Source organism: Mycobacterium sp. 20KCMC460 (assembly GCF_022179425.1).
GTDB classification, from domain to species: domain Bacteria; phylum Actinomycetota; class Actinomycetes; order Mycobacteriales; family Mycobacteriaceae; genus Mycobacterium; species Mycobacterium kiyosense.
On the sequence record NZ_AP025524.1, the window covers coordinates 3,716,179 to 3,773,631 of the forward strand.

Annotated in this window: 49 protein-coding genes and 13 pseudogenes (2 of these 62 cut by a window edge); 21 read left to right on the plus strand and 41 right to left on the minus strand. The window is 66.9% G+C overall.

The genetic code is table 11. The annotated features are described in order from the left end of the window. Positions 1-134: pseudogene (locus MKCMC460_RS17175) on the plus strand (tyrosine-type recombinase/integrase) (its annotated part extends 364 nt beyond the left edge of the window); the annotation flags it as partial. 39 nt (positions 135-173) lie between these two features. On the opposite strand, the gene MKCMC460_RS31825 reads toward MKCMC460_RS17175, so the two are convergent. Together MKCMC460_RS31825 and MKCMC460_RS17185 are read right to left on the minus strand one after the other, a co-directional pair. Then, entirely contained in the window at positions 174-2,000 is a 1,827-nt protein-coding gene (locus MKCMC460_RS31825; RefSeq protein ID WP_264891017.1) for a site-specific integrase, read from the minus strand. Continuing rightward, on the minus strand, positions 1,997-2,860 hold the full coding sequence (locus MKCMC460_RS17185) for a tyrosine-type recombinase/integrase (RefSeq protein ID WP_236982950.1): 864 nt from the start codon (positions 2,858-2,860) through the stop codon (positions 1,997-1,999). Before MKCMC460_RS17185 ends, MKCMC460_RS31825 begins: the two co-directional genes overlap by 4 nt. A gap of 498 nt (positions 2,861-3,358) precedes the next feature. On the opposite strand from MKCMC460_RS17185, the gene MKCMC460_RS17190 reads away from it, so the two are divergent. The 4 genes and pseudogenes from MKCMC460_RS17190 to MKCMC460_RS31830 form a co-directional block, all read left to right on the plus strand. Next, on the plus strand, positions 3,359-4,300 hold the full coding sequence (locus MKCMC460_RS17190; RefSeq protein ID WP_238304605.1) for an IS110 family transposase: 942 nt from the start codon (positions 3,359-3,361) through the stop codon (positions 4,298-4,300). Continuing rightward, positions 4,297-4,647 carry a hypothetical protein gene (locus MKCMC460_RS17195; protein ID WP_238304606.1) on the plus strand — a complete coding sequence of 117 codons (351 nt, stop codon included), beginning with the start codon at positions 4,297-4,299 and terminating at the stop codon, positions 4,645-4,647. Before MKCMC460_RS17190 ends, MKCMC460_RS17195 begins: the two co-directional genes overlap by 4 nt. Positions 4,648-4,746: 99 nt before the next feature. Further along, positions 4,747-5,112, plus strand: coding sequence for a hypothetical protein (locus MKCMC460_RS17200; protein ID WP_236982948.1), 366 nt, complete (start codon positions 4,747-4,749; stop codon positions 5,110-5,112). A 16-nt stretch (positions 5,113-5,128) separates the two neighbouring features. Beyond that, positions 5,129-5,266 (plus strand): annotated as a pseudogene (locus MKCMC460_RS31830) (IS3 family transposase); the annotation flags it as partial. Positions 5,267-5,279: 13 nt separating this feature from the next. On the opposite strand, the gene MKCMC460_RS17205 reads toward MKCMC460_RS31830, so the two are convergent. The 5 genes from MKCMC460_RS17205 to MKCMC460_RS17225 all read right to left on the minus strand — a co-directional run bounded on the left by MKCMC460_RS17205 (position 5,280) and on the right by MKCMC460_RS17225 (position 9,557). Beyond that, positions 5,280-5,699, minus strand: a complete 420-nt coding sequence (locus MKCMC460_RS17205) for a transposase (protein ID WP_370652853.1) — start codon at positions 5,697-5,699, stop codon at positions 5,280-5,282. A 204-nt stretch (positions 5,700-5,903) separates the two neighbouring features. Continuing rightward, positions 5,904-6,686, minus strand: a complete 783-nt coding sequence (locus tag MKCMC460_RS17210) for a sensor domain-containing protein (protein ID WP_309297897.1) — start codon at positions 6,684-6,686, stop codon at positions 5,904-5,906. Between the two features lie 66 nt (positions 6,687-6,752). Beyond that, positions 6,753-7,430 (minus strand): YoaK family protein, encoded by a 678-nt coding sequence (locus MKCMC460_RS17215; RefSeq protein WP_236984054.1) that lies wholly within the window; start codon positions 7,428-7,430, stop codon positions 6,753-6,755. 334 nt (positions 7,431-7,764) lie between these two features. After that, positions 7,765-8,427, minus strand: coding sequence for a cation transporter (locus tag MKCMC460_RS17220; RefSeq protein ID WP_236982944.1), 663 nt, complete (start codon positions 8,425-8,427; stop codon positions 7,765-7,767). A 95-nt stretch (positions 8,428-8,522) separates the two neighbouring features. Further along, on the minus strand, positions 8,523-9,557 hold the full coding sequence (locus MKCMC460_RS17225) for a PPE family protein (RefSeq protein ID WP_236982943.1): 1,035 nt from the start codon (positions 9,555-9,557) through the stop codon (positions 8,523-8,525). A gap of 1,138 nt (positions 9,558-10,695) precedes the next feature. Between MKCMC460_RS17225 and MKCMC460_RS17230 the strand changes: the two are divergent. Next, positions 10,696-10,980 (plus strand): annotated as a pseudogene (locus MKCMC460_RS17230) (transposase); the annotation flags it as partial. 601 nt (positions 10,981-11,581) lie between these two features. Here MKCMC460_RS17230 and MKCMC460_RS17235 read toward each other — a convergent pair. After that, a pseudogene (locus MKCMC460_RS17235) lies at positions 11,582-11,899 on the minus strand (hemolysin III family protein); the annotation flags it as partial. Between MKCMC460_RS17235 and MKCMC460_RS17240 the strand changes: the two are divergent. Beyond that, positions 11,874-12,757: pseudogene (locus MKCMC460_RS17240) on the plus strand (exopolyphosphatase). The pseudogenes MKCMC460_RS17235 and MKCMC460_RS17240 overlap by 26 nt on opposite strands. Before the next feature lies 1 nt (position 12,758). On the opposite strand, the gene MKCMC460_RS17245 reads toward MKCMC460_RS17240, so the two are convergent. The 3 genes from MKCMC460_RS17245 to MKCMC460_RS17255 all read right to left on the minus strand — a co-directional run bounded on the left by MKCMC460_RS17245 (position 12,759) and on the right by MKCMC460_RS17255 (position 16,690). After that, on the minus strand, positions 12,759-14,123 hold the full coding sequence (locus MKCMC460_RS17245; RefSeq protein WP_236982941.1) for a PPE family protein: 1,365 nt from the start codon (positions 14,121-14,123) through the stop codon (positions 12,759-12,761). Between the two features lie 56 nt (positions 14,124-14,179). Next, entirely contained in the window at positions 14,180-15,580 is a 1,401-nt protein-coding gene (locus MKCMC460_RS17250; protein WP_065136430.1) for a PPE domain-containing protein, read from the minus strand. A gap of 864 nt (positions 15,581-16,444) precedes the next feature. Then, complete coding sequence (locus MKCMC460_RS17255; protein ID WP_238304607.1) at positions 16,445-16,690, minus strand: hypothetical protein; 246 nt, start codon at positions 16,688-16,690, stop codon at positions 16,445-16,447. 356 nt (positions 16,691-17,046) lie between these two features. Between MKCMC460_RS17255 and MKCMC460_RS17260 the strand changes: the two genes are divergently transcribed. The 9 genes and pseudogenes from MKCMC460_RS17260 to MKCMC460_RS17300 all read left to right on the plus strand — a co-directional run. Continuing rightward, on the plus strand, positions 17,047-17,205 hold the full coding sequence (locus MKCMC460_RS17260; RefSeq protein ID WP_236982939.1) for a hypothetical protein: 159 nt from the start codon (positions 17,047-17,049) through the stop codon (positions 17,203-17,205). A gap of 125 nt (positions 17,206-17,330) precedes the next feature. Further along, a complete protein-coding gene (locus tag MKCMC460_RS17265; RefSeq protein ID WP_156781429.1) occupies positions 17,331-17,609 on the plus strand; it encodes a DUF1490 family protein in 279 nt (92 codons plus the stop codon). Positions 17,610-17,617: 8 nt separating this feature from the next. After that, a complete protein-coding gene (ctpC, locus tag MKCMC460_RS17270) occupies positions 17,618-19,768 on the plus strand; it encodes a manganese-exporting P-type ATPase CtpC (RefSeq protein WP_238304608.1) in 2,151 nt (716 codons plus the stop codon). 232 nt (positions 19,769-20,000) lie between these two features. Then, positions 20,001-20,144: pseudogene (locus MKCMC460_RS17275) on the plus strand (MerR family DNA-binding transcriptional regulator); the annotation flags it as partial. 70 nt (positions 20,145-20,214) lie between these two features. Further along, positions 20,215-20,403, plus strand: coding sequence for a hypothetical protein (locus MKCMC460_RS17280; protein WP_236984671.1), 189 nt, complete (start codon positions 20,215-20,217; stop codon positions 20,401-20,403). Continuing rightward, positions 20,403-20,741 carry an alkylmercury lyase gene (locus MKCMC460_RS17285; protein WP_236984052.1) on the plus strand — a complete coding sequence of 113 codons (339 nt, stop codon included), beginning with the start codon at positions 20,403-20,405 and terminating at the stop codon, positions 20,739-20,741. The genes MKCMC460_RS17280 and MKCMC460_RS17285 overlap by 1 nt, the downstream gene beginning before the upstream one ends. Positions 20,742-21,592: 851 nt before the next feature. Continuing rightward, positions 21,593-22,582, plus strand: coding sequence for a helix-turn-helix domain-containing protein (locus MKCMC460_RS17290; RefSeq protein WP_238304609.1), 990 nt, complete (start codon positions 21,593-21,595; stop codon positions 22,580-22,582). Between the two features lie 89 nt (positions 22,583-22,671). Beyond that, positions 22,672-23,906: pseudogene (locus MKCMC460_RS17295) on the plus strand (IS256-like element IS1512 family transposase). 58 nt (positions 23,907-23,964) lie between these two features. Beyond that, positions 23,965-24,117, plus strand: a pseudogene (locus MKCMC460_RS17300) (IS30 family transposase); the annotation flags it as partial. 14 nt (positions 24,118-24,131) lie between these two features. Here the strand turns inward: MKCMC460_RS17300 and MKCMC460_RS17305 are convergent. Next, entirely contained in the window at positions 24,132-25,337 is a 1,206-nt protein-coding gene (locus MKCMC460_RS17305) for an IS110 family transposase (RefSeq protein ID WP_156298129.1), read from the minus strand. Positions 25,338-25,567: 230 nt separating this feature from the next. Here MKCMC460_RS17305 and MKCMC460_RS17310 point away from each other — a divergent pair. Beyond that, positions 25,568-25,870: pseudogene (locus tag MKCMC460_RS17310) on the plus strand (IS30 family transposase); the annotation flags it as partial. A gap of 36 nt (positions 25,871-25,906) precedes the next feature. Here the strand turns inward: MKCMC460_RS17310 and MKCMC460_RS31835 are convergent. From MKCMC460_RS31835 to MKCMC460_RS31840, 7 genes are all read right to left on the minus strand, one after another. Next, positions 25,907-26,089 carry an IS3 family transposase gene (locus tag MKCMC460_RS31835; RefSeq protein ID WP_370652856.1) on the minus strand — a complete coding sequence of 61 codons (183 nt, stop codon included), beginning with the start codon at positions 26,087-26,089 and terminating at the stop codon, positions 25,907-25,909. Positions 26,090-26,115: 26 nt separating this feature from the next. Further along, positions 26,116-26,424, minus strand: a complete 309-nt coding sequence (locus MKCMC460_RS17315; protein WP_238304610.1) for a hypothetical protein — start codon at positions 26,422-26,424, stop codon at positions 26,116-26,118. Continuing rightward, positions 26,421-27,239: a tyrosine-type recombinase/integrase gene (locus MKCMC460_RS17320; RefSeq protein WP_238304612.1), complete on the minus strand. Its 819-nt coding sequence runs from the start codon at positions 27,237-27,239 to the stop codon at positions 26,421-26,423. Before MKCMC460_RS17320 ends, MKCMC460_RS17315 begins: the two co-directional genes overlap by 4 nt. Then, positions 27,182-28,345, minus strand: a complete 1,164-nt coding sequence (locus MKCMC460_RS17325) for a hypothetical protein (protein ID WP_238304613.1) — start codon at positions 28,343-28,345, stop codon at positions 27,182-27,184. The genes MKCMC460_RS17320 and MKCMC460_RS17325 overlap by 58 nt, the downstream gene beginning before the upstream one ends. Beyond that, positions 28,293-29,396 carry a tyrosine-type recombinase/integrase gene (locus MKCMC460_RS17330; RefSeq protein ID WP_238304614.1) on the minus strand — a complete coding sequence of 368 codons (1,104 nt, stop codon included), beginning with the start codon at positions 29,394-29,396 and terminating at the stop codon, positions 28,293-28,295. Before MKCMC460_RS17330 ends, MKCMC460_RS17325 begins: the two co-directional genes overlap by 53 nt. Before the next feature lie 84 nt (positions 29,397-29,480). Further along, complete coding sequence (locus MKCMC460_RS17335; protein WP_238304615.1) at positions 29,481-30,149, minus strand: IS3 family transposase; 669 nt, start codon at positions 30,147-30,149, stop codon at positions 29,481-29,483. Between the two features lie 2 nt (positions 30,150-30,151). Further along, a complete protein-coding gene (locus tag MKCMC460_RS31840; RefSeq protein WP_068031316.1) occupies positions 30,152-30,634 on the minus strand; it encodes a helix-turn-helix domain-containing protein in 483 nt (160 codons plus the stop codon). Between the two features lie 51 nt (positions 30,635-30,685). Between MKCMC460_RS31840 and MKCMC460_RS17340 the strand changes: the two are divergent. Then, positions 30,686-30,850, plus strand: a pseudogene (locus MKCMC460_RS17340) (IS30 family transposase); the annotation flags it as partial. Between the two features lie 269 nt (positions 30,851-31,119). Further along, positions 31,120-31,809: a transposase gene (locus MKCMC460_RS17345; protein ID WP_236982932.1), complete on the plus strand. Its 690-nt coding sequence runs from the start codon at positions 31,120-31,122 to the stop codon at positions 31,807-31,809. 340 nt (positions 31,810-32,149) lie between these two features. On the opposite strand, the pseudogene MKCMC460_RS17350 reads toward MKCMC460_RS17345, so the two are convergent. From MKCMC460_RS17350 to MKCMC460_RS17380, 7 genes and pseudogenes are all read right to left on the minus strand, one after another. After that, positions 32,150-33,386 (minus strand): annotated as a pseudogene (locus MKCMC460_RS17350) (IS256-like element IS1512 family transposase). Between the two features lie 162 nt (positions 33,387-33,548). Next, on the minus strand, positions 33,549-33,842 hold the full coding sequence (locus tag MKCMC460_RS17355) for a patatin-like phospholipase family protein (protein WP_236982930.1): 294 nt from the start codon (positions 33,840-33,842) through the stop codon (positions 33,549-33,551). Between the two features lie 238 nt (positions 33,843-34,080). After that, positions 34,081-34,824: a hypothetical protein gene (locus MKCMC460_RS17360; protein ID WP_236982928.1), complete on the minus strand. Its 744-nt coding sequence runs from the start codon at positions 34,822-34,824 to the stop codon at positions 34,081-34,083. Next, entirely contained in the window at positions 34,821-35,753 is a 933-nt protein-coding gene (locus MKCMC460_RS17365) for a hypothetical protein (protein WP_236982926.1), read from the minus strand. The genes MKCMC460_RS17360 and MKCMC460_RS17365 overlap by 4 nt, the downstream gene beginning before the upstream one ends. Positions 35,754-36,271: 518 nt before the next feature. After that, positions 36,272-38,449: a PE family protein gene (locus MKCMC460_RS17370; protein WP_238304617.1), complete on the minus strand. Its 2,178-nt coding sequence runs from the start codon at positions 38,447-38,449 to the stop codon at positions 36,272-36,274. Between the two features lie 392 nt (positions 38,450-38,841). Continuing rightward, positions 38,842-40,038 (minus strand): annotated as a pseudogene (locus MKCMC460_RS17375) (PPE family protein). Between the two features lie 46 nt (positions 40,039-40,084). Beyond that, the gene (locus tag MKCMC460_RS17380; RefSeq protein WP_238304618.1) at positions 40,085-40,909 is read right to left on the minus strand and encodes a PE domain-containing protein; all 825 of its coding nucleotides are present in this window, start codon (positions 40,907-40,909) and stop codon (positions 40,085-40,087) included. Positions 40,910-41,432: 523 nt separating this feature from the next. Here MKCMC460_RS17380 and MKCMC460_RS17385 point away from each other — a divergent pair. Continuing rightward, positions 41,433-42,124, plus strand: a pseudogene (locus MKCMC460_RS17385) (phosphoribosyltransferase); the annotation flags it as partial. Between the two features lies 1 nt (position 42,125). On the opposite strand, the gene MKCMC460_RS17390 reads toward MKCMC460_RS17385, so the two are convergent. The 7 genes from MKCMC460_RS17390 to ftsZ all read right to left on the minus strand — a co-directional run bounded on the left by MKCMC460_RS17390 (position 42,126) and on the right by ftsZ (position 47,580). Next, positions 42,126-42,458, minus strand: coding sequence for a hypothetical protein (locus MKCMC460_RS17390; protein WP_236982920.1), 333 nt, complete (start codon positions 42,456-42,458; stop codon positions 42,126-42,128). Between the two features lie 119 nt (positions 42,459-42,577). Then, positions 42,578-43,369, minus strand: coding sequence for a DivIVA domain-containing protein (locus MKCMC460_RS17395; protein ID WP_238304619.1), 792 nt, complete (start codon positions 43,367-43,369; stop codon positions 42,578-42,580). Positions 43,370-43,621: 252 nt separating this feature from the next. Next, on the minus strand, positions 43,622-43,927 hold the full coding sequence (locus MKCMC460_RS17400; RefSeq protein WP_236984047.1) for a YggT family protein: 306 nt from the start codon (positions 43,925-43,927) through the stop codon (positions 43,622-43,624). 180 nt (positions 43,928-44,107) lie between these two features. Beyond that, a complete protein-coding gene (locus tag MKCMC460_RS17405) occupies positions 44,108-44,773 on the minus strand; it encodes a cell division protein SepF (protein WP_238304622.1) in 666 nt (221 codons plus the stop codon). A 65-nt stretch (positions 44,774-44,838) separates the two neighbouring features. Continuing rightward, a complete protein-coding gene (locus MKCMC460_RS17410) occupies positions 44,839-45,636 on the minus strand; it encodes a YggS family pyridoxal phosphate-dependent enzyme (RefSeq protein WP_236982915.1) in 798 nt (265 codons plus the stop codon). Then, positions 45,633-46,340 carry a peptidoglycan editing factor PgeF gene (pgeF, locus tag MKCMC460_RS17415; RefSeq protein ID WP_236982914.1) on the minus strand — a complete coding sequence of 236 codons (708 nt, stop codon included), beginning with the start codon at positions 46,338-46,340 and terminating at the stop codon, positions 45,633-45,635. The genes MKCMC460_RS17410 and pgeF overlap by 4 nt, the downstream gene beginning before the upstream one ends. Before the next feature lie 100 nt (positions 46,341-46,440). After that, positions 46,441-47,580, minus strand: coding sequence for a cell division protein FtsZ (gene ftsZ / locus MKCMC460_RS17420; RefSeq protein ID WP_180919026.1), 1,140 nt, complete (start codon positions 47,578-47,580; stop codon positions 46,441-46,443). Positions 47,581-47,728: 148 nt separating this feature from the next. Here ftsZ and MKCMC460_RS17425 point away from each other — a divergent pair, with 148 nt between their 5' ends. Next, positions 47,729-47,872: a hypothetical protein gene (locus MKCMC460_RS17425; protein WP_236982910.1), complete on the plus strand. Its 144-nt coding sequence runs from the start codon at positions 47,729-47,731 to the stop codon at positions 47,870-47,872. Positions 47,873-47,932: 60 nt separating this feature from the next. Here MKCMC460_RS17425 and MKCMC460_RS17430 read toward each other — a convergent pair whose 3' ends face one another. The 8 genes in view from MKCMC460_RS17430 to MKCMC460_RS17465 are tightly spaced (at most 5 nt apart) and all read right to left on the minus strand, a layout consistent with a single transcriptional unit that may run on beyond the window. Continuing rightward, positions 47,933-48,880, minus strand: a complete 948-nt coding sequence (locus MKCMC460_RS17430) for a cell division protein FtsQ/DivIB (RefSeq protein WP_370652858.1) — start codon at positions 48,878-48,880, stop codon at positions 47,933-47,935. Continuing rightward, on the minus strand, positions 48,877-50,340 hold the full coding sequence (gene murC / locus MKCMC460_RS17435; protein WP_238304624.1) for a UDP-N-acetylmuramate--L-alanine ligase: 1,464 nt from the start codon (positions 50,338-50,340) through the stop codon (positions 48,877-48,879). The genes MKCMC460_RS17430 and murC overlap by 4 nt, the downstream gene beginning before the upstream one ends. Then, entirely contained in the window at positions 50,337-51,536 is a 1,200-nt protein-coding gene (murG, locus tag MKCMC460_RS17440; protein ID WP_236982906.1) for an undecaprenyldiphospho-muramoylpentapeptide beta-N-acetylglucosaminyltransferase, read from the minus strand. Before murG ends, murC begins: the two co-directional genes overlap by 4 nt. Next, complete coding sequence (ftsW, locus tag MKCMC460_RS17445) at positions 51,533-53,224, minus strand: putative lipid II flippase FtsW (RefSeq protein ID WP_236982904.1); 1,692 nt, start codon at positions 53,222-53,224, stop codon at positions 51,533-51,535. Before ftsW ends, murG begins: the two co-directional genes overlap by 4 nt. Positions 53,225-53,229: 5 nt before the next feature. Further along, positions 53,230-54,675, minus strand: a complete 1,446-nt coding sequence (gene murD, locus MKCMC460_RS17450; RefSeq protein ID WP_236982902.1) for a UDP-N-acetylmuramoyl-L-alanine--D-glutamate ligase — start codon at positions 54,673-54,675, stop codon at positions 53,230-53,232. A 1-nt stretch (position 54,676) separates the two neighbouring features. Then, positions 54,677-55,756, minus strand: coding sequence for a phospho-N-acetylmuramoyl-pentapeptide-transferase (gene mraY / locus MKCMC460_RS17455; protein WP_236982900.1), 1,080 nt, complete (start codon positions 55,754-55,756; stop codon positions 54,677-54,679). Continuing rightward, positions 55,753-57,258: a UDP-N-acetylmuramoyl-tripeptide--D-alanyl-D-alanine ligase gene (murF, locus tag MKCMC460_RS17460; protein ID WP_238304625.1), complete on the minus strand. Its 1,506-nt coding sequence runs from the start codon at positions 57,256-57,258 to the stop codon at positions 55,753-55,755. The genes mraY and murF overlap by 4 nt, the downstream gene beginning before the upstream one ends. Then, on the minus strand, positions 57,255-57,453 hold the 3' end of the coding sequence (locus tag MKCMC460_RS17465) for a UDP-N-acetylmuramoyl-L-alanyl-D-glutamate--2,6-diaminopimelate ligase (protein ID WP_236984043.1). The gene runs 1,268 nt beyond the window's last position; only the last 199 of its 1,467 coding nucleotides appear in the window; the start codon falls outside the window, past its right edge — the gene reads right to left on this strand; its stop codon occupies positions 57,255-57,257. The genes murF and MKCMC460_RS17465 overlap by 4 nt, the downstream gene beginning before the upstream one ends.

The window sequence follows — 57,453 nt, forward strand, 5'->3', positions numbered from 1 at the left end:
ATCGCGTGACCAAAGCGCTGCGGCACCTGGCCGACACCGCCGGAATCGGCAACGTCACCGCCCATCAGCTGCGCCATACCCTAGCCACGCAGGCCGTGAACCGGGGCATGAGCCTCGACGCCATCGCGGCCCTACTCGGACATTATGCGGGTGATCTTGTCAAGTACGTCTGGTCAGGAAGCGGTCTGATCGAGTCGGGCGAGCAGCCCATCGAACACTTTCTGGCGGCCGAGTTGTCCTTTCTCGGCGGCGTCGTCGCGTTGTGCCTGCAGAGTCGGGCGGAACTCGATGGTGGTCTGGAAGAAAGTGCAGGATTCGCAGATGGATTCGAAGTGGCAGTCCAGGCCGACGGGTCGGGCGCAGTAGCCGTTGCCGAGCATGCGGCGGTGCATCTCGACTCGGAGCTTGCGCATTTCGGCGCCTTCGGCTTCGGCGGGCAGTGTTCGCGGCTGGTCGTAGAGGGCTTCGACTTTTTCGCTGACGGAGAAGTATTCGTCGGCGACAGTACGGTCGGCGATTCGGGCGTACACGAGGGTCATCCGCATCGATCGGTGCCCCAACAATGCGGCCAGGGCTTCGAGGGACATGCCGCGGTTGATCGCCTGGGTCGCCAAGGTATGCCTGAGGCGATGAGGCGAAACATGGCCGATGCCAGCTGCTTTCGCGGCCTTGGCGACTGCCCGGTCGACGCGGCCTTGGCCGATGCGTTGGCCGTACTCGACGAACAGGTAGCGGCTGCGCAAGCTGGTGGGCCGAGTGGCGATCCAGGTGTCGAGAAGATCCTTGAGTTGGGGATGCAAGGGAATGTAGCGGTCGGTACGCAGTTTGCCGAGCGGCACGTGCAACCAGTACGCGGCCCCGATCTGCACGACGGAATCGACTGTGAGATCGAGGAATTCGCCTTTGCGCAGTCCGGTGCGGGCCAGGAACTCCACGCACAGTCGCACGAACGGGTCGTCGGCGGCGCGTGCGGCCTGCAGGAGCTTGGTGAAGGCGGCGTCATCGAGGAACCTGGGCAGCGGGTCGTCGCGCAGTGGCAGGTCGCCAGGGAACATGAGCACGCGGGCGGGGATGTCGTCGCCGTCCCATTCGGTGAGCCGCTCGAAGCAGGTGCGCAGGGCGCCAAGGTGTTCGGCGAGACCGGTCTTGGACAACCTGCCGCCACGGGCCGAGGGCCGGGTGGACAGGTGCAGCTTGTAGGCCTCGATGTGTACCCGACGCAGGTCGGCGACGCAGAGCACCTCGGGGGCGTTCACGGCCAGCCAGCCGGCGAACTCCCGCAGCACGCCCTCGACGCGCACCATCGTCGAGGCCCGCAGCGACAACCGGGTCTGGGCGATGTAACCGGTCAAGGTGGCCGCCAGCCGTGGCGGAACCGCAGCCCACTGGGCGGCCCGCTCGGCCGAGCGGTCCGGGTTGGTTTTGCGGGGAGCGGTGTCAAGGACGCCGAGGTGGAACAAAGTGGTCTGCGCACCGAACAGCGCCGCGCTCAGTGCCTTGGCGCCATGACTGTCGGGTCGGTGGCGAGTTATCGCGGCGGTCAAAGCTTTTCGCTGTGCGTCGATCACCGGCTGAGTCAGCCACTGGGGAGTCAGCCCGGCCAGCGCTGCCACCTTGGCCAGCGCCGACCACTGCAGGCGGGTCGCCACAGGGCCGAACCCGAGCTCAGCGGAGCGTGCGACAAACCGCTCGTGGAACCCGCGGTGATGATGGGCGGCGACTTCGCCGAGGTAGGGCCGGCACGCCACAAGATAGTCCGGGCTGGGCCGCAGCCGTCCCGTCACGATCAACCAACCGACCACCCGTCGATCCTTCAGCGGCAATGCACACTGGGTTGCCAGCGGCAACACGGACCAGCCCGCCACACCCACGCGGGTGAAGAACATGCGAGCCACCGAGGTCACCGGGTGTCCGGCGAACATTCCGGCCGCCACGAGGTCGACCCGATACGCCTCGACGAGTTCCTCGATGTTGGGGCGATGTGCCGGTGAACCGTTCATTCCTCGGCCGCCTCGCCGGACGCGACGACCTGCGCCTCGATCGCTTCGGCGGCGCGCAGGTACTCCCGCTCCAACCAGTCGTTTGCCAGGTGCAGGTAGATGCGGGTCGAGACGATCGAGGAGTGGCCGGCCTGGGCTTGGATCGCCTCCAGTGCCATCCCGGCCTCCCGCAGCCGGGTGAAACACGTGTGCCGCAGCTGATGGCACGTCGCCTGCGTCAGCCCGGCGCGCCCACGCGCACCGTCGAGGATCTCGTCCAGGCCCGCCGCAGTCAACGACTCACCGCGCCGCGGTCCCTTCAACACCACGAACACCCGGTCGGTCGACGCCCGCGGCCGCTCGTGGTCCAGATAGTCCCCGAGCGAGGCGAAAAACCGCGCAGATACCGGCACTATCCGCTGCCGCCCGCCCTTGCCCTCGGCCACGAACACCCGCCGCTGGCCGGCGTTGACGTCGTCGAGGCGCAGGCCCAGTACCTCGCAACGTCGCAGGCCACCCAACAGCATCGCCTCGACCATGGCCCGGTCACGGTGAGTGCGCAACGCCGCCCGCAGCGCGTCGACCTCGCTTGGCGCCAGCACCCGCGGCAGCGTCCGCGGCGTGCGGATCAACGGCACACCGCCCTTGCCGCGCCGAGCACCGGGGCGGCGGGCGGCCAGGCTGCTCGGAACCGGGTTGCGGCTCACGCCGGTGTCACCTCGGGCCGCGAGGTAGGCGTACAGACCACGCACACTCGACAACCGGCGGGCGATCGTGCGCGCCGCCAAGCCCGGCTCGCCATCCTCCAATCGCACCACCCGCTCGCCCAAGCGGGAAGTGCGTTGAGATGCCAAGAACGCGAAGACATCTGCCGCGATCAACCTGCGCTGGCTCCTTCGCAACCACACCAAAAAAAATCTTCAAATCCGACGCCACCGCCAGCCAGGTATTGGTCCGAGCTCGCGCCCCAACGAAGGCAAGATAGTCATCCAGCAGCGGATGCCCCAGGGTGATCGCGACGAGCTCCACCCCACGATGGTGACGAATCAAGCACGGCCTGAACTGGTCCATCGGGGTCTCCTGGCTCGTCGGTCAACCGGCCCACGCCCGGGTAGATCACCCGCCGCAGATCACCCGTATATCAGTTGTGTGGTCCCCTTCCGGGGACGCCCGCGCATGCGGGAAAATCGGGTGCGGTCGCTCGCCGAGGTCGATCATTCTTGGCGCTGGTGAGCCCGTATATCAGTTTGATCCGGGGAGCCGATGGTGGGGCTGCGCATTGTTGCCATGAGCACGAGGGTCCGACTCTTTTCTATCCCTGTTCGGTTCCTGCGGGCGGCCGCGCTCATGTAATCGGTTTCCCGGGAAGGATTTTCGTTATGGACGAGGTCGATGATGTCGAACTGCTAGTGGAGCGGGTCGCGGCGCTGGATCTGGGCAAGGCTGTTCTGGAGGCGTGTGTGCGGGTGCCGCAAGCACAACGGGCCGGCAGACGAATGCAGGAGCTGCGCAGCTACGGTACGACGACCGCACAGCTGTTGGCGTTGGCGGGCTGGTTGCGGCACTGGCAGGTGCAGCGGGTGGTGATGGAATCGACCAGCACCTATTGGAAGGGCGTGTACTACCTTCTGGAGGCCGAGGGGTTTGACTGCTGGCTGGTCAACGCCCGCGAGGTGAAGAATGTGCCAGGTCGGGCGAAGACAGACCGGGCCGACGCGGTCTGGCTGGCCAAAGTCGCCGAGCGTGGGATGTGCCGCCCGTCACTGGTGCAGCCGCCCGAGATCCGTCGGCTACGCGACCTCACGCGCTACCGTCGGGCTCTGGTGCAGGATCGCACCCGTGAGCAGCAACGGGTTGAGAAGCTGCTCGAGGACGCCCAGATCAAAATCTCGTCGGTGCTCTCGGACCTGCACGGCGTATCCGGGCGGGTGATGATGGAAGCCCTGATCGCCGGAGAGCGGGATCCGCGGACGCTGGCCCGGCTGGCCAAAAGCGGTGCGCGGAAGAAGACCGACCAGCTCGAAGAGGCGCTACGCGGATTCTTCACCGACCACCACGCGACGATTCTGAGGATGATGCTTGATAACAGCGACCGGATCGGCGCGCAGATCGCCACACTCGACGCCCGGATCGAGGAGGCGATCGACCCTTTCTCCCGACAGGCAGCCCGGCTCGCTGACATTGTCGGCGTGAACACCGTTGCCGCCGCCGAACTCATCGCTGAGACTGGGGTCGACATGACCCGGTTCCCAACGGCCGCGCATCTGGTGTCGTGGGCCAAGTTCTGCCGCAGACCCACGAGTCGGCCGGTAAGTCGATGAGCAAGGGCCGCGGCAAAGGCAACCCGTGGCTGGCCGGCACTCTTGGCCGCATCGCGTTCGCCAACTCCCGCGCCGACACCTTCCTGGGCACCCGTTATCGGCGCCTGGCGCGACGCCGCGGCAAGCAGAAGGCGATCGTGGCCACCGGCAACTCGGTGCTGACCGTCATCTATCACCTGCTCTCCGATCCACAAGCCCGATTCTGCGACCTCGGACCCGGCTACTACGAATCCCGGATCAACAAACACCGCCGTGCCCGCGACCTCGCCACCCAACTCCAAGCGCTCACCGGCCAGCACATCGCCATCCGGGACGGTAAAGCGGTCATCACCGACAACGCGGCCTGACACTAAATCGACAACGCCACAACATGACCCGGCTCCCGTCGGGTGCCTTCGGCTGCCCACTCACCATCCGATTTTCGGGTCAGACACAAGACCCTCGCCATGACCATGATCTACGCGCGCATCGCCGACAAGACCGTCGCCGACGAGTACTTCGCCGTTACCGAAAAAGTCGAGGCCCTCTATGGCCAGCCCCGCGAGCTCGCCGGCGATGACGAGAGCCGCGAAATGCGCAAGCTGCGCACCGAGATGCATCGGCGCATGCTCGGCAACGGCTACTGCGCTCGACCCGTGGAGATGGACTGCCACTTCGAATCGATCTGTGAATCGTGCAGCTTCTTCGTCACCACCATCGAGTTCCGGCCCACCCTCCAACGGCAACGCGACGACGCAGCCCAAAAGGGTCAAATCGGACGCCAGAACATCTTTGACGGCATCCTCCACCGACTCGACACCGACGCATCCTGAACGGCTGCCTTGACAAGATCACCCACATAAGTACAACCAGCAGCGCCTCATGCACCGCCTCGGGCGTATCCCACCCGCCGAAGCCGAAGCCCGCTACTATTCCGAACTTGTGACCGACCAACCGGCCGGCTCACAGAACCCCGAGGGTGCATGAAACCCAGGATGGTTCAGATCGCATCAATCATCTGCGCTTGGTTGGCTGCCAGCTCTGCGTTGAGGGCGACCACGCGTTTGGCCATTCGGACTGCCTCGGCGCGAGCGGTGCTTGTGGCAAGATCTTCGGCCCGGGTGCGCCAGCGGGCGGCCTCACCAATCTGCCTGGCGGTCAATGGCTTACGAGCGTCGATACCCAGGGTGGTCATCCGCAGCAGCGCGGTGAGTGCGTTGACGGCCGCGGTGCGTTCAGTCGTCATGTGCTCACGGGCGGTGACCAAAACCCGCAATGCAGCCCGAACACCGTCGCCACTTCGCGGCCGGCGCAACTGCTCAGGTTCAAGGGACAAAACCGCGGCTGCGATTCTGCGGGCGTCCAAGGGGTCCGACTTGCACGATTGCGCAGCAGGCGAGCGGAGGCCCCGCCCCTTCATCGCATCATGAGCAACATCCGGTTGGCGGTACAGCGCTCAGACAGGAAGTCGAACTTGGGGTTCATCAGGGTCTCCTGTTTGTGCGGAACAGCCCTATCGGCGAATACCCTCACTTCAGTTGACAGCAACCCTCGGGCTGCGCAACGGGTCCTGTGCGCCTCCTATTGCACGTCAGCGCGCTGATTGATCACGTGAGCGTGGCGGTTAGGTCACACGATCGGTGATCGCTGACAGGATGGAGTTCGCGGTCGGGCCATGGCTCGGTAGGCCGGAGACCAAGACGTCGATCAAAACGGAGGACTTCACGCGGTACGTTTCGGTCCAGGTGTTGTCGGTGGACTTGAGCGTCGCGGTTGAGGGGTCGAGCATCTCCATGGTGAATTGATAGTCGGCGTTGGCGTGCAACGCAGCGCATTCCGCGAGTGCGGAGACAAGGCCATCAAGCGCGGTGTGGGCCGCGTCGCTGCTGGGATACGCGGCGATGGTTTGACGTACCAGGGCGATTACGCGGGTGTGGAAGGCAGGGGTTGCGCTACCGACGGCTGCGGTGTAGGACACCGCATGGAATATGATCCAGTTGTTCCCGAAGGTGCGGTTGGTGTTTCCTACTGCTTGGCATGCGATGGGAGCGTTCGGGTTTGGCGTGGGTGGTTGAGTCATCTCCAGCTGCGGTTGTTGGGTGAGGCCATCGAACATGGCGATGCGGCGCACATCGTCGACGCTGATAATCAACGCGTCGATGGCGATCCCGGCAGTGGGATTTGTGCGGGGCCTCGCCGGTGCGCCCGGATGTGCGCATGCACAGACGAAAACGATTGCGCAGCAGGTGATAAGAGACGCGGAGGCGTCCGCAGCCAGTGCTCGCAACCATGACGTTACTCGGGCTGTCTTCCACGCTTGCGCGGCGACAGCTCTGCGCCTATTGCGGCGTGTCTGGCGCATGCCGGGGTCTGTTGCCACAATGCGTTGCGATGTCGCTAACCTCATCCCGCCAATCTATGAGGGTCGGCGACAACTGTGCCTGGGCCCACTGCGCGTGTACGCATTGCGGTGCTATCGTCGCAGGGCTCGGCGGTCGGCGTGAAAATACGTGTGGCCGCTGGTGATTACCGATACCGCGGCGGCGACCGCCAGCATCTGCGACCCGCTCACCACCAGGCTGATGCATCCTCCGATCACTGCCCCAGCGACGAAGCTGGCCCACAACAGGAAGTATCCGAGCCAGTCGGTGGCCCGCCCGCCGCTGATGTGACGCTCGATACCTTGACCCAGCTTAACCAGAGTGCCTGTCACGTAGCTAAGCGGGATCGATACCTCACCTTTGTCGACGAACGAGGTGTTCAGGGCACCAATTCCCAGAGCAACGAAAATAACTGGCACGAAAGACACGTCATGTGTTGACCATCCGTCCACGATGACGTCCACAGCGGCGGCCGTAACGAGGAACAATGCGGCCAACACCGTGGAGCCGTGGGGATGCGCCAGCCACAGATGCCGTCGACACAGCGACGCGATCACCACGCCGCCGACAAACGACGCCAACAGCAGCGCTGCCGTGATCGAAAGCCATTGTTCATTGCGGAAAAATCCCAGGACTGCGCGCTCACTATTGCCGGTCATGAAGGTGACGAAGTAGCCGGCAGAGTGGGTAAAGGCCGCTGCCCCGATCAATCCCGCCACAGCGGCCAGGACCCACGATAGCCGGGCTTCACTGCCCAAGATTTTACCCATAGACGGTTGCGGCGAACTCGGTCGCCGCCGCCCCGGTCCTGCCGCTGCACCGATCTCGCGCAGCGCCTCAAGATCAGCGCGACTCAACGCCGGTTCCCCGCAGCCTGCGCACTCCGGGATACGCAACCGAGACTGCGACCGCAACCGGAGACTCGGGACGCAAAGTTCACATTGCCGCGTTGAACGACGATCGCGACGCGATGAATCATCAAGCATCAAAGTACAACTCCTGCATACGATTTGTTGTCGACTCGAGAAATAGGGGCCAAGCAATCGATACGTTGAATAGTGACTACCCGGGCAGTGATCGTGCGGTTTGTTGCTATTGCCGCTTTCAGCATCCGCAACCCTGTCCGTGCCACGAGCGTAAGCCTTGCCAGACACCGATACCGGCGATGCCTAGACCGATCGCAGGATCCAACCACCACCCGCCGACCCACAGGCCCGTCGTGGCCAGACCGACAAAGACTGCGCCGGCTTGGGCGGCACACAAATAGTTCTGGGTGCCTTTGCCCACTGTAGCCGCTGACCCCAGACGAGCGCCGAGTCTGTGCTGAGCCCACCCAAGGACCGGCATCTGCACCAGTGCGGCCGCGGTCACCGCAATGGCGATCGATGTGATGTGGGGTTCATGGTCGCCGAGGAGGTGATGGACGGATTCGGCGGCGACGTAGGGGGCGGTGAGCCAAAATGACACCGCCACGCCGCGTTGAGCGCCCAGCTCGGCGGTCTCGGAGAAAGTTCGCGCGCCGCTGAACCGCCAGATCACCACCAGGCTGGCCACCGCCTCGGGGGCGCTGCCCAGGGCCCACGCGGTCAGCGCGATGGATCCGGCCGCGATGCCTTGCCACAGGCCGACGGCTCCTTCGGCGACCACCAGGGCGAGGCTGATCCAGGCCAGCCGGCGCGCCCAGCGAGCGGCCCAGTGCCAGTCAGCTCCTTTGGCGTGACCCGTGGTCAGGGTGAGTTGACGTGGGTCAGAACAGGTACTGTCCATGATGGTGTTGAGTCTCCAACCGAGTCGGGGGCGATCCTGAGGGGCGTGAGTTCGACGCGCCAGTTATAGTCGCGCCGGCTTGTCGGCGCGACAATTCATGGCTTGCGGTCCGAGGCCGAAGTGAAACGGCTGGCGAGCGGCGGAACGGTCGGCGCAGGCCGTGGCGGGGCCTTCTCTACCCAGGCCTGGGGCACCGAGAGCTCCCCGACCGCGGCCGCGGGTTTCAGGTCGGGCTGCTCCCCTGGCGCGGCCCGCCTGCCCGAATAAGTGCTCAACCGGCTGCGCGGGGGCACGCGGCAGCCGCTGAACCAAGCCCGCACCGGCACGGGCCGGCCCCTTGTCCGACCGACTGTGTCACTACGATCACTGTCAGCTCCTGCCAGCCTCGAGATCAGTGCCCAGACGGCCGACATCGGCGACGTCAGCCCTGCATTATCAGAATCGGGATCGGCACCGGAATCTGGTGTCGGCTGCGGCGTGCCACGTGAGTGCGATGTCGGTGATGCGAGGCTCTCCAACGCACAAGGCACGGCGCGATACAACTGCGCATCTGTTTTGATTCGCCGCAACGCCAGAGTGTCACCTGGCTCTCCGGGCCCGACACCGATGAGCTCGACATCGGGCACGGGAAAAGGATCGAGCTCGGTCGCGGCCGCGGCATTACGCGCATAGCTGTACATCGCGGCGGCGTCCTGAGCCCACATTTCGCTGTAGCGCGCTTCCACAGCGGCGATGGCAGGCGTGTGTTGAGCGAGGTGGTTGGCGGCGGTAAGTGACCGCAACCGCTTGCGGTTCGCGATGATCTGCATCGGCAGCACCGTCTGCCTCAGGGCGATTCCATAGGCCGCCGCTGCCGACCTGGCTTGCGCGGCGGTGCGGTGCGCGCGTGCGGCCGTGAGGGCGATCCATTGCAAGTAGGGCCTGACCGCGTCGGCCATTAACGAGGCCGAAGGCCCCTGCCAGAAGTCGTTGCCCAAGCCTGAGATTGTCGAGAGGACGGAGATCTCCGCGGAAAAAAGAGCTTCCGCGAGCGCCTCCCAAGCCGCGGCGGCGGCCAACAGCGATTCCGAACCGGGACCGCGGAACATTCTGTTGGAGTTGATTTCCGGCGGCAGCAGCCCATAATCCATCGTTGTGGCTCCGATCAGTCAGCGGCGTGACGGCGAGGGTCGGTGATGTCTCGGCGACCCGACATTGCAGCCCGAAATTCGACGCCGTGGCAGCGCCGCGGTCATCAGAGCAATGACAATCGCGGACACGATCAGCGGCGCCTCAAAGGTGATGCGGCAAGCCAGCGCTGCCGACAGCAGCGGTGGCCTAGCTGGGGAAACGGACACAAAATTCTCCTTCTCGCGCAGACTTCTGGGTGGACGAACGGACCCATCCGGCGCGATCGGGCGCTGTCGGACACGCCGAACCAGCAAAATGATCTGCGCCGCAGGGGCATGCGTCAGATCACTGGGCGCGAGATCCGTTTGCCGAACGGACCGACACAAGCGACGGTTGCTAGCCGCTACAGCCACGCAGTCAGGCAGCGCAGCCGCCGACAGGGTCAGCGATCAACTAGCCTCGTGCAGCGCCCAACGATGTGACGCCATACCGTCAGCGGCGTGCGAGACAATATCTGGTCAAAAGATCCTGGCCAGTCCAAATGACGCCTAGCCCACGGGGCGGACCCCACCCGGACTGCAGCATGTGCTCGAAAACCCAGCCCGCACCAGCGGCCAGCGCCGCCAGCATCCCGAGCGCGACAAGACCCGGCGTCATTTGGGGCAGAATCGCCGCGGCACACACTTCGGGGCATTGCGGCGACGGACATGGACATTGCCTGAGATGCGTGGGATCGCCATTGACCACGACCGAACCAGTGAAGGAGGACAGAAGGGCATGGGCGGTGTCCGGTGTCGATGGCGCGGTGTGCTTGAACTCACCGACGCCCCCAGTAAGCAGCCAAAGCGCGGCGAAAAGGGCGACAACCGATCGCCACACCACCCGCCTGTGCGCTCCAGAGAACATGAAGGTCAAATTTAGCACCCAATTCCAATCTGGCCGTCAATTCAGCGGCGTGCCTCACCTACTTTGAGCGCGTAGCCGGTGGTGGTGCCTCACCTACTTTGAGCGTATGGCCGGGAAGGCTTGCCCGATGTGGAGGGCAAGATCGATATGGCCGCGAGACGGCAGGTAACCAACAAGCTGCAGGTCCAGTACCGCAAGGCGGCAAAGGCGGACAAAGGCAGGATTTTGGATCGGGTGGTGGCCACTACGGGGATGGGCGGCTCGACAGCTCGGCGGGCGTTGACCGGCCCGCGGCTGCCGGATCCGGCCGAGCAGGTCGATAGGCGCACGCTGCGCCCGCGCGGCTTCAGCGACGACGCCAGGGCGCTGCTGGCCCACGTGTGGGCGTTGATGGGCATGCCGTGCGGCAAGTACCTGGTGGTGATGCTGGAGCTGTGGCTGCCGCTGCTGGGCGCCGCCGGCGACTTGGACAAGCCGTTCGCCACCGAGGCGGCATTGGTCGAGCTGAAGGCGATGAGCGCGGACACCGTGGACCGCTACCTCAATCCGGCACGGGACAGGATGCGCATCAAGGGCATTTCGACGACGAAACCGTCTCCGCTGCTGCGTAATTCGATCACGATCCGCACCTGCGCCGACGAGGCGCCCGATGCACCGGGGGTGATCGAGGCCGACACCGTGGCGCACTGCGGCCCGACGCTGATCGGCGAGTTCGCCCGCACCTTGACGATGACCGATGTCGTGACCGGCTGGACTGAGAACACCTCGATCCGCAACAACGCATCCAAGTGGATCACCGAGGGCGTCGAGGGACTGCAGCAGCGGTTCCCGTTCCCGATGGTGGTCTTCGATTCAACTGCGGTGGCGAGTTCATCAATCATGAATTCGCTGGGTGGCTGCAGGCCCGTGACATCGCCCAGGCCCGCTCCCGGCCGTACCAGAAGAACGACCGGGCCCATGTGGAGTCCAAGAACAACCACGTGGTTTTAGCATCATCATCATTCTTCATAAACCCTCGATAAGCCTTCCTGCAGGCTACCGATCCGGGTCGATCAACCTGCAGGAGCATTGCCGCTGGCCACAAAGTGCTTTATCGACGTCCAGCGGGCAATACTGACACTCGAAATGTTCGGGTAGTTCAGAAGACCGCGAGCCACGTGGCGATGTAGTGGCAGATCGCCGCGACTGCGGTGCAGGCGTGGAAAACTTCGTGATAAACAAACGTCGACGGCCACGGGTCGGGCCGACGCAGTGCGTAGAACACCGCACCAATGCTGTAGAGGACACCGCCCACCGCCAGCAGCACCATCGCAGCCACCCCGGCGTTGTGGAGAATCATCCCGGTGTGACCGACCGCCACCCAGCCCAGCAGCAGATACAAGGGCACGCCCACCCAGCGCGGCGCCGTCGGCCAGAACACCGTCAGGGCGATTCCGGCCAGGGCGCCGCCCCACGGGCAGCTGATCGACGTGCTTCGCGAGATGCGCATCATGCGGCTCGGCCAATGCGTGGACGCTACCGGGGATTTCGCGCCGGAGGCGTTGCAGCGCACCCGGTCCGCGCTGACCAACTACGCGGAACTGTCACCGCCCATGGTGTGGACCGGCATCGGATGGTCGCGGGGCATCGGCCACCCATGATGCCGGTAATCGTGATGTCATCTTCGCGATGACTGCCGAGGTGCTCGGTGATGTCATGGACGGCGCCGTCGCCGAAGTGATCACCGGCCTTGAGGAGGCTGAGCTGTCGTTCCGCGGTGCGGTCAGCGAATTGAACTCCGCAACAGAGGCTTTCGTCGTCGTCGACCTGGGCGGTGGTCGACCAAGGTGGTACTGGGCACCGAGACGGTGACCGCGAGCTTCTCCGCCGACATCGGTTGTGTCCGGCTGACCGAGCGGTGCCTGCACTCCGACCCGCCGCGGTCGCCGAGGTGGCGGCGGCCCGCGATGGTTCGCGACCGGCTCGGGAACGCGGTGCGCATCGTGCCGGTGGAACGGGCGCGTAGTGGGGTCGGGCTGGCCCGGCACGATGACGCCGGTCGCTGCGCTCGCCCATGACATGACGGCCTATGACTCTGCGGCCATTCACCTCCTTCGTGTCGACGTAGACCGGTTGCTCACCGTCTGCGATGGGCTGATCGCGATGCCGCGGGCCGCCCAGCGGGCCGCGTTGGGGCCGATGCACGAGGGTCGGGTCGACGTGATCGTGATCGAGGAGCTGGCCCCTGCATTACGGGAGCGGGCCGGCATCGAGGAGTTGACGGTTCAGCGAGCACGACATCCTGGACGGCATCGCGCTGTCGATCGCCGACTGACCTACTGCCCGAACGAGATTTCGAGCAGTCTCTTCTTCTGCTCGGTGTATTCCTGTTCGCTCAGCCGTCCAACGGCGCGCTGTACGGCGATATCGCGGATCGCGGCGGCGACGCCGGTCATGACCGTCCGCGGCGCGGGCGAGGCCTCGGCGTCGTCGTCGGCCGGTGCGTCCTCGGTGCGACCGGTGAGCCGCGCCGAGCTGGCGTTCTTCATATGGTTTGCGGCGGCTGGCGGGCCTGCCATGGCCTGTCCGGCCATTCCGCCAATTCCCATCTGGTTGAACGTGTTTGCCGCGTCGAATTCTGCTGCCGGCCCCGCTGCCGCGTTCGCGCTCGACAGCGGTGTGCTCAGCGCGGTCGGGCGTACTTCGGGTCCGGCGACGGTCCAGTTCGGTGGCACCGTCAATCCGCCGATCAAGTTGGCCTTGCCCACGGCCGCTGACATCGTCGACGCAGGGAACCCGCCAGTGGGTGGGTTCGGAAGAGTCGCGCGAAACGGCTGCACAGGCGCCGGTCCGGTACCCGGCCAGGCTTCTTCCCCGTTCCAGCCGCTGACGGTGTCATCGTCAACGAGACCCGAGGCACTGTTGAAAGCGGAGGCAGGAAAATCCCCGAACGCGGTCAGCAGATCTGTCGGTGCGAGCACGAGAAAGTCAGTTAAGTCGGCTGGTGCAAGGAGAAAGACGGAACTCAGGATGGCCAGCGTAGTGAGCGGGTCGGCCTGGGCCGGTGTCGCCGCCGCGGACAACCCCTGCGGCACTACCCACATGGCATCCAGCGCATTGCCGGCGAAGATGCCGGTTTGGCTGATCGCGGCGGCTTGGCTGGCCGTCCCGCTAGGGTCGGTGTTCTGGTGCGGGGAGGTAAACGGCGTCAGCACGACCGCGTCCGCTGACGAACCTGCGTAGGTGTACATCGCCGCAGTGTCCTGGGCCCACATCTCGGCGTATAGCGCTTCGGTGGCAGCGATCGCCGCTGTGTTCTGTCCCAGAAAGTTGGTTGCCACCAGCACCGCCAGCAGGCTGCGGTTGGCGGCGATCTCTGGTGGCGGCACCGTGGCTGCGAACGCCGCCTCGTAAGCGGCGGACGCCGTGCGGGCTTGGGCCGCGGTTTCCTCGGCTTGCGCGGCGGTGGCGCTCAGCCACTGGACATAACGCTCGGCGGCGGCACTCATAGCGGCGGACGAGGAACCCGACCACGCCCCTTCGGTAAGTTCCGACACGACCGACTGAAATCCGTTCACGGTCGTATACAGCTCGTCGGCCAAGCTGCCCCAGGCCTGCGCAGCGGCCAGCATCGGCCCCGGTCCCGGACCGGTATACATCCGACCGGAGTTGATCTCCGGCGGATAGATCCCGAAATCCATGACTACATACCTCTTTCAGATGACCGACGTGTCCGCCCAGAACGGCGTTGAGCGTTTCAGCGACCCAGCAGACGGTTCTTCTGCTCGGTGTATTCCTCGTCGGTCAGAATCCCCTCGTCGCGAAGCTTGGAGAATTCGCGGAGTTCAGCCGCCACGCCGGTCACCACCGCGCGTGGATTATCCTGCGGTGCCTTGTCTTTTTCGCCGGCGGCCGCCCCATCAACGGTGACCGCCCCAGCTCCGGCGCGCGCCGCCGCACGGGCGCCTCGCGCCGCCTTTCCGGCTCCGGTACCTACGGTTCCGGCCATGGCCCGCCCGGCCATCCCTGCCAGTGCCATCTCACTGAGCATGCTGCCCGAGCCGGCTTCTGGCGCGTGGACCGCAGCGGCACTGACCGCGCTTCCTGGCAGCGCCGGCAGCGTGAATGCGACGGCGCGCACCGCCGGGGTGGCAGCAGCCCAGGTCGGTGGCACGGACAAGGCTCCGACGGTGCTGGCCTCGCCCAGACCGGCCGACAGCCTCGGCGCCGGCACCGTGCCTTCCGGCAAGTTGAGCAGCGGCGCCGGGAACGGCTTCACCGGTGCTGGCTCAGTGCCTGGAAAGGGCTCCTCGCCCTCCCAGCCGCTGATGATCTCGTCGGTGTGAATACCAGTCTCGGCGCCGATGATGGACACCGGAAGACCGATCACCCCGATCACACCGGACGGTACGCCGATAAGAATGGTAGCGAAGGCCGCTGCTATGCCGAAGGAAATGGTGAACAGGTCGGCCAGCACGCTCAGCGAGTCCACTGGTGCCGGCGCGGCAGCTGCCGGGGCCGCCGTTGCGAGGCTCTGCAGAGCGCTGGGGACCGCGGAGAAGGCTTGCTGGACCGTGCTCTCCACGATGCCGGTGGGCTGGCCGGCGGCGGCTTGGTTGGCCGGACCGCCCGCGTTAGTGGTCTGCGGGGGTGGGTTGAACGGCGTCAGCGCCGTCGCCGAGGCTGACGAGGCTGCGTAGCCGTACATCGCCGCCACGTCTTGGGCCCACATCTCCCCGTACTGTGCTTCAGTGGCCGCGATCGCCTGACTGTTTCTTCCGAACAGATTGGTCGCGACCAGGGCCATCAGCTGACTGCGGTTGGCCACCACCACCGTCGGCGGAACCGTCGCCGAAAACGCGGTTTGGTAGGCAGTGGCCGCGGACCTGGCTTGTGCGCCGGTCTCTTCGGCCTGTACTGCGGTGGCTTGCAACCACGCTACATACGACGCGGCCGCAGCGCTCATCGCCGCCGACGTCGGCCCCAACCAGGGACCAGCGGTCAATCCCGATACCACCGCTTGATACGAATTCGTTGCCGAATGCAGGTCGGCGGCGAGCCCATCCCACACCTCGGCAGCGGCCAACAATGGTCCTGACCCGGCACCGGTGTACATGCGGGCCGAGTTGACCTCCGGCGGATAGCTCCCAAAATCCATGGCTCGTGGGTCCTTTCATTCAGGGCGGTCGGGGGGGAGCTCGTCGGCACCGCGCGTGATGCTGCGACTCGACGGCAGATTCACCGGCGAGCCCTCGGTACATTCCGGCTTAGTGCTCTCAGAAAGCATGCTTCCCCCTCGCAGACGACCGAGCATGCCGGTATTCAGTGGCTTTAGATGGTGCAAAGTGCGTTCAGCAGCGAATGTCTCGGACGGTCCACATCGCAGTATCGAGTTTGTCCAGAAGATGTGGTTTGGCCAGGGATGTTCTGTAATGCGCCGCGAACTGACGGCTGTCCGGTCAGCGACGGGACAGGCAGAACCGCGTCAGAAGGTCTTGACCGGAGCGTGCAGTGGTGATGCCGCAAGGCGGGCCTCGCCCAGGAGCCAGCACTCGATCAGCAAATAAAGCGGCGACGATAGCCACTAGCGCGAGCGTCCCGAGCGCGACCAGCGTGGTCACCCACCGGGGGTCAAGCGAGGTCGCGAACAGCTCGGGCCACGCCGTCGACGAGCCGTGATCGGCATGGGTGTGGTCGGCGTTGACGGCCACCGCTTGGCCTAGGGAGGAGGCGGCGGTGTGCGCTGTGTCCGGGGCGGCGGTCACCGACCGCTGCAGCTCACCGAGGCTGCCACTAAGCAGCCACAGTAACGCCGCGATGGCGATAACCGATCGCGCCGAGGGTTGCCTACCTCTGTTGCTAAGCACAGTGGCTCGAATGTAGCAGCGCACGCAGCGCAGACAAAAGACCTTCAGTGCGGACCTGTCGCCAGAGGTTGACCAAGCCGAGACGATCCACGACATGCCATGTCGGCCATCCTGAGGCTTAGTCTTAGTGGTTCCGCTCGTAGGTTCGTTGGGGGTCAGATCCACGGGGCTAGGTCGCCGAGGTAGAGGCCGCACGCGGTGTCGAGAGCGTCTTCGGGTGCGCCGGCCGTGTGGCTGGTCGGCAGGATCGATTCTTGGCGGGCGTTCTTACTGGCCAGGTACACCGCGAATCCCCAGCGGGCCGCCAACCCGCCGTAACGCAGCCGCATCAGCGGCATGGTGTCACCGTCGGGCAGACGCGCGGTGCCGTAGGCGAACGCGCCACAAAATCGGACGTCCACCCCGTCCAGTTGCGGCCAACGCTGGCGCGCGCGGGCGGACAACCCGTTGCCGCAGGGATGCTTTCGTCGAAGCGGGCGGTGCGGCCATGGTCCGTGATCGTGCCCTACGGCGTGTCGTTGGGCACCACGGTTATGTGATAGGTGGGGCTGACGTGACCAGTGGGAACTTCGTCTTATGGACCACACACCATGTCACCGTCGTCCCAGACCGGATCACGTTGACCGGTTCGCAACGACGTGCACTGACTCGCCTTGTCCGGGCCAGGCGCACCGAGCAACGCCTCGTGACGCGCGCGCAGAACGTGCTCGCCGCCGCCCAAAGACAGTAGAGCGCGCGCATCGCGCCGTCGCTCCGGGTGTGCGAGGACACCGTGTGCAAGTGGCGCCGCCGCTGGTGCGCGGCACGGGAGCTGGCGTCACGGCGCGCCGCGCCACGCTGCGACCGCCCACCGGTGTGCAGCGCGGTGCAGGTCGCCCAGGTCAAGGCGGCGGCCTGCACGCCACCGGCCGACTGAACAAAGCAAGACCCGTGCTCCACCGACGCAGAGCCTCAGATGTTTACATTCTAATATGGCAATGTTAACGTAGTTTTGGCGGGTGGTGACCTGCGTCGATGGCGATACAGGAGGGCGGTGGGCCGATGTTGCATGGGCTGGTAGCGAAAGCTGGGGCTGCGGTGTTCACTGGGCTGGTCGGCGTCAGCGCCTTTGAAGTGGTCAAGAGGGCGGTAGGAAAGGCGCCGGTTCGCCGCAGTGCGGTGGCCGTGACTGAACTGGGATTGCGCGGGACGCGACGCGCGGAGACGGCGGCTGAATCAGCGCGACTGAAGGTTTCCGACGTGGTCGCCGAGGCGCGCGCACGGATCGGCGAAGAATCGCCCCCTCCGGCGGTAAGCGCCGTCCACGATCACGACCACTGATCCGCGCTATGAGCGCTGTGATCGACCCCGAATTGGTGGTCGTCTCGGATGCTGCTGGGCGGATACGGGTATTGGTGCCGTGGGTCCAGGCGAACGCGCGTCGTGCGGTAGCGGTCGAAGAGTCCGTCGGCCGCCAGCCCGGTGTGCGGGCCGTGCACGCTTACCCGCGTACCGGATCTGTGGTGGTGTGGTATTCGCCGAAACGCTGCGACCAACCGTCGGTCCTGTCGGCCATCTCCGGGGCCGCGCACGTCGCCGACAATCTCATTCCGGCTCGCAGTCCGCGCTCATCAGATGTCCGTAACACCGATGTGCTGCGGATGGTGATCGGCGGTCTGGCCTTGACCTTGTTGGGTATCCGCCGCTACGGCTTTGGGCGGCCACCGCTGCTGGGTGCGAGCGGGCAGCTGGTGGCAACAGGGGTGACCATCTTCACCGGCTATCCCTTCCTGCGTGGCGCGCTGCGTTCACTGCGTTCGGGCCGCGCGGGCACCGATGCGTTGGTGTCGGCGGCGACCATCGCCAGTCTTGTGTTGCGCGAGAACGTGGTCGCGCTGACCGTGTTATGGCTACTCAATATCGGTGAGTATCTACAGGATCTGACGGTGCGCCGCACGCGACGTGCCATCGCTGAGCTGCTGCGCGGTACCCAGGACACCGTCTGGATTCGCCTCGATGACGACACCGAGGTCCAGGTTCCCATCGACACCGTGCAGATCGGCGATGCTGTGGTGGTGCACGACCACGTGGCCATACCGGTCGACGGCGAGGTGATCGACGGGGAGGCGATTGTCGATCAGTCGGCAATCACCGGGGAAAACCTGCCGGTCAGCGTTACCGCGGGAGCACAGGTGCACGCAGGTTCGGTAGTGGTGCGCGGACAATTGGTGGTGCGCGCTGCCGCGGTGGGCAGCGAGACCGTGATCGGGCGGATCATCACCAGGGTCGAGGAAGCCCAACACGATCGGGCGCCGATTCAGACGGTGGGGGAGAATTTCTCGCGCCGCTTTGTTCCGGCGTCGTTCATTTTGTCGGCACTGACCTTGGTCGTGACCGGTGACGCGCGGCGCGCGATGACCATGCTGCTGATCGCCTGCCCGTGTGCGGTCGGCCTTTCCACTCCGACGGCGATCAGCGCCGCGATCGGCAACGGCGCGCGCCGGGGCATTTTGATCAAGGGCGGCTCGCATCTTGAGCAGGCGGGCCGGGTGGACGCGATCGTGTTCGATAAGACCGGCACCCTGACCGTCGGTCGACCGGTCGTCACCAATATCGTTGCTTTGCATAAGGATTGGGAGCCTGAAGACGTTCTGGCGTATGCGGCCAGCTCAGAGATTCATTCGCGTCACCCCTTAGCTGAGGCGGTGATCCGCTCGACCGAGGAACGCCGGATCAGCATTCCGCCGCACGAAGAGTGCGAAGTCCTGGTGGGCCTGGGCATGCGTACCTGGGCCGACGGACGGGTGTTGCTACTGGGCAGCCCGTCGCTGCTACGCAGCGAACGCGTCCGCGTGTCGAAAAAGGCCACAGAATGGCTCAACAAGCTGCGTAAACAGGCCGAGACCCCGCTGCTGCTGGCCGTCGACGGGAAGTTGGTGGGGTTGATCAGCCTGCGCGACGAGGTACGACCCGAGGCAGCTGAAGTGTTAAACAAACTGCGCGCCAACGGTATACGCCGCATCGTCATGCTCACCGGGGACCATCCCGACACCGCCGAGGCGGTCGCCAACGAACTCGGTATCGATGAGTGGCGCGCTGAAGTGTTGCCTGACGACAAACTTGAGGTGGTGCGCACCCTGCAGGGCGAGGGTCATGTCGTGGGAATGGTCGGCGACGGCGTCAATGACGCCCCCGCGCTGGCCACCGCCGATATCGGCATCGCCATGGGGCTGGCCGGTACCGATGTCGCCGTGGAGACCGCCGACGTGGCGTTGGCCAATGACAATCTGCATCGCCTACTCGACGTCAGCGACCTCGGTAGCAGGGCAGTTCAGGTCATCCGAGAGAACTACGAGATGGCCATCGCAGTCAACGCTGCCGGCCTGCTGATGGGAGCCGGCGGCGCCCTGTCCCCGGTGCTGGCCGCGATCCTGCACAACGCGTCATCGGTAGCTGTGGTGACCAACAGCTCACGCCTGATCCGCTACCGCCTCCCATGATGTCCGCACCCAAAGATTCCGGTAGTAATCGCCGGAAAACCAACGGATATGGCGTAGTACCTGGTTATCGATCTGTCCGGGGGTTGTGCCGGAAACGATCGTCCATGATGCAATCCGGCCCACCCTGGGTGTCTTCGCAATAGCCCGGTAGGCCGGAAAGTGGTAGGACCAGTGGCCGGGTGAGCGAACCTCACTTGACCCTGTACCCGGGTACAGGGTTGAGAATGACGGCATGCGCAGTAGCGAACTGGCAATCCGCTCCGGCGTGAACGTCCAGACTCTGCGGTACTACGAACGCCGGGGCCTGCTGGCGCAACCACCACGGTCGCACTCGGGGTATCGGGCCTACCCGCCCGACGCTGTGGCCGTGGTGCGGTTCATCAAGCGAGCCCACGACCACGGGTTCAGCCTCGAAGAGGTCGCGGAGATGCTGCATCTGGCTCAGGGTGGGGCCCGAGGACTGCGACGCGGCGCGCGCACTGGCGCAAACCCGGATAGTCGCGCTCGCCGAGCGGATCGCCGACCTGCAACGCATGCAGCGGTCTTTGTCAGAGCTTGTCGACACCTGCGAACGGGTCCGCAACGACCGATCCTGCCCGCTGCTGCACACCCTGCACGAGGATGGAGATCACTGATGAGACTGGAAATTCTGCAGGTCCGCGACTGCCCCAACGTGCCCGTTCTCGAGGAACGCATCAGGCAGGCCACCGCCGATCAGGAACTCGACGTCGAGATCACCCACCGCGTGATCGACGATCCGGCCACGGCATCGGCGGCGGGGATGACCGGCTCACCCACCTTGCTCGTCGACGGCCACGACCCCTTCGCCGCCCCCGGTCACCTGCCCAGCGTGTCCTGCCGCCTCTACGAGTCCGAGAACGATGGCATGCCCGGGGCGCCGTCGGTCGCTGCGCTGCGAGCCGCACTCGGACTCGAACCCCGTGGATACAACCGTCCGCATCAACTGCTATGAGCGCCCGACTTTCACTGGCGCTCCCCCCCGCGCCGAGACGGTCAGCCCACTTGTAACTGGTAGCAACGTATTCGGACGTTAATTGGGCCAATGCGGGCACCTCGTCGGCACACGCTGCCCGGATTGTGAAACCGTTTATAAGCCCCAATTTTCCGGCCGCTGCCCAAAAAGCGAATCGTAACTCCGATTGACTACATTCTCGTCTGGTTGATATCGCAACGGCTTTGGCCTACTACCCGGCGCCTGCGTGCGGTGCATTCAGCGCCCCAATTGCAAGATCACGACTCGTGTCGTTTAGGCGGGGCAAGTCCGCGGCCGGCCGCCTCGACGCGAAGTGGTACCCGCTCCTCGCCCAGCTACTCGATCGTCTCGAAAGAGTTGGCCTGCCATAACGAGATCAAAGCGCAAACCGGCGTCAGTCCGCGTGCTCGTATTGGCTGACGAATGGCGGTGCGACGTCAAGTTCAGCCCGGACGGCAGCGTTGAGATTCAACAATTCCGATCAAGCGGCCCGTTCGAACACAATCTAGCGATCCTCAACGACCTCTCCGAGTAGCCAGGGCAGCAACCAAGGATCAACTCATTCCGATGATCGTGGACTCGTAGTCTGCGTCGGCGCAACGGACCGCAAAATCGCCCCGCATGTCCAGGGCCATCGCGATGTTCCTCTCGGCAGTGATCCTTGGTCGTTTCACCACAGAGACTCACGCGATGGCCCCTCTACATCAGCGACCGACACACCCCCGGCTACTTACACCACGCCCTGGGACGTGAACACGAAATCTGCTCGTACGCAGGGCGGGTTCACGCGGTCGTCGCAACACTCATGAATGTGAGAGGTTGCGGCGACCGTGTCGTTTTCGGAGGACTGTGTTCGGTTTGGGGATCAGCTAGCAAAGCTCGTTGATGCGGGTGTGCCGGTGCGGGAGGCGGCGGTTTCGCTGGGGCTGTCGCGCCAGCGGGGGTATGCCATCTTGCGGGCCACGGGCCGTCCGATGGGCGCGGCTCGACCGGATGTCAGTGGTGTCGATCAGGCCCAGGTGGTGGCGGTGTTCACCGAGACGGGCTCGGTGAGTGCAGCGGCCAAGGCGGTCGGGGTGGCTCATTCCACGGCCCGGCGGATGCTCGTTGAGGCGGGTTTGGTGGATGCCGCACGGCGCGTGCGGGGTAAGCCTGCTGAGCGGGCCCGGTTCTTGGAACTGCTCGATGCCGGGTGGTCGGCGGCGCGGGCGGCGCGGGAGGTCGGCGTTAACGAGCGCACGGCCCGGGATTGGCGCAACGGCATCCACCGGGTCGCCAACACGCGGGTGCGTCCTGATGGCAGGGTCAGCGATGTCAACACCGTGACGCGGTACATACGACCGGTGAAAACCATTGCAGAACAGGGTCTTGTAGCTGGTGAAGAATCAGTCAGCAGGTGTCTGCGGTTGGCTGATCGGCTGGTCATCGCTGACGGGCTGGCGGCCGGACAGACCCTTACCGCGATCGCCGAGGTGATCGGCAGGCACAAGTCGACGGTGTCCCGCGAAGTCGCTGCACACCGTGTCGCGGGCTTGTATTTGCCGTACCAGGCCGATGCGGCCGCCGCAGCGGCTCGATCCCGCCCGAAGCAGGCCAAACTGGTCACCAACCAGAAGCTGCGGCACGAGGTCGAACAGGGGCTGGCCAAGCGGTGGTCCCCGGAAGAGATCTCGCATCGTCTGGTCAAGGATTTTCCCGACGACGAGAGCATGCGGGTGAGCTACGAAACGATCTACCAAGCACTGTATTTCCAGGCCCGTGGTGGGTTGAAAAAAGGGTTGCGTCCACGAAAGTGGTGTACGAGTCGGGCCGTGAGGTGAGGACCGGCGTGTCGTAGCCGGCTAGTAAAGGGTCATCGCGTGATTCTTCGAGAGACCGACCAAAGTCACTAGAGCAAAGGATCGACGCGATGACCGCTGCCCACGATATCGACCTACCCGCACTGTTGGCTGAGCGACTCACCACCACCCACCCTGATGTGTTGCGCGAACTGCTGGCTACCTTCATCCACACGCTGATGGGCGCCGAGGCTGACGCGCTATGCGGCGCGGCCTACGGTCAGCGCAGCAGCGAGCGGACTAACTCTCGTAACGGTTATCGGCATCGCCAGTTCGATACCCGGGCAGGCAGTTTGGATCTGGCGATTCCCAAGCTGCGCCAGGGGTCCTACTTCCCGGACTGGCTGCTGGAACGCCGCAAACGCGCCGAGCGGGCCCTGACAACTGTGGTGGCCACCTGCTATCTGCTCGGGGTCTCGACCCGGCGGATGGACAAGCTGGTCGAGACCCTCGGGATTACCGGCTTGTCGAAGTCGCAGGTGTCGGTGATGGCCAAAGAACTCGACACTGCCGTGGAGGCTTTCCGCACTCGGCCTCTTGATGCCGGCCCGTATACGTTCATGGCCGCCGACGCTTTGGTACTCAAGGTCCGCGAGGCCGGCCGCGTGGTCAACGTGCACGCGCTGATCGCGGTGGGCGTCAACGCTGAGGGCTACCGCGAAATCCTGGGCATCGACGTCACCACCGCCGAAGACGGTGCGGGCTGGTTGACGTTTCTGCGCTCGTTGACCGCGCGCGGCCTGTCTGGGGTGGCGCTGGTCACCAGCGACGCCCATGCTGGACTGCTCTCAGCGATTGGGGCCACCTTGCCCGGGGCGTCCTGGCAGCGCTGCCGCACCCATTACGCCACCAACCTGATGGCCATCACCCCAAGAGCTCCTGGCCCTGGGTCAAGACCCTGCTGCATTCGGTGTTCGATCAACCCGACGCCACTTCTGTTGCTGCACAATATGACCGGATCATCGACGCGCTTTCCGACAAGCTACCCAAGGTCGCTGATCACCTCGAAGCGGCCAGGTCCGACCTGCTGGCCTTCACGGCTTTTCCTAAGCAGATCTGGCGTCAGATCTGGTCCAACAACCCCCAGGAACGACTCAACAAAGAAATCCGCCGCCGCACCGATGTCGTCGGGATCTTCCCCGACCGCGATGCTCTAATCCGCCTCGTCGGCGCTGTGCTGGCCGAACAACACGACGAATGGGCCGAGTCACGGCGCTACCTGGGTCTCGACGTCCTCAGCAAATCCCGCCTGACCACCACCACACCAGCAGAACAGGAGGACAACCCCGCGGCACTAACCGCATAAGTCACGACATCGAAGAATCACACGACGACGTCGTACACCACGTCCCTGGACTTGACCGAAAAAAGAAGTGGCTCAAGCGCTTCGGTCGGGCCGCACATGCCGCAAACCACGTCGTAAACCCGGTGAGCGCTACCAACGGTTCGTTGATCCGATGATCATGATCGCCGACCGGCCAGACATTGACGATCGGGCGGTGCCCGGGCACTGGGAATCTCAATGCTGTTGTCAAGCCGCCAATACCGCGTTGGCGGGCTGAGGCTCCTGGTAGTGGGTGTGGTCGCGCAGCATGGCCCAGATGACGTTGATTCGGCGCCGGGCCAGGGCGATCAGCGCCTGTTTGTGTGACTTGCCCTCGGCGCGTTTTCGGTCATAGAAGGCGCGAGAGGCCGGACTGTTTTTGAGGCTGGACAGGGCGGCCAGGTAGCACGTTCGCAGCAGCCGGCGGTTGAAACGCCGCGGGCGGTGCAGGTTGCCGCTGATGCGTCCGGAATCGCGGGGCACCGGAGCTAGCCCGGCGACGCAGGCCAGCCTGTCGACGCTGTCAAAGCCCTCGAGGTCACCGCCGATTTGGGCAAGGAATGTGGCGGCAAGGACGGGCCCGAACCCGGGCATGCTGGTGAGGATTTCGGCGCTGCGGTGTCGTGCGAAGCGGTCGGTGATATCGGTTTCGATCTGCTTGAGCTCATCGTCGATCGCGGAGATCTCTGCCGCCAGCCGCGCTACCAATAAGGCCCCGACCCTCTGGGTGGGCAGTGCGCTTCGTTGGGCATGGGCGGCATCGACAGCGGCTTGCGCAACGGCGGCACTGTTGCGGCAACCACGTGCTTTAAGCCACGCGGTAAGCCGTGCGACACCGATCCGCCGCAGGCTCTCGGGGGTCTGATATCCCGACAAAAGGGTAAGCGCCGCTTTGCTTTTGGAGTAGTCGAAGGCGCGCTCAAGGGCCGGGAAGTACTCCAGCATTGTCTCTCGGAGACGGTTGATCGCCCGCACCCGGTCGCAGACCACGTCAGTGCGCCGTGCGGTCAGCAACCGAAGATCGGTGGCAATCGGATCAGCCCTACGCACCGGCTGCAGATCAGTACGCATCCGAGCCTGATCGGCAATGATCCGGGCGTCTTTGGCGTCGGTCTTGCCGTCACCTCGATAGGTCGCCGCCGCGTGATGCACAATCCGGCCCGGAAGGTAAAGCAGTTGCTGATCCTGTGCTGCCAGCAACGCGATCAGCATCGCCGCGCCACCAGCGTTTAAGTCCGTTGCCCAACACAGCTGCCCGCCGGCCGCGATGCCAACGACGACGTCGATCAGCGCCAACAGCGCCGTCTCGTCATTGTCGACCCGCGTAGAAAGCAATGTGCTGCCGGTCTGATCAAGCACCACGCAGTGATGCGTGCGCTTCCCGGCATCAATACCGGCCCATATCGTCGGCATATGTCATCTCCTCGTCGTCGCCGAATGAAAGCCCTGGCGATGACCATGCCGACACGTCCTTAACCAACGATCAATGTCGCAATTCTCAATCAGCGGTCGAGTCATCAGCAGGCAGCGGGCGGCCATTCCCAGTGAGCCGTCCCAGCGGCAGGGAGACCTAAGCCATACCCGCCACCCGAGGGTGAACAGGACCCTACGACAGCCCCAAAACACCCCTCAAACAACTTAAGGAGGGCGACCTGATCACCGGTGAACTCAACAAGACCGCAATCGGCACTCTCGTCGAACGCACGACCCGCTACACCATGCTGGTGCACCTGCCCGATGGCCATGGCGCCGAAGCGGTCCGTGACGGGTTGATCACGACCATGATGACCCTACCGACGCATCTGCGGGGATCGCTGACCTGGGACCAGGGGGCCGAGATGGCCGGCCACAAAGGGTTCTCGATGGCCACCGACATGGCCGTCTACTTCTGTGACCCGGCAAGCCCCTGGCAGCGCGGCACCAACGAGAACACCAACGGCCTGCTGAACTGGTCCCGAAAAGTTGGACTCGGTAATAGGACTCTAGGCGATTGCGGATTGTTGGGCGCGGTATTCGTCGGGGCTGAGATAGTCGAGCCGTTGCTGGATTCTGGTGGTGTTCCACCAGTCCAGGTAGGCAGTTAGGCCGGAGTGGAACGCGTGGAGGCTTTCGGGCTTCTGGATGCGGAACCATTCCTCTTTGAGGTGACTGAAGAATGCTTCCATGACGGCGTTGTCCAGGCATTATCCGGCTAATCGGTGGACGGTTTGGTGGTTAACCGGTTAAGACGTCGGATTTGTTGGTCATGGCGGCGGATTTGGTCGGCGAGTTCTTTGATGGCGATGCGGAGGGTTGCGACGTCTTCGTCGAGGCGGTCGAGAGGGCTGGTCGGTGTGCTGGATCGCTGGTGGTGTTCGACGAGGGCGTGGAGGGTGGGGTTGCGGTAGAGGGTGGCGCGGGAGATGTGCGCGGCATCTGCAACGGCGGTGAAGGTGACGGGCTGGTGGTTGTTGGCGAGATCGATGCAGGCTTGCTCGACGCGAGATGGTAGGTCGTTCATCCGGTTTGGGCCTGGGCGATCGCGGCGTCGAGTCGTTCGATGAGTTTGCGGTGGCGATCTGCTTCGCTGATCCAGCCGCGTTGTTCGGCGTCTTTGGCGAGGGTTTCGGTGTCGGTGCGTTGGGCGGCGAGGACGGGCAGGTAGCTGGTGTCGGTGCGGAAGTTGGGACAGTGTTCGCAGATGTTGGCGTAGGTGCAGGCGCCTTGAGCGGGGGCGCGTAGGCAGAAGCCGCCGGCGAGGCGGGACTTGATTGCTGGTGCGTCGGTCCATGTTCCGCCGCCGGTGATGTCGGCCAGCGGCAGGGCTTGGCGTGCTGAGGTGGTCGATGTGGCGGGCAGGGCGGTGAGGTGGTCTTTGGCGAGGGTGAGGGCACGCTCGTATTCGGCGCGGACGGTGGTGTCGAACAGGCGGCCGTAGCGCAGGCTCATCTGCGCGGAGACGTGTCCGAGCAGCGCCATCAGCGATTGCAGGGACACTCCGGCGTTGACCAGTGCGGTGGCGTAGGTGTGTCGCAGTTGGTGTGGGGTGATGTGGTCGAGTCCGGCAGCGGTGGCGGCGCGGTCGAGTTCTTCTCGGATCGCGTTCTGGGACAGGCGGTGTCCGTGTCGGGTGAACAGGAATTGGGCGGGTCGGCCGGTGCGGGGATGGTCCAGCGGCCTGCCGCTGGAACGGATCTCGGCGATCCGGTCGATCAGCTCGACGGTCTCCTCGTCGAGCGGGATCATCCGTTCGGTGTCGAGTTTGCCCACCGGCACCTTCAACCAGGTTCCGTGTCCGGGTATTTCGTGCACGCAGTCCAGTTCGAGGTCGAGCAATTCCCGATCCGCAGCCCGCAGGACCGCTGCAGCAGCAGCGCGGATGCTGCAAGTTCGTAGTCGCTTGCCCTCAGCGCCTGGGTGAGTCGGCGGTCGGCGTCGACGGGCAGATACCGCGGCAACGGCTGCGGCAGCCGCGGGATGTCACCACGGAACACCAGCCGCCGGGTCGGGGTGTCGGCCCAGCCCCATTCGGCGATGTCGGACAGGAAGTTTCCCAACGCCAGCACCCGGCGGGAACGTTCGGCGGCGGTGATCACACCGTCGGTCTTGGTGTTCACGGTGTCGACGAGCGCGCTCAGATACGGTTCGATGTGGCGACGCCGGTCCAGCTGCGACAGCCGAGTCAGGCCGGGGTCGGTGGCGGTGAGGAACCGGCCGAAGTGCATCAGCCGGGTCGACAGGCTGGAGACGGTCTTGCGGGTGCAGGTCGCTTTCTTGGCGTTGAGGTAGGCGATCATCGCCGTCGCGATCGGTTCGGTGATCCCGGCGAACCGGTCGGCGAAGGGCACCGGTCCGCCGGTGCGTGGCGGTGTGGGCAGGATGGCGAGGTGGAACAGCACCAGGTGGGTGTTGCTCAGCGCAGCCTTGTAGTGTCCCCAACCGGCGCCGGTACGGGCCTGGCGGTCCCGGCATGCCGCGGCGAACTCGTCCAGATCCGCGGCCGTGAGCTGGTCGAGGCGTTTGCCGGTCTGGATCAGCAGCCGCGCCGGCGCCTGCGAGCCGGTCGCCGACCGCACTCGTTCGGTAAACCCCAATTGGGTTGCCGTAGAAGTGAATCGAGTCAAATCGGCGCCGATCGGGGAAACGTCGATCTCACGCCACAGGCTCGAGATCTTGCGTTCGAGCAGATAGTCGTAGCCCGGCCGGACGAACCCATACAGCATCAAGAAGGTAATCATCGGACGAGTGGAACCGTTAGCCGAGCACCGCACCGCCAGCGGCTCATCCGCCCACGCCCGCGGATCGGGCCAGCGCTGCAGAAACGAGCGCGCGGCGCTGTCGTATGCAGTGTTGCCGCGACCGGTGCGGGCTAGATGCGCCTGGTAGGCGTCATACACTTCCTGCGGGTCGGTCGCGGTCGCGGATACGTGCGCGGGCAGCATCGAATTCCTCCTTCACCCGGGTCGGTGCCAAATGGATGTAGCGGGCCGTGGTGTCGATATGCGTGTGTCCGAACAGATCCCGCATCACCGTGAGGTCGACGCCAGCCTCTGCCAAGGCGGTGCCGAACGAATGCCGCAGCGCGTGCGGATGCCCGCCGACGATCCCGGTGACCTGTCGGTGGTAGCGGAAGATCGTGCGCAGCCCGGCCGCGGTCAGCGGCTGCCCGCGACTCGGGCCTTTCGCGACGAGGAACATTCGGCGGCTGTCGGATTCGGGGCGTTCGGTCAGCAGATACACCTGGACCGCGCGGGCCACGTCAACATCCAGCGGCACCCGGCGTTCCTTGCTGCCCTTGCCCCACACCCGCAGCCAACGCCCGCCGATGTCGGCGTCAGTCACATCCAGGGCGAGCACCTCGCACGAGCGCAGCCCGCAGTACAGCATCAACCCGGCGATTGCCCGATCCCGCCACGTACGAAGACTTTCCAGTAGTTCGCCTGCCTGCGCGCTGGTCAGCGGCCGCGGCAGCCGTTTGGGCTCCCGCAGCCGCAGCGTGGACCGGGGCCGCGGCTTGCGCACCGTATGACCCAGCAATCCGGTCTTCTCTCCGGGCACCACCCGCCGCGCCTCCCGGCCTTTGGGGACCGGATTGGGCTGGTCGGGGTCCCGCATCGCCCGAAACGCGAACATGCCCGAGATCGCCGCCAACCGGCGGTTGATCGTTGTGGCCGCATACGCATCCGCCGGCCGACCCGCCATGGTGACAACATTCGGGCCCGGCCGCCCAGGCAGCCGCGCCTCCCGGCACGCCGCCAAGAACCGCAGCAACATATCCGTGTTCACCTCACCGAGCGCGGCATCCTCGCTTTCCAACCAGCGGCAGAACGCCAACAGGTCGAACCCGTACGCGCGCACCGTTTTCGGCGAGTAGTTCCGATCCGCGAGATACCCCAGGTACTCGTTCACCAGTCCGTACCGACCCGCGGCAGGACCGGCCAGTCGCCAGCCGACCGAGCCTTCGAGCCTCAGGTCGGAAGCCGCGGGTTTCATAGCGACAGATGTATCCGTCATGTCGCAGCGACGCAAGCATCAACACACCGCGTGTCGCATCTCCCACCAGCCGATTCTCTACGATTAGCCGGTTAAGAGGCAGGTGCCTTTGCGGGACATCGACTGAGTGAGACCGGCGCGGTGCAGCGTGTCGCGCCAGAGGGTGTGGCGGTATTGGAATCCTTGGTCGGAGTGGACGATCGGCTTCTCAGTCGGGCTCAACGTGGCGATGGCGGCGCGTAGGGCTTCGGTGACCATCTTCACGCTCGGAGAGAGCCCTGCTGTGGCAGAGATGATGCGGTTGTCGTGCAGATCCAGGACAGGTGACACGTAGACCTTGGTGCTGCCGACGGTGAACTCGGTGACGTCGGTGACCCACTTCGCGTGAGGAGACTCTGCTTTGAACTGGCGGTTCAGTATGTTGTCGGCTGCTTGGCCCACGTCGCCGCGGAACGCGTTGTAGCGTTTGCGGCGCCTTACCGGGCAGCGCAGCCCGAGCTGGCCCATGAGCTTAAGGACCGTTTTCTTCGACACCCGCCAGCCTTGGCGAAGCAGGACCGCGAGGATACGTCGGTGCCCGTAGGCGCTTTTCGCCGCGTAGAACGCATCTTTGATGGCCTTCTTGAGATCGGCCCTGGCGTCCTCACCGTCGAGCCGGCGCCGGTGATCGTAGAAGGTGGACCGAGCAAGGCCCGCGATCTGCAGCAAAAGGGGCAGTGGGTAGTACGCCTTGAGATCGTTGACAGCGCGCACTTTCAGCGTTGTCCCGACGGCCTCAAGGCCCGCAATTTTCCCAAGTACGCGACCTCAGCGCGCAACCGTTCGTTCTCCCGACGCAGTGCCTCGGTCTCGTCTTCTGGAGGGGAATCTGCACGACGGGTCGGGGGCCTGCCGCGTCGCTTCGGACGCAGCCCATCAGCACCGTCGCGTCGGAAGATGCTCGTCCAATTCGCGACGGTGCTCGGGGACGGGAGATCGAACTCCTCGGCAAGAGCACGACCAGACTCGCCCCTGGTATGTCGGAGCACGATCTCGAGCTTGGTGTCGAAGTCGTATTGTTTGCGGTCTCTGGTCACCAGGGCCCCCGGTCCTCGTAGTTGCCATCGCTGGTACAACATTTGGACCGGAGCCCCGGCAAGGTCAAGGGACAGGGCTACCGACTTCGCGGTGAAGCCCTGCTCGAACAGTTCGACAGCCGACACGGCGTCGCAGTGACTCAACGTGCTTTTCGAGTACATCTGACTACTCCCTGCAGAAGGAAACCTAAATTAGGTGTCCAACTTTTCGGGACCACTTCACTGCTGCGCCAGTACTTCCCCAAAGGCACCGACCTGAGCGTGTTCGGGCCCGAAGACCTCGAACACGTCGCCCAGCAACTCAACGGCCGCCCACGCAAAACGCTCGACTGGGACACACCAGCCGAACGTCTACGTGATCTACTAAAGACCAATTAACCAGCAGTGTTGCGACGACCCCTAGAAACCGGCCAGCTGGGTTCAGGCCGGTTCAAGACCGACGACCGCGACTGCGCGGCCTTGACGTACATGGCACGTCAAGGCGGCGGTCGACGCTACGGCCAGCAGTCGTCGGTAGAGGCGCTGCGTGCCGCGGTCCGGCATCGCCGTGGGTTGGTGACCGACCGCAAGGTCGCTCAGCAGCGGTTGCACGACCAGCTCAATGCTTATGTCCGGGTTTGTCGGCGCCATCGGGTCATGGACGATCCTTGGCGCTGGAGACGCCCACTGGTCTGGCGGTGCTGGCATGCGCTGCGGCGTTTTCAGGACGGCCACCACAACTGCGATCGCTGCTATGCCGGGCACCGGGGCGGCTGACGACGAATACCGCCCAATACTGGCTTCAGCGGTGGCGCGGATGTCTGCCTCCGCCGGCCGACGCCGATCGACGTGCTCACCGTTTAACCCGCGACCTGGACCGATATCACCGTCTCCGGGGCGACATCGGTGCCATCGACCTCGAAATCGTGACATTGCTCGCCGATACTGACGGCCAGATCCTGACCACCCTTCCCGGTGTCGCTTCGATCCGCGCGGCAGCCTTAGCCGCACACAGCCTTCCGATCGAGGCGTTCCCCGACGCTGAACATCTCTACTCGGCAACGGGTTTGGCACCAGCGCTCTATCAATCGGCCACGTTGTACCGGCGCGGCCGGATCTCTCGACAGGGACTCGCCGAGCACCGCGATGCCCTAATGGGAATCGCCTGGGGACTCTCTCAATGCTCGCCGTCGTTTGCCGAACGCGACGCCGAACTGCGGGCGCGCGGGATGGCCCCGATCCAGGCCCGCGTCGCACTTGCACGTCACGCATGCCGCCTGACATACCGGCTACTCAGAACCCAACAACCCTTCGATGAACAGCGCTATCGTCGAGGAAGGCTCAGCGGCGAACGGTGACGGCTTTTTGAGCTATGCCGCTCGACGGCGCAACCTAGCTTGCCGCCCGCTCGCCCTGGGCCGCCATCACGGCGCACACGAAAGCCTGCCGCTCACGGCGACTAATCAGCCTGCCGGAACACGACGGCCCACCGACCAAACCGAACGCACTCTTCATCGCGTGAAAGCCGAGCATCCTGCCCGGCCGATCAACCACACCCAACCTCACCCTTGACTGCCCGAGCGAAAGCTAGCCACACCCAACTGCGAACTCAGTTACGCGTGTCGTAGGCGGACAAGTCCCGGTCAAGTCCAGGGACGTGGTGTACGACGTCGTCGTGTGATTCTTCGATGTCGTGACTTATGCGGTTAGTGCCGCGGGGTTGTCCTCCTGTTCTGCTGGTGTGGTGGTGGTCAGGCGGGATTTGCTGAGGACGTCGAGACCCAGGTAGCGCCGTGACTCGGCCCATTCGTCGTGTTGTTCGGCCAGCACAGCGCCGACGAGGCGGATTAGAGCATCGCGGTCGGGGAAGATCCCGACGACATCGGTGCGGCGGCGGATTTCTTTGTTCGAGTCGTTCCTGGGGGTTGTTGGACCAGATCTGACGCCAGATCTGCTTAGGAAAAGCCGTGAAGGCCAGCAGGTCGGACCTGGCCGCTTCGAGGTGATCAGCGACCTTGGGTAGCTTGTCGGAAAGCGCGTCGATGATCCGGTCATATTGTGCAGCAACAGAAGTGGCGTCGGGTTGATCGAACACCGAATGCAGCAGGGTCTTGACCCAGGGCCAGGAGCTCTTGGGGGTGATGGCCATCAGGTTGGTGGCGTAATGGGTGCGGCAGCGCTGCCAGGACGCCCCGGGCAAGGTGGCCCCAATCGCTGAGAGCAGTCCAGCATGGGCGTCGCTGGTGACCAGCGCCACCCCAGACAGGCCGCGCGCGGTCAACGAGCGCAGAAACGTCAACCAGCCCGCACCGTCTTCGGCGGTGGTGACGTCGATGCCCAGGATTTCGCGGTAGCCCTCAGCGTTGACGCCCACCGCGATCAGCGCGTGCACGTTGACCACGCGGCCGGCCTCGCGGACCTTGAGTACCAAAGCGTCGGCGGCCATGAACGTATACGGGCCGGCATCAAGAGGCCGAGTGCGGAAAGCCTCCACGGCAGTGTCGAGTTCTTTGGCCATCACCGACACCTGCGACTTCGACAAGCCGGTAATCCCGAGGGTCTCGACCAGCTTGTCCATCCGCCGGGTCGAGACCCCGAGCAGATAGCAGGTGGCCACCACAGTTGTCAGGGCCCGCTCGGCGCGTTTGCGGCGTTCCAGCAGCCAGTCCGGGAAGTAGGACCCCTGGCGCAGCTTGGGAATCGCCAGATCCAAACTGCCTGCCCGGGTATCGAACTGGCGATGCCGATAACCGTTACGAGAGTTAGTCCGCTCGCTGCTGCGCTGACCGTAGGCCGCGCCGCATAGCGCGTCAGCCTCGGCGCCCATCAGCGTGTGGATGAAGGTAGCCAGCAGTTCGCGCAACACATCAGGGTGGGTGGTGGTGAGTCGCTCAGCCAACAGTGCGGGTAGGTCGATATCGTGGGCAGCGGTCATCGCGTCGATCCTTTGCTCTAGTGACTTTGGTCGGTCTCTCGAAGAATCACGCGATGACCCTTTACTAGCCGGCTACGACACGCCGGTCCTCACCTCACGGCCCGACTCGTACACCACTTTCGTGGACGCAACCCAAGTCCCCCCTCGGACACAATTTATTAGCTACAGGCATGTGATGATTTTGGTGCTGTCGCCGAGCAGCCGCGTACCGAGGACGCCGGTCAATGCTCGCCGCAGCGCTTTCGCGTCATAGATGGGCGATCTCAGTTGGCGTGCCCGACGCCATACTCGCCGCCTGAATGCCGGAAAGACCTTTTCAACCAATTCTTCGTAATGAGAAACGATCTCGCTCGGCCTGAGGCCCGCACCGAGTCCCAGTGCGACGATGCCACCCGCCGAAGTCCCAGCGATGAGATCGAACGAATCGCAGATCATGACGCCCGAGTCCTGCTCCAAACGCGCAAGCACATGTGCGGTGAACAGCGCCTTCGCGCCTCAGCCGTCGAGTGCGAGGATCTGGAAGCGGTCGGCGCACGGCCCGGCCGGCTCGGGTTCGGTTGCTGGATGGACCTGCGCGGCGGATTTCCGTGCTCCTGCTCAGCACTCTTTTTGGCTCCCGCTGTCTCAGGCCGTTCACAATGGCACTGGACACCGACACGACCCGAAGTGCGAAGACCTGCAGCATGCCGCTACATCATCGCGACACGATGGCGACATGGCGCCGGAGTAGCGCCCGCACTCTGGCCGGCACCCTCGTCGGCGGACTGGAGATCATCTGCGCTGCCACATGCGCAGCATCACCGCGCTCGCCAGCCTTTATGATCTGCGGGTCGTCCAGGCGCCACGGTGATGCGCGGTATTCGGGTTGTGACCCCACGATCTCCAGCAGTGTCTCGATGTCCTGGAGGTCACGTTCGGAGTCGCGAACGGTACGTGCCAGCATTTTCAGCACGAATGCTGCCTCGACGTCGGGAACCGGAACTTCGAACTGAATCATGTCGCCGTCCGTGAGCCGCGCTGTAACAGCGACTTTGATCGGCGGCAGGGCCAGCGCCACGCGCAGTCCTGGCGCTCCGTCGAAGGCTCGTTCGCCGATGATCTGCTTGCCCGGTTTGGCTGCGGCAGGAACCAGGAGGTCGACCGCTTGCGCACCTCGCTCGTAGCGGTTGCCGCACTCAGCGATGTACCCCAGCGCGGTGAGTCGATCGTGGAGGTCGCCCATGGTCGCCACGTTTACGTCGATCCCCGTGTCAGCGTCGGAGGTCAGCCGCGGTATGCCTGGCACGTTGTAGACATGCCGCAGCAGCCGCACCATGTGGCCGCCGATGACGCGGTACTCGATGTCGGCGGCGACAGCGGCCACGTCGTGCAGCGCACGCATCCCGTTGTCTTCGGCCACCGCGGTGCATGCCATCACGACCGATGCTGTTCCGGTCACCGGTGCACGATCCAGTCGCCGAGACGCTGCGGCGCACCGTCGCCGAGATCGACGCCGTCGCTGAGGTCCTGAAGCGCAATCACTGGATCCACGGTGATGATGTCGGAACGCTGCCTATCACTAACCCGCAGCCACCAGGACGCGGTCGTCCAGACTGTCGGATCGGCAGGAACCCGCACAGTCAAGGTCGCCTCCTCGGCGGTGGCCTCCACCAGACCGAACTCGGAGAGGTCAACCAGTTCTTCGGCGTAGACCAGACCTCTGGTTGGTACCCGCCACGGTTGCAGGACGTCGGCGGCGACCTCGCCGCCGGCAAGGATCCGTACGGTGAGCTCCGCGCCGAGTCGGGTCGCGCTGCGCACCTGCTCCACTACCGGATCCATTCCATACCAGTACGTTTCGACGAGTCCACTGTCTGCGGGTACCGATGCCAGTTTCATCAGGATTTCCCGGCGTGCAGCCGAGGTCATGGGCGTGCCCGGCAGCGGATCCTTCTCGGTCATCTTGGACACCGCCTGCTGGCTAACGGCGATGGCGTCAGCGATGTCGCGTTGGCGGAGCTGGTCGCACGTAAGCACACAGACCCGTTCGGCCGCCCGCCTGCGCCAAGCGCGCTCGCTGGCTGCGCGGTGTGGCCGTCCTGGTGTGGGCGTTCGGTACGTTCGCCCAGAGAGCACCAGTTCGCCGGTACTGCCGACGCTGAGATCTACGTCGGTGTCAGCCAGGAGCGCTGAACGTGCCTCGTCCGAGATGGTCTCGCAAACCACGAAGACGCGGCGGCCGGGATGGCGGCGCACATGACCGAGGACGGCAGCCGGAGATGGAACACGTTCTGCAAGTGCTAGGTCCGCTACCACGGCGCGGCCGTCTATCCGGTATGTGATGCTGTGTGCGTCGCCAGTCACAACCTGAACGCCGGCGTCGACCAAGCGGGCGGGAATCGAAGCAGACAGCACGCCAATACTCTAGCAGCGACCACTTGTCAAACAACCATTTGCTTAGAAACAGAGTTCTGGTTGTTTGACTTAAGCCGATCGGTGACATAGAGAAGGGCCGGTGATTGACACGTCACGCGCCGGACGAAGCCGGACGAAGCCGAACGCGGCGACCGTCGAAGACACCGGGCAGTGGAGCTACTTTCGCGTCTTCGCGGTGGCGCCGCTAACGCAGAGATTGCTGGCAACCGCTGACTCTTAATCAACTGCGAACACGCCCGGCTACCGCTCCCTGTCGTTCCGATGGCAGAGGCGGGCGACGGTGACGCGACCGTTGTAGCGGTAAACCTCCACGACGTATTCGGTGCCGTCCGGGCAGTCCGTCCCCTGCTGACGTCATTGATCCTGCGTCCACGGCGCAGAAGTGCGAATGGAACGCGCGCTCGACGCAGAGTCGACGATCTAAAGCCGGTCGTCGGCCTGGTGACGAGGTACCGACACCTGACTACGGCTCACAGCTGACTGTTGGCACCGTACGCGCCGTGCGATCCGCTGGAGCCGCCCGGGCCACCACTGCCGGGGTTGCCGCCGGAGGCGGCGTGGGCGTAGGCGAGGATGTGTGCATAGGCATCGCCGCCGTCCCCGCCGTTACCGCCCCGGCTGCCGGGCCCCGATGCGTTTCCGCCGTCACCAGCCGCGCCGCCATTGGCACCCCCATTTCCGTGGTTGTAGGCCGGCCCGCCTGACCCTCCGTTGCCTCCGGCAGTAATGCCGGCGCCGCCCGCACCGCCGCCTCCGGACACCGCGTCGCTGACACCGGTAGCAAGGTCAATGGTCGCCGTACCGCCGGCCCCACCGTTACCGCCGGCACCCACGGTGCCGGCGCCACCAGCCCCACCCCCGCCGCCCCAGGCATTGGCGCTGGCATTGGGTCCTTCCGCCAACGCGTCGCCGCCGTAGCCGCCATTACCGCCAACAGCACCGGAGCCGCCCTTCCCGGCGGTGCCGCCGACGGCGGCACCGCCAACGGCAAACTCGGCATCCCCACCCGGTCCGCCCGAACCGCCGGCGCCGCTACCGCCCACACCGCCGTCGCCGCCATGGCCGCCCAGGACCATTCCATTTCCCTCGCTGTAGGCCTGGCCTCCCCTGCCGCCGGCACCGCCGCTCGTGGTGCCCTTGCCGCCGTTACCACCCGCTCCGCCTTGGACATTGCCCGCTGTGCCGACGGTGTTGTTACCGGCTTCGCCGCCGCCACCACCCCAGCCACCGGCACCGGCAGTGCCGGCGCCACCGTCGCCGCCCCTGCCACCCGTGACACTCGCGGAACCGTAATCGATCCCCCTGCCGCCGCTGCCGCCGTTGCCGCCGTTGGCGCCGGCACCACCCGCCCCACCGACACCCGCGGTGGCGGTGGCCGAAGACGAACTGTTGGTGACCCACGCATCGCCGCCGTTGCCGCCGTTGCCGCCCGTGCCGTGGGCAGCGGTGCCCCCTGCTCCGCCATTGCCGGCCACGACAGCGTTGCCGACCAGGTTGGTGTAGCCGTTGCCGCCATTGCCGCCATTGCCACCGTTGCCGGCTGACCCGGCTGTCCCACCGTTGCCGCCATTGCCGCCATTGCCGTTGTTGGTCGAGCCGGGGTCGTAGCCGTTGCCGCCGTTGCCGCCGTTGCCGCCGGCGACGATCGTGCCGGCCGCCCCGTTGGCCCCGCTGTGACCGATCAGACCGCCGGCACCGCCGGGACCACCGCTACCTACGCCGCCCGGGTCGCCGCCGTGGCCGCCATCACCAGCGTTGATGTGGCCGAGGTAGCCGTCAGCTCCCCGACCGCCGTCACCTCCGACGCCGGCAAACCCTCCTTGGCCACCAGCTCCACCGTTGCCGAACAACAGCCCGCCGCGGCCACCGGCGCCGCCAGTCCCGCCGTTGCCGCCGGGGCCGCCGTCGCCCCCGGTCATGGTCGAACCACCCTGGAGGCCGGGGGACCCAGCAGCCCCGGCCGCACCGGCGCCGCCCATGCCGCCCACGCCGCCGTCGCCGAACAGCAGTGCACTACCGCCGACACCACCGGCGGCTCCGGTACCACCGAGCCCACCGCCACCGCCGTTGCCCCACAACCAACCGCCGGTACCGCCGGCACCGCCGTTGGCCCCGGCACCGCCGGCCCCGCCGGTCCCGCCGTTGCCCAACAGCCCTGCCGCGCCTCCTGCGCCGCCGGCATGCCCGGGCGCTCCCGAACCGCCCGTACCGCCGTTTCCCCACAACAATCCGCCGGCCCCGCCAGCTTGCCCGGACCCGGCTGCGCCGTTGGTCCCGTCGCCGATCAACGGGCGCTGCAACAGCAATTCGGTAGGTGCGTTGATCACCCCCAACAACGCGTCCACGACGGTCTGCAAAGGGTTCACGCTCGCGGCCTCAGCGGCGGAGTACTCGACGGCGGCGGCATTCAGGAGCTGGAAAAACCGCTCGTGGAAGGTGTCTACCTGAGTGCTGAGCGCCTGGTAGGCCGCACCGTGCGAACTGAACAACGCGGCGATACCTGCCGAGACTTCGTCGGCGCCGGCAGCTAGCAGATTTGAGGTTGGAGCAAGGGCCTGGGCATTGGCCGTGCCGATCGCTGAGCCGAGTTTTGCCAGATCGGCTGCTGCCCCGGCCAGGTACTGCGGTTGCGCAAAGACGAAAGACATCCGAACTCCCGACGACTCGGATTGGCGGTGGAGCAGACGCTGGCACCCCTCCCGCACAGTACTTCGTTTTGAATGAACTCGGTACTCAATCAGAATTGATCAGGGAGCTCATTTGCACTGCTTATGAGTTTCCGGTGTGGGTTGGGCTCGCAGGGTCGCGGCAGCCGGCGACCATGACGGTCGGGACGCGTCGTGACAAGTTCCCCGCCGCCTTCGTAGGCCGTTCTAGACCAGGGCTCTACGCAACCGCGGCACACCCGGCCCACTGGGCCGAGTGGAATGAATGCCCGCGTTCATTCCAGGCGCGAGCGATGGTGTTGACGAGCGGTTCGCGGATCACACGTTGAGCTCGTCGGACCGATGGGGCTGGTCCACGTCGGCGCCCGGCACGATCACACGAGCACCTGCCGGGGCATCACCGTCGGCTTGATCCCGTAGCGCGGGCCGGCACCGTAGCCACCGCGGCCGGCCGAGGCGTAGGCCGGCATGCCGGCGGCCACGTTGGTCACCCCTCCCCCGGGGCGCTAAGGCGCCGTGTCTATCCGCCCAACGCGGCCGGCTCCCTCCTCCGCCGGCACCGCCCAGCCCGAACCGGCCAATGACGCAGCGGCCGGGGCGGCCGGCGTGGCCGCCGACCACGCGGCAGGCACCGAGAGCTTGCCGACCGTAGCCGCCTGGGCGGCCACCGCGGACACCGGCGCGGCACTCGCGCCCCCGGAACCCAGGCCCGCGGCCATCTGAGCCGGCCCGATCCCGATGGCGCCCAGCTCCGGTGGGATTTGGCTGCCGATCAGGCCCGCATCGAAGGTGTGCGAGTACAGCACGGCGGTAACGATCGCATTGAAGCCGTTCCACGATGCCATGTCGATAATGCCGTTGGGGATGTTCTGCACCAGGCTGTCGCTGAAGAAGTCGCCGAGGGCCGACGCCGGCGCGGCCGCCGCCGGATTGGCCAGTGACTGAACAGCATTCGGCATGCTGGACACCAACGCCGGTAGCCCGGCCGAGGTGCCGGCGGTCTGAGCGGCCGCGGCGCTCGGTGCGCCGAGGGCACCCGCGCCGGCTGCCGGCGTCGGCGTGGTCAGCGCGGTCAACCGCGCGGCCAGCGCCGACGATCCGGCGTACCCGTACATCGCGGCGGCGTCCTGGGCCCACATCTCGCCGTAGAGCGCTTCGAGGGCCGCGATCGCCGGCGTGTTCTGCCCCAGGATGTTGGTGGCGACAAGCGCCGCCAGCTGGGCGCGGTTGGCCGCGACGGCCGCCGGCGACACCGTCATCGCGTACGCGGCCTCGTAGGCGGCCGCCGACGCAATCGCCTGCTCGGCCGCGTGCTGCATCGACGCCGAGGTGGTTTGCAGCCATTGCACGTAGGGTGCGGCGGCGGTGGCCATGGTCGCCGCGGACGGGCCACGCCATTCGTCGTCGGTCAACGTCGAGATCACCGACTCGGCGGCCGTGGCCGTGCTGCTCAGTTCGGCGGCGAGGTTGCTGTAGGCCGCGGCGGCGGCCATCATCGGGGCCGCTCCCGGACCGGTGTACATGCGGGTCGAATTGATCTCCGGGGGCAGCGCGCCAAAATCAAAAGCCATTTTCTGGCCCTTTCTGGTGAGAGTGAACTGGGGGCTTCAGACAGATTCAGACAACGGTCGGCTTGGGCATCACGATCGGTCTGAGTCCGTAGCGCGGCGCCCCGAACCCGGCATTCGAACGCCCGGCCGACGCCATGGACGGCACGCCGGCGGGCACCGTCGTTATCGGCGCCGCGTGCCCCGTGGGGCTGGTCCAGCCCGCGCCGGTCAGCGTTGCGGGCGTAACACCGGCCGCAGGCACGCCGGCCGCCGCCCAGCTCGGCGGCACCGACATCCCGGCGAGCGACGCAGCCTCGCCGACGCTCGCGGCTACCGGCGCGCCGGCCACGGCCGGCGCCGGCAACTCGGGCGCCGCGGCGAGGCCCAACGGCGGGAGGTCGGCCATCGCGGGATTCCAGCTCACCGAACCCGGCAGGAACTGCCCCTGGCCGAGTGCGATGAAGTCCGACGCAGCCGCGCCGACGTTCTGGAAGTAGTTGAAGGGAGTACCGATGATCGAGTCGTCGGGCGTTGTCGCCGCCGGGGTGGCGGCCGCCCCGGATGCCGCGTTGCTCAGGCCGGACAGCGATTGCGAGCCCGCCGCGCTCTGATTGGCCGCCTCGGTCTCGCCGTACGCGTTCGCATTGGCCCCCAAGGTGTTGACCAACTGCTGATGCACGGCTTTGGCTTGCGCGCTGACCTGCTGATACCAGGAGCCGTAGGCGGCGAACTGCGCGGCCTGCAGCGCGGACACCTCGTCGGCTGCGGCTGGCGCGATGCTGGTGGTCGGTGGCGCGGCGGCGGCGTCCTCGGCGGCCAGCGTGGTCCCGAGGTCTTGCAGCGCGCCCGCCGCTGCCAGCAATGCCGCGGGGTAGGTAGTCACGTAAGACATGAGGTCTCCTAACGACTGGGCCGACCGTTTCGGAGTCCGGTCGGCAGTGGATGACCTCTTCATTAAGCGCGCCTGCCAGCGCGGGAACCAGGATTTCCCACAATGTTTCGGAAATACGTCGGTAATCCGGATTTAACGGGCCCAGGTACACCTCGCAGTGTCACCTCGGCAGTCACCGACGCATTCTGGCAGCGAACAATCCGGTGCGGATGTCAATCAACGACTCCGACCTCAAACGGAAATCTCCTGCGGGAGAAGCGATCTCACCGAAACCAAGCGACCTTGAAGCGCGCCGTCGACCCGTTAACCCGCAGTGCGCGCGGGGGCAGCATCATCGCTCGCGAGTTCGCTGGCTGTGAACCTCTGCTACGGCGCCGGCGCGACGCGTCACTCCCGAAGATGTCGCTCCGGCGGCCGGACCCGGGCGCCATGGCCTGGGTGCGCGACGATGTCGGACTTCGACGATCGGTGGAGAAGCTTCCTCGGCGACGCCGCTCGGTCGTAGGCTTGGGTTTGCCCAGCACAGCCGGAAGTGCGACCGTGACCCCACCGAGAAGCTTTCTTCGGCGAACCCCGCCCCGCAGGTTCCGCGACCGCCGCGCGGCCGGACGCGTGCTGGCCGACGCCTTGGCCTCCTACCGCGGAACACCCGGCCTACTGGTCCTCGGGCTGGCCCGGGGCGGCGTCCCGGTCGCGTGGGAGGTGGCCACGGCGCTGGGCGCCGAACTGGACGTTTTCCTGGTACGCAAGCTGGGCGTGCCGTTCCAGCCGGAATTGGCGATGGGCGCGCTGGCAAGTGGCGGCCGGGTGGTGATGAACGACGACGTGGTGGCCCACCTGCACATCAGCGACGAGCAGGTGCGCGCGGTGATCGACGCCGAGACCGTCGAACTCGAGCGGCGAGAGCGCGTCTACCGGGATGGGCGGCCGGTGGCCGACCCGCGCGGCAGGGTGGTGATCCTGGTCGACGACGGCATCGCCACCGGCGCCAGCATGCTGGCCGCGGTGCGGGCCGTGCGCACTGCCGGGGCGCAGCAGGTGGTGGTCGCGGTGCCCGTCGGGCCGCAGTCAGCCTGCCGCATGCTGGCGCGTGAAGCCGATGACGTGGTGTGCGCAACGCGGCCCGCGGACTTCGACGCGGTCGGCCAGGTTTATGCCGATTTCCACCAGGTCAGCGACGACGAAGTTCGCGAGCTGCTGGCCACGCCCCGCTGATCTATTTGGCGGCGTCGTCGCCGGCCACGCTGGATTCACCGGCCGGCGAGGGGGTGGCATCTGCGCCGCTGTGCGCGGCGGTCTCAGCTTCCTCGGCTTCTTCGGGATAGTCCAGCGGTTCGTCGTCGACCTCGTCGACCTGGTCGTCGGGTTCCTCGGTTCGGGTCCCCGAATCGCGCTGCTGGCGTTCCCGGATGGCGTCGACGATGAGCAGGATCACCCCCAGCACGCTGGCGCCGATACACACCCACGCCACCAGCTGGTTGCTGGTCACCACCGCGAACACCAGCGCGACGAGCCCGATCAGGGCCAAGACGAGCGCAATGATCAGCATGGGTCATCCCTCCAGCCGGCGTGTCGCGACTGCCCAACCTACCAGGACCGATACCGCCGAACGGCAAGCCCGTCGCGTGTCCCGGCCGTTATCCGCGGGCGGGATCGATGGGGCGCGGCTCAGTTACCGCGGTTGAACTGGTCGAACCCGCCGGAATCGGCGCTGGAGTCGACCGGGGCCGCCGACCCGCGCTGGCCGAGCTCCTCCAGCTGGGATTCCAGGTAGGTCTTCAGACGGGTGCGGTACTCGCGTTCGAATGTCCGCAGCTGCTCGAGGCGGCCTTCCAGCACGGTGCGCTGCTGGTTGATGGTGCCCATGATCTCGGAGTGCTTACGTTCGGCGTCGGCCTGCAACGCGTCGGCCTTCTCCTGCGCCTGGCGCAACTGCGCCTCGGAGCGGGCCGTGGCATCGGCGAGCATCGCGTCGGCGCGCTGGCGCGCCTCGGCGACGGTGGTCTCGGCGGTGTGCCGGGCCTCGCTGAGGATCTGGTCGGCGTTGGCGCGGGCGTCGGCCAGCATCTTGTCCGACTCGGCCTTGGCCGTGCTGGTCAGCCGGTCCGCCGTGTCCTGCGCCAGACTCAGCACCCGAGCGGCCTTCATCGCTTGTTCCTCGTTGGAGGAGGTCGCGGGTGCCGGGGCCGGGGCCGCCTTGACGGGCTCGGGCTCGGCCTCGAAGGCCTGGATCGGCTGCGCGACGGTCGGCGCGGCAGCGCCGCTGCCACCACCGGAGGCCAGCTCCTCGTCCAACTCGGCGATCCGCTGACGCAGATCGGCGTTCTCCTCGATCAGCCGGGTCAGCTCGTTCTCCACCAGGTCAAGGAAGGCGTCAACTTCATCTTCGTTGTACCCGCGTTTGCCGATGGGCGGCTTACTGAACGCCACATTGTGGACGTCGGCAGGTGTAAGCGGCATTCTTTGTCCCCTCGAGTTCCTGGACGGTCAAACGATCTGGAAAGTGTAGAACGGAGTGCTAGCCGTCGCGCAACTGCCGTCCATCCTGTCACACCAGACTCGGCGGTTGCCGATTGGACTAATAAATAAGGGCTGGATGCAATTCCCTTTCGAGCTCTGCAGCCAATAAATCACATTCTTAGATTTTTAAAAAATACGCGCGTCAAAGCTGACGCCTAATCGTGGCCGAAACGTCGCTTAGCTACGTCGCGGTTAGGACAGGGCGGCGTTGGCCGCCGCGCCCAGGGCCAGCTGCATGCCGATGAATGCGACCAGCAGCAGCACCAGGATGGACAGGTCCAGGCGGACCGCGCCGATGGCGATGGGCGGGATGAGCCGGCGCAGCAGCTTCACCGGCGGGTCGGTGATCGACATGATGCCCTCGAGGATCACCACGGTCAGGCCCGTCGGCCGCCAGTCGCGGCTGAAGGCGCGGATCCACTCAATGACGACCCGGAACACCAGCAGCAACCAGAAGGCGAGGAGCGCGTACCCGACGATCTCAAGCAACACAACCAACGAAAGCCCGACCTTCACGATGTCAACAAGAAATATGCGCCGCCGCGGCGGCGGCAAGCCAAGCCTACCGACCCGGCCACGTGGCCCACATCTCGTGGCGGACCCAGACGCACGCAGCCCGGTCGGCCGGGTGCTGGCCTACCGGGCTGTGCGGTGTTGCGGTCGGGGGGCGACTACGCGTTATTGGTATGCGTAGAAGCCGGTTTCGGCGATCCGGCGCCGCTCCTCCGGGGATACGTCGACGTCCGCGGGTGAAAGCAGGAACACTTTGGTGGCCACCTTGTCGAACGACCCGCGCAACGCGAAGGCCAGGCCGGCGGCGAAGTCGACCAACCGCTTGGCGTCGGCGTTGTCCATCGACACCAGGTCCATGATGACCGGGGTGCCGTCGCGGAAGCGCTCGCCGATGGTGCGCGCCTCGCTGTAGTCCTTGGGCCGCAGCGTGGTGATCTTCGACAGCGGGTGTCCTTCCTCGAACATCATCGCCATCCGGCGCGGGTCCATCGCCAGCGCGCCACGGGTGGCACCGCCGCGTCCCAGCCACGATCCCAGCCGCGGCCGGCCCAGGTCCGGACGGTCGAACCCGCCCGTTGCGAAGCGCCCCTCATCGGGGTAGCCGCCGCGGTAGCTGCTCGGCGGCGGGTAGTCCGCGGGCTCCCCGCGCAGCTCTGCGCGCGGGTCGCGACGCGGATCGTCGTATTCGCGTCCTTCGTAACGACCGTATTCGTCGTCGAACCGGGGCGGCGAATACCCGCGTGACGGCGCTCGGTCGTCGTAATACTCGTCGTCGTATTCCTCCATCGGAGCCATACCGAAGTAGGCCTTGACCTTGTGCAGTGTGCTCATCCGTACGACCCCTTCTAGCCTGGGATATTTGTTGTCTGTGATGAAGGTGTGACTCGAGTGACTATTCACGGTGACCGTAACCGCCGTTGGCCCAATAGCGCGGTACCGACACGCACACACGTCGAACCATGTTTGACGGCGATTTCCAGGTCGCCGGACATGCCGGCGGACAGCCCGACCGCCTCGGGGAACTGCCGCAGTACCCGCTGATGCTCCGATTGCAGCCGGTCAAAGGCCTGTTCGGGGTCCCAGTCCAGCGGCGGGATGCCCATCAAACCGACCAGTTCCAAGCCCTGCGCGTGCTGCACCTGGGCGCAAATCCGATCCACCGCGCCGGGGTCGCCGACATCCACACCGCCGCGTGAGTCGTCGCCGTCCAGGCTCACCTGGACGTAGACCCGCAGCGGACGCTCGCGGCGATGCTCGGCCAGGGCGCCGGTGGCTGCCCTGTCGAGCGCGCTCACCAGCTGCGGCCCGTCGATCGAGTGGGCGGTGTGCGCCCAGCGCGCCACCGATCGGGCTTTCTTGCGCTGGATCTGGCCCACCATGTGCCACTGCAGGTCCCGCGCGCCGCCGTCGTGGGCGGCGGCGGCCAGCAGCCGGTTGACTTCGGTGATCTTCGCCGTGGCCTCCTGGTCCCGGGACTCGCCGACGGCCCGGCACCCCAGCCGGGACAGAATCGCGACGTCGGTGGCCGGGAAGAACTTGGTGATCGGGAGTAACTCGATGTCGCCGACGCTGCGGCCCGCCGCCGCGGCGGCCGCCGCGAGCCGCGAGCGCACCGCGGCCAGGGCCCGCGTCAACTCCGTCTGCCGATCGCCACTGTCCCCCCGCACGGGGGTGTCCACTGCCACCGCGGTCATTCCATCCACACCAACGAGGCCAGCCGACCCGTGGGCGCGCCGCGCCGGTGGCTGAACAACGTTTGATCGGCAATGGTGCAGCGGGGGTCGACCTCGATGGAGGTGACGCCCAATGCGCGCAGCTGGCAAGCGATCCCGGCCCGTAGGTCGAGCCCGGCGGTGCCCGCGGCGGTGGTGGTGCGACTGCCTGGCAGTGTCGCCTCCACCTCGTCGGCCATCGCGGCCGGCACTTCGTAGCGGGCCCCGGATGCCGCCGGGCCCAGCAGCGCGGAGATGTCACCGGGGTGCGCGCCGAGGCCCTGCATCGCCTCAACCGCGCGCGCCACCACCCCGCGTTGGGCGCCGACCCGGCCGGCGTGCACCGCGCCCACCACACCCGCCCGCGCGTCGGCGAGCAGTACCGGCACGCAGTCGGCGGTGAGCACCACCAGCGCCAGCCCCGGTGTGGCGGTCACCACGCCGTCGCTGTCCGCGACAGCGGTGTCACGTGGCCCGTCGACCACCTCCACCTGCACACCGTGCACCTGCTGCATCCACACCAGCCGCCGGTCCGGCAGCCCGACGGCCGCGGCCAGCCGGGCCCGGTTGGCCGCGACGGCTTTCGGGTCGTCACCGACGTGGTCGCCGAGGTTGAAGCTGTCGAACGGCGGTTTCGACACGCCGCCCGCCCGGGTGGTGGTCACCCGGCGGATGCGAACACTCACCCGGCCAGTATCCGGAATCCCATGGCGGCCAGTGGGCACCGACGTCCGACCCATGGGTTTCGTGGCCGGTTTGTCGCGGACTGGCAAGCTGATCGAGACCCTAGCGGCGCATGAAGGGCGGCACGTCGACGTCATCGTCATCGCCGCCGATGCTCAAGGTCGCCCCGTTGGTGTGCACCGGGACGCTGACGGCGTCGACCGGCTCGAACAACGTCGAGGTGAGCTTGCCGGCCTTGGCCGTCTCGATGCGGTGGGCGCCGCCGGTCTCGGTGCCGGTGACCGGCTTGCGGCCGGGGCCGGCGTCGAAGCCCGCGGCGATGACGGTGACCCGCACCTCGTCGCCCAGCGAGTCGTCGATCACGGTGCCGAAGATGATGTTGGCGTCTTGATGCGCGGCGTCCTGCACCAGCGAGGCCGCCTCGTTGATCTCGAACAGGCCCAGGTCGCTGCCGCCGGCAATGGACATCAGCACGCCCTGCGCGCCCTCCATCGAGGCTTCCAGCAGCGGCGAGTTGATGGCGATCTCGGCCGCCTTGAGCGACCGTCCCTCGCCGCGCGCCGACCCGATGCCCATCAGCGCGGTGCCCGCACCCGACATGATGCCCTTGACGTCGGCGAAGTCGACGTTGATCAAGCCCGGTGTGGTGATCAGGTCGGTGATGCCCTGGACACCGTTGAGCAGCACCTCGTCGGCGCTGCGGAACGCGTCCATCAGCGATACCGCGGCGTCACCCATCTGTAGCAGCCGGTCGTTGGGGATCACGATCAGCGTGTCGCAGCTTTCGCGCAGCGCGGCGATGCCGTTCTCGGCCTGGTTGCTGCGCCGCTTGCCCTCGAAGGAGAACGGGCGTGTGACCACCCCGACGGTCAAGGCCCCGAGTTTGCGGGCGATGTTGGCCACCACGGGCGCGCCGCCGGTGCCGGTGCCGCCGCCCTCGCCGGCGGTGACGAACACCATGTCGGCGCCGCGCAGCAGCTCCTCGATCTCCTCCTTGGCGTCCTCGGCGGCCTTCTTGCCGACCTCGGGGTCGGCGCCGGCGCCCAGTCCGCGCGTGGAGTCGCGGCCGACGTCGAGCTTGACGTCGGCGTCGCTCATCAGCAAAGCCTGCGCATCGGTGTTGATCGCGATGAACTCCACGCCCTTGAGGCCCTGTTCGATCATCCGGTTGACGGCGTTGACGCCGCCACCACCAATGCCCACGACCTTGATGACGGCCAGATAGTTATGTGGGGGGGTCATCATTCGTCTTCCTCCCTGATGGGCTTAGTTCCCCTGGGTCTCTTTGCGGTGTGTCTGCTTGCAAAACCCTCAACCTCAACCATAGAGTTAGAGTTATGTCAAGTAGTTCCGCGTAACCAGAACCGTATGGGTACGACGGACGCTAACCGTGCAGGCGCGCCGACGCGCCGCGCGTGAATTTTCCGCGGATTCCGCGGTTGCCGGTGTTTCGCGCTGGCCGCTGCCGGCGGCGACCGTCACGCTGCCGGTGCCGACCGTCACGCTGCCGGCGGCGACCGTCACGCTGGCGTGACGGTCGGCACCGACTGCCACGCCAGCGTGACGTTCGGCGACAGAGGCGAGGAAGGACGCGCTACTTGACCGTCGGCAGGTCCGGGCTGGACACGTCATAGGTACGCCCCGGCTGGGTGAGCAACGCCGCCAGCTTCTCGGCTTTCTCGTCGGCCCGGTCGGTGGTCCCCCAGATCACCACCCGCCCGTCGGACAGCGTGAGCGTGATCGAGGACACCGACGGCGCCGCGATGCGCCCCACCTGACTGGCGACCTCGGGACGCAGCGCCAGCAACACCTTGAGCGCGGCCAGCGTGGCCGGGTCGGTCGGCCCGGGATTGTCGACCTCTATATACGGCAGAGCCGGCGGCGGCGGGTCCGTCGCGAAGTCGACGCCATCCCGGTCGAACAGGTGTGGACCGTCCGGAAAATCCTTCACCACCACCGGAACTCGCTCCACGATGGTGATGCGCAGCGCGGACGGATACTCGCGCTGCACCCGGGCGCTGGCGACGCGGCGGATCGCGGCCACCCGGTCGGCGACCTGATTGGTGTTGATCTGCAACAACGGCGTCCCGATGCGCACCTGCGCGGCGTCCAGCACGTCCTCCCGGGTCACCACGCCGGTCCCGGTGACCACGATGGTGCGCGCCGACATCGCCGGCGTGAAGTACAGGATCAGTCCCAGCCCGATCCCGATCACCAGCAGCGCCACCGTGGCCAGCAGCATCCTCAGGCCCCGAACCACCCCGCGCCCAACGGGTTTGGGCTCGGGCAGCACAGCGCCGCGGGCCCGGCGCTTGGCCTCGCGGCGGGCATGCTCGATCGCGGTAGCGCGGGCCTGCGCCGCGCGGCGCTCGGCACGTTCCCGCCGGGCGCGCCGGCGCGGCCCCTCGAAATCCTCTTCGTCGGGTTCCGGCGGCGCGCCCTGGGCGGATGCGGCCGCGGTCGCGATCGGCTCGGTGGCCGCTTCGGTGGATTCTGCGTGGTCCGCCGGTTCGGCGGGGCGGCCCTCGTCGGGCTCGCTCACTGCAGCACCGGCCCGGGTGCGCTGCGATTGGACCGCGCCCGCAGCGCGGCGACGATCTCGGGCCCGAGCATCGTCACGTCGCCGGCACCCATGGTGACGATGACGTCGCCCGGGCCGGCCGCGGCGGCCACCTGCTGGGCGACCGCCGAGAAGTCCGGCAGGTAGCGCACCGGCACGCTGACGTGCTCGGCGACGCTGGCACCGCTCACCCCGGCCAGCGGTTGCTCGCGCGCCCCGTAGACGTCGAGCACGAACACTTCGTCCGCGCCGTCCAGTGCCTGGCCGAATTCACGAGCGAAAGCCTTTGTCCGCGAATACAAGTGGGGCTGGAACACGACAACGGAACGTCCACTGCCGGTTTGCTTGACCACCGAGCGCACCGCCGCCAGCGTCGCCGCGATCTCGGTGGGATGGTGGGCGTAGTCGTCGTACACGCGCACCGAGTCGGCGCTGCCGACCAGCTCGAAGCGACGCCGCACGCCCTCGAAACCGGCCAGCCCGTCCAGCACCTCGTCGATCGCGGCGCCCACTTGTACCGCGGCCAGCAGCGCGCCCAACGCGTTGAGCGCCATGTGACGACCCGGCACCGACAACCGCATCACCCGCTGCGGGGCCGGCGGGTCGATCTCGGGAGCCAACTGGATGGTTGCGACCGCTTCGGTGCCCAGCTGCTCCCACGACACCAGAGTCGCGGCCAGGTCGGGCCCGGACGAGCCGTACCGCAGCACCCGGATGCCCAGCTCCGCGCTGCGCTGCGCCAGCGCCGCCGCGCCCGGGTCGTCGGTGCAGACCACCAGCGCGCCGCCGGGCGCCAGCCGCTCGACGAACGAGTCGAACACCCCGACGTAGGCGTCGGTGCTGCCGTAGAAGTCCAGGTGATCGGACTCGATGTTGGTCACCACCGCCACGTTGGGGGTGTATTCCAGCAGCGTGCCGTCGCTTTCGTCGGCTTCGGCGACGAAGAAGTCGCCGCTGCCGTGGTGGGCGTTGGTGCCGGCCTCCCCCAGCTCCCCGCCGACCGCGAAGGACGGGTCGCAGCCGCAGTGCTGCAGCGCCACGATCAGCATCGACGTGGTGGTCGTCTTGCCGTGGGTGCCGGTGACCATCAGCGTGGTGCGCCCGGCCATCAGCTTGGCCAGCACCACGGGACGCAACAGCACCGGGATGCCACGGCGCCGGGCTTCGACCAGCTCGGGGTTGGTCTTCGGGATCGCGGCGTGCGTGGTGATGACCGCGGTGACGCCACCTTCCAGCAGGTCCAGGGATGACGCGTCGTGCCCGATGCGGATGGTGGCGCCCCGGGCCCGCAAGGCGTGCAGGCCGCGCGATTCCTTGGCGTCCGATCCCGACACCTGGGCGCCGCGATCGAGCAGGATGCGGGCGATACCCGACATTCCGGCCCCGCCGATGCCGACCATGTGGACCCGCGCCAGCTCGGGCGGCAGCTGCCCGGCGGTCACCGTCGCACCCCCCGCAGTGCCAGGTCGACCGCGGCCTGTGCGACCTGACGGGCCGCGTCGCGGTGTCCGACCTGCGCGGCCGCCGCCGTCATCGCCGCCAGCCGCGGCGGGTCGGTGAGCAGCCCGGACACCTCGCGGGCCACCACGTCAGGGGTCAGGGCGGCGTCGGCGATGATCATGCCGCCCCCGGCGTCGACCACCGGCAGCGCGTTGAGTCGTTGCTCACCGTTGCCGATCGGCAACGGCACGTAGATGGCCGGCAGGCCGACGGCCGACACTTCGGCGACCGTCATCGCACCGGAGCGGCAGATCGCCAGGTCGGCGGCGGCGTAGGCCAGATCCATCCGGTCCAGGTAGGGCACCGCGACGTACGGTGGGTCGCCCGGGTCGGGGGTGCGCAAGTCCAGGGTGTTCTTCGGTCCGTGCGCGTGCAGCACCGAGATCCCCGCGGCGGCCAACTGCGCGGCGGCCCCCGACACCGCGCGGTTGAGCGAGACCGCGCCCTGCGAGCCGCCGAACACCAGCAGCACGCGCGCGTCGGCGGCGAACCCGAAGTAGGCGCGTGCCTGGGCGCGCAACGCGACGCGGTCGAGCGCGGTGATCGCCGCGCGCACCGGCACGCCCACCACTTCGGCGCGGCGCAGACCGGAGTGTGGCACCGCGGACAGGATGCGGTCGGCGGAGCGCGCGCCGACCCGGTTGGCCAGGCCCGCCCGGGCGTTGGCTTCGTGGATCAGCACCGGTATCCGCCGGCGTCCCGGGCGCCCGCGGGCGGCCAGGTAGGCCGGCAGCGCGACGTATCCGCCGAAGCCGATCACTACGTCGGCGTGGACGTGGTCGAGGACCGCCCGGGTCTCGCGCACCGCGCGCCACACCCGCGGCGGCAGCCGGGCCAGGTCGCCGCTGGGTTTGCGCGGCAGCGGCACCGGCGTGATCAGCTCCAGCTGGTAGCCGCGCTGGGGCACCAACCGGGTCTCCAAACCGCGCGCGGTGCCCAGTGCGGTGATGCGGATCGAGGCGTCCAGGGCGGTCAGTGCGTCGGCGACGGCCATTGCGGGCTCCACGTGCCCGGCGGTGCCGCCGCCGGCCAGGACCACCGACAGCGTCCCGGCGGCCCCGAAGGACGACGACGCGGCACCGGCGGGCGAGGGACCTGCCCCCGACCCGCCGGCCGACTCACTGACCTTGTCGTTCACCCGTAACGCTGACCTTCCAATGCGCGAGCACGCCCTGTCTGACGCTGGCCGGCGTAGCGCTGGCCAGATCCATGATGCCTGGCCCGCGCCTGCCCGGTGCCCGCAGACCGGCGAGCCGAGCGTTCCGCGGTGCGCGGCAGTGCCTGCCGGGTCGAGCGAGCGGCGCGCCGGGGCGCCGGGCGGGGCGGCTGCTTGGCCTGCTTGGCGGGTTTGGGTCGGGGCGGCTTCTTGCGGTCCCGGAACGATTCCAGGCGGCTCGGAACGTAGGGTTCGGGCACCGGCAGCCGCAGGAACCGGTTGACCTTGTCGTCGCGCCCGGCCCGCAGCGCGGCCACCGCCTCCGGCTCGTTCCGGGCCGCGTTGGCCATGATGCCGATCATGAAAAGCGTTGCGGCCGTTGATGTTCCACCGGCGGATATCAGTGGTAGCTGCAGCCCGGTGACCGGCAGCAACCCGATCACGTAGCCGATGTTGATGAACGCCTGGCCCAGCACCCACAGCGTGGTGGTGGCGGTCAGCAACCGCAGGAACGGGTCGGCCGAACGGCGCGCGATCCGCATCCCGGTGTAGGCGAACAACCCGAACAGCCCGAGCAGGCCCACCGCCCCGATCAGGCCGAGTTCCTCGCCGATGATCGCGAAGATGAAGTCGTTGTGGGCGTTGGGCAGATAGTTCCACTTGGCCACGCCCTGACCCAGGCCGTCGCCGAAGATGCCGCCGTGCGCCAGCGCGTATTTGGCCTGTCGGGCCTGGTAGCCGGTGTCCATCGGGTCGTTCTCGGGGTCCAGCCAGGACCGCACCCGGTCGGAGCGATAGCCGGCGGACATGGCCAGCACGGCGCCCGCCGCCACCACCATGCCCAGCGAGCTGATGAACAACCGCAGGTCCAGGCCGGAGTACCAGAGCAGGCCCAGCAGAATGATGCCGAACGACACGGTCTGCCCCAGGTCCGGCTGGGCCATGATCAGACCGAGCGAGATCAGCGCGGCCGGGACCAGCGGAACGAGCATCTCGCGCAGCGAGGCCCGCTCCCCGCGCCGGGCCGCCAGCAGGTGCGCCCCCCAGATGGCGAAGGCGATCTTGGACAGCTCGGAGGGCTGCATCGAGAAGCCTGCGATGACGAACCATTTGCGGGATCCGTTGGCCAGGTTGCCGATTCCGGGGATCAGCACCAAGACCAGCAGCACGCAGGTGACCGCGTAACTCATGAACGCGATGCGCCGGATGAACCGCACCGACATCCGCAGTCCGGCGTAGCAGGCGATCAGCCCGACGACGGTCCACATCACCTGCTTGCCGAAGATCACCCACGCCGAACCGTCGTTGCCGTAGGAATGCACGCCGGACGCCGAGAGCACCATGATCAGACCGAGCGACGTCAGCAGCGCGGTGACGGCGATGATCAGGTGGAACGAGGTCATGGGCCGGCCTAGCCAGGCGCCGAACCGGCTGCGCGGACCCGACGGGTCGGCTTTGGGTTTGCCGGCTTTGCTGGCCGCCGGTGCGGTCGCCGGCTGCGACGGGTCGACCGCCGCGGTGTCCGGCGCGCCCGAAGTGTCCGGAGCGACGGCAGTGTCCGGGTTGGCCGGAATGTCGGAGGCCCCTTCGGCGCCCTCGGTGCCGGCGGCGTTCGTGGTCTCCGTCGAGCCGCGACCCCGGCCCAGCAGCCGGGTCAGCGCGATACCCATCCCGCCTACCGCACCGAGGCGCGAACGGCGGCGGCAAAGGCGTCGCCGCGGGCACCGTAGCCGGTGAACTGGTCGAACGACGCGCCGGCCGGGGCCAGCAGCACCGTGTCGCCGGGTTGGGCCAGTTCGCGGGCGGCGGCGACGGCCGCGGCCATCACCCGAGACCCGAGCGGTTCATCAGTCTGCGCAACTTGTTTCACTTTGGTAACAGAAACCCCAGCAGCCTCATGCATCACAACATCCTCGCCTGTCACCACCTGTACCACGGGGACATCGGGCGCGTGTCGCGATAACGCCTCGGCAACCGCGGCGCGGTCCCGTCCGATCAGCACCGCACCCACCAGCCGCGATGCGATGCGGGCCACCTCGGCATCCACGGATGCGCCTTTGAGCAGACCCCCGGCCAGCCACACCACCCGCGGGAAAGCGAGCACGGACGCCTGCGCGGCGTGCGGGTTGGTGGCCTTGGAGTCGTCCACGTAGGTGATGCCGCCTGCGACGGCGACCACCTCGCTGCGATGCCGGCCGGGCCGGAACGCTTCGATCGCCGACGCGAGAGCGGCCGCCGGCACGTCGACCGCGCGGGCCAGCGCGGCCGCCGCCAGCGCGTCCAGCACGCCGACCGGGCCGGGCACCCGGATCGAATCGACCGGCAGCAACCGCAGATCGTCGGCGAACGCGCGGTCCACCAGGTATCCGTCCCGCACGCCGAGTTCCCCGGCGGCGGGCTCGCCTAGCCGGAACCCGACCCGAACCGGCGCCGGCGCGGTGTCCCTAAGCGCGACCGCCCGGGCGTCGTCGAGCCCGACCACGGCGACCCGGCCGGTGAGCACCCGCGCCTTGGCGGCGGTGTAGTCGGCCATGGTGCCGTGCCAGTCCAGGTGGTCTTCGGCGATGTTGAGCACCACCCCGGCCTCCGGCCGCAACGACGGCGCCCAGAACAGCTGGAAACTGGACAGCTCCACGGCCAGCACGTCGGCGGGCTGATCCAGCACGTCGAGCACCGGGTCGCCGATGTTGCCGCACAGCGCGCTGCGCAACCCGCCGGCGATCAGCATTTCGTGCAGCATCGAGGTGGTGGTGGTCTTGCCGTTGGTGCCGGTCACCACCAGCCAGCGCCGCGGCGGCCCGTAGTGGCCGGCCGCGTCCAGGCGCCAGGCCAGCTCCACGTCGCCCCAGATGGGCACGCCCGCGGCGGCCGCCGCGGCCAGCACCGGCGTGCTCGGCTGAAACCCTGGACTGGTCACCACCAGCGCGAAATGCCCGATCCGCTGGATCGCGGCCGCCGGGTCCAGCGTCGCGACGTCGCCGAATCCGGCCAGCATCGCCGGGTCGTCGTCACACAGCGTCGGGACGGCGCCGAACCGGGTCAGCGCGGCCAGCACCGCGCGACCGGTCACCCGCGCGCCGGCGATCAGGACCGGCGCGCCGGGGGCCAACGGGGCCAGCATCTCAGGCGCCGATCGTGGACAGCCACTCACCGTAGAACAGGGCCACGCCCAGGCCGCAGGTGATCGCGGTGAGCAGCCAGAACCGGATGATCACCGTGGTTTCGGCCCAGCCCACCAGCTCGAAATGGTGATGGAACGGCGCCATCCGGAACACCCGGCGTCCGGTGGTCCGGAACGCCAGAATCTGCAGCACCACCGAGGTGACCTCGGCGACGAACAGCGAACCCAGTACGACGGCCAGCATCTCGGTGCGGCTGGTGACCGACAACCCGGCGATGATGCCGCCCAGCGCCAGCGACCCGGTGTCGCCCATGAAGATCTTGGCCGGCGCGGCGTTCCACCACAGGAACCCGATGCAGGCCCCCGCGGTGGCCGCCGCGATGATCGCCAGGTCCAGCGGGTCGCGCACGTTGTAGCAGCCCAGCCCGGGCGCGGTGACGCACGCGTTGCGGTACTGCCAGAAGGTGATCAGCACATAGGCGCCGGTGACCATCGCCATGCAGCCGGCGGCCAGCCCGTCCAGCCCGTCGGTGAAGTTGACGGCGTTCGACCAGGCGCTGACCACCACCACGCAGAACAGCACGAACAGCGCCGGGGCGAAGGTGACGGTGGCGATCTCGCGCACGTAGGACAGATCCGCGCTGGCCGGGGTCAGACCGGCCGGGTTGCGGAACTGCAGCACCAGCACCGCGAACAGCACGGCGCTGGTGATCTGCCCGACCGTCTTGGCCGTCTTGTTCAGTCCCAGGTTCCTGGACCGGCGGATCTTGATCAGGTCGTCGAGAAAACCGACGCCGCCCAGCGCTGTGGCCAGGCCCAGCACCAGCAATCCGGAGGCGGAGATGCCTTCGCCGTCGAAGAACATGCCGAGCAGGTGGGTGCCCAGGTAACCGGCCCAGATACCGGCCAGGATCGCCACCCCGCCCATCGACGGCGTGCCGCGCTTGGTGTGGTGGCTGGGTGGACCGTCCTCGCGGATCTGGTGGCCGAACCCCTGCCGGGTGAACAGCCGGATCAGCGCCGGGGTCAGCAGGATGGACACGGCCACCGCGATGGCGACGGCGATCAGGATCTGCCTCACCGGCGTGCGCTCCCGCCCTCGGCGACGAGCGCGTCGGCCAACTCCCCCAGCCCGGCCGAGTTGGACGCTTTGACCAGCACCACGTCCCCGGGTCGCAGTTCGGCGCGCAACAGTTCCAGGGCAGCGTCCCGGTCAGCCACGCTGATTACCTCCGACCCCCATGAGCCCTCCATGACCGCTCCGTGGTGCATGGCGCTCATCGACCTCCCGGTTCCCACGACAACAAGTCGAGACACATCTAATCGCACCGCGAGCCTGCCGATGCGATCGTGCTCGGTTATCGCGTCCGCGCCGAGCTCGGCCATCTCTCCCAGCACCGCCCAGCTGCGTCGCGGATCGCCGCGACGGTCCTGCCCGCCGCGGGCGATCCAGGCGAGCGCCTGCAGGCCGGCGCGCATCGAGTCGGGGTTGGCGTTGTAGGCGTCGTCGATCACCGTCACCCCGTCGGCGCGGGTGCTCACCTGCATCCGGTGCCGCGAGACCGGGCCGGCCGCGGCGAGCGCAGCCGCCACCTGCCCGACGTCGGCACCGCATTCCAGCGCGACGGCCGCCGCGCACAGCGCGTTGCTCACCTGGTGGTCGCCGGACACGCCCAGCTGCACTTCGGCCTGCGCGTCGCCGGCATGCAAAGTGAAGCGGGCTCGCGCCCGGTCGTCCAGGGTCGTCGGGCCGGCCCAGACGTCGGCGCCCTGGCCGCGGCCGACTCGGACCACCCGGGCGGCGGTGACCTGTGCCATCGCGGCGACCAGCGGGTCGTCGGCGTTGAGCACGACCACCCCGGACGACGAAACAGCTTGTGGCAGTTCGGATTTGGTTCGCGCGATCATTTCTTGGGAACCGAACTCCCCCAGGTGCGCGGTGCCGACATTGAGGACGACCCCGATGGACGGCGGCGCGATCCGCGCCAGCGCGGCGATGTTGCCGGGATGGCGCGCCGAGAGCTCCAGCACCAGAAAGTCGGTGTCGCGGGTCGCGCGCAGCACCGTCCAGGGGTGACCCAGCTCGTTGTTGAAGGAACCGGGCGGCGCGACCACCTCGCCCAGCGGCTCGAGTACGGCAGCCACCAGGTCCTTGGTGGACGTCTTGCCCGAGGATCCGGTGATCCCGATGATTCGCAGGCCCCCGGCGACCAGGTCGGCGGCCACCGCGGCGGCCAGCTTGGCCAGCGCGGCCAGCACCGCCGCACCGGAACCGTCGGTGTCGTGCTCGAGCACCCCGGCCCGACCGTCCTGCGCGGTGACCGGTTCGACGACGATCGCGGGTACCCCGACCGGGCGGGCGGCCAGCACCACCGCCGCACCGGCGGCGACGGCCCCCGCGGCGTGGTCGTGCCCGTCGGCGCGGGCACCCGGCAGCGCCAGGAACAGTCCGCCCGGCCCGACCGCACGCGAGTCGAACTCCACGGTGCCGGTGACGTGCGTGGCCGCGGCCTGCTCCGGCGAGATGTCGGCCAGTGTGCCGCCGACGATCTCGGCGATCGCGGCGACGGTCAAATCGATCACGCCAGGTCCTCCAGGGCGCGGGCGAGTTCAACCCGGTCGTCGAACGGGCGGACTTCGCCGGCTGCGCGCTGCCCGGTCTCGTGCCCCTTGCCGGCGATCAGCACCACGTCGCCCGGGCCGGCCCAGGCCACCGCGTGCCGGATGGCCGCGCGCCGGTCGGCGATCTCGACGACGTCGGCCTGCCTGCCGACGTGC

Bases quoted from the DNA above. Each gene is read 5' to 3' on its own strand.
- MKCMC460_RS31840 (WP_068031316.1), bottom strand. From the start codon at position 30,634: ATGTACTCGAAAAGCACGTTGAGTCACTGCGACGCCGTGTCGGCTGTC.
- ftsW (WP_236982904.1), bottom strand. From the start codon at position 53,224: ATGGGTATCGCGCTGACCCGGCTGCTGGGCCGGGGTCGCGGCTCGACG.
- MKCMC460_RS17305 (WP_156298129.1), bottom strand. From the start codon at position 25,337: ATGCCGACGATATGGGCCGGTATTGATGCCGGGAAGCGCACGCATCAC.
- ctpC (WP_238304608.1), top strand. From the start codon at position 17,618: ATGAGCGCTGTGATCGACCCCGAATTGGTGGTCGTCTCGGATGCTGCT.
- MKCMC460_RS17390 (WP_236982920.1), bottom strand. From the start codon at position 42,458: ATGCTGATCATTGCGCTCGTCTTGGCCCTGATCGGGCTCGTCGCGCTG.
- MKCMC460_RS17245 (WP_236982941.1), bottom strand. From the start codon at position 14,123: ATGGATTTCGGGATCTATCCGCCGGAGATCAACTCCGGTCGGATGTAT.
- MKCMC460_RS17210 (WP_309297897.1), bottom strand. From the start codon at position 6,686: ATGAGGTTAGCGACATCGCAACGCATTGTGGCAACAGACCCCGGCATG.
- MKCMC460_RS17265 (WP_156781429.1), top strand. From the start codon at position 17,331: ATGTTGCATGGGCTGGTAGCGAAAGCTGGGGCTGCGGTGTTCACTGGG.
- MKCMC460_RS17325 (WP_238304613.1), bottom strand. From the start codon at position 28,345: ATGCTGCCCGCGCACGTATCCGCGACCGCGACCGACCCGCAGGAAGTG.
- MKCMC460_RS17220 (WP_236982944.1), bottom strand. From the start codon at position 8,427: ATGGACAGTACCTGTTCTGACCCACGTCAACTCACCCTGACCACGGGT.
- MKCMC460_RS31835 (WP_370652856.1), bottom strand. From the start codon at position 26,089: ATGGAAGCATTCTTCAGTCACCTCAAAGAGGAATGGTTCCGCATCCAG.
- MKCMC460_RS17205 (WP_370652853.1), bottom strand. From the start codon at position 5,699: ATGAAGGGGCGGGGCCTCCGCTCGCCTGCTGCGCAATCGTGCAAGTCG.
- MKCMC460_RS17405 (WP_238304622.1), bottom strand. From the start codon at position 44,773: ATGAGCACACTGCACAAGGTCAAGGCCTACTTCGGTATGGCTCCGATG.
- MKCMC460_RS17330 (WP_238304614.1), bottom strand. From the start codon at position 29,396: ATGAAACCCGCGGCTTCCGACCTGAGGCTCGAAGGCTCGGTCGGCTGG.
- MKCMC460_RS17380 (WP_238304618.1), bottom strand. From the start codon at position 40,909: ATGTCTTACGTGACTACCTACCCCGCGGCATTGCTGGCAGCGGCGGGC.
- MKCMC460_RS17250 (WP_065136430.1), bottom strand. From the start codon at position 15,580: ATGGATTTTGGGAGCTATCCGCCGGAGGTCAACTCGGCCCGCATGTAC.
- MKCMC460_RS17285 (WP_236984052.1), top strand. From the start codon at position 20,403: ATGAGACTGGAAATTCTGCAGGTCCGCGACTGCCCCAACGTGCCCGTT.
- MKCMC460_RS17215 (WP_236984054.1), bottom strand. From the start codon at position 7,430: ATGGGTAAAATCTTGGGCAGTGAAGCCCGGCTATCGTGGGTCCTGGCC.
- MKCMC460_RS17190 (WP_238304605.1), top strand. From the start codon at position 3,359: ATGGACGAGGTCGATGATGTCGAACTGCTAGTGGAGCGGGTCGCGGCG.
- MKCMC460_RS17410 (WP_236982915.1), bottom strand. From the start codon at position 45,636: ATGACCGCGGTGGCAGTGGACACCCCCGTGCGGGGGGACAGTGGCGAT.
- MKCMC460_RS31825 (WP_264891017.1), bottom strand. From the start codon at position 2,000: ATGAACGGTTCACCGGCACATCGCCCCAACATCGAGGAACTCGTCGAG.
- murD (WP_236982902.1), bottom strand. From the start codon at position 54,675: ATGCTGGCCCCGTTGGCCCCCGGCGCGCCGGTCCTGATCGCCGGCGCG.
- MKCMC460_RS17225 (WP_236982943.1), bottom strand. From the start codon at position 9,557: ATGGATTATGGGCTGCTGCCGCCGGAAATCAACTCCAACAGAATGTTC.
- ftsZ (WP_180919026.1), bottom strand. From the start codon at position 47,580: ATGACCCCCCCACATAACTATCTGGCCGTCATCAAGGTCGTGGGCATT.
- MKCMC460_RS17315 (WP_238304610.1), bottom strand. From the start codon at position 26,424: ATGAACGACCTACCATCTCGCGTCGAGCAAGCCTGCATCGATCTCGCC.
- MKCMC460_RS17195 (WP_238304606.1), top strand. From the start codon at position 4,297: ATGAGCAAGGGCCGCGGCAAAGGCAACCCGTGGCTGGCCGGCACTCTT.
- MKCMC460_RS17370 (WP_238304617.1), bottom strand. From the start codon at position 38,449: ATGTCTTTCGTCTTTGCGCAACCGCAGTACCTGGCCGGGGCAGCAGCC.
- MKCMC460_RS17200 (WP_236982948.1), top strand. From the start codon at position 4,747: ATGACCATGATCTACGCGCGCATCGCCGACAAGACCGTCGCCGACGAG.
- MKCMC460_RS17395 (WP_238304619.1), bottom strand. From the start codon at position 43,369: ATGCCGCTTACACCTGCCGACGTCCACAATGTGGCGTTCAGTAAGCCG.